The organism is Collinsella vaginalis (assembly GCF_900176655.1).
Lineage (GTDB): Bacteria > Actinomycetota > Coriobacteriia > Coriobacteriales > Coriobacteriaceae > Collinsella > Collinsella vaginalis.
In genome coordinates this window covers 1-57671 of record NZ_LT838843.1, presented here as the reverse complement: position 1 = coordinate 57671, position 57671 = coordinate 1, and the positions used below count along the sequence as shown (strand labels likewise).

Annotated in this window: 48 protein-coding genes, 5 tRNA genes and 1 pseudogene; 8 read left to right on the top strand and 46 right to left on the bottom strand. The window is 64.1% G+C overall.

Annotated elements, in window-relative coordinates; genetic code table 11:
- Positions 1-406 precede the first annotated feature (406 nt).
- The 10 genes and pseudogenes from CAP13_RS01980 to CAP13_RS01940 all read right to left on the bottom strand — a co-directional run bounded on the left by CAP13_RS01980 (position 407) and on the right by CAP13_RS01940 (position 8126).
- A complete protein-coding gene (locus CAP13_RS01980) occupies positions 407-3073 on the bottom strand; it encodes an ABC transporter permease (protein ID WP_085829991.1) in 2667 nt (888 codons plus the stop codon).
- An 8-nt stretch (positions 3074-3081) separates the two neighbouring features.
- A complete protein-coding gene (locus CAP13_RS01975; RefSeq protein WP_085829990.1) occupies positions 3082-3795 on the bottom strand; it encodes an ABC transporter ATP-binding protein in 714 nt (237 codons plus the stop codon).
- 96 nt (positions 3796-3891) lie between these two features.
- The gene (locus tag CAP13_RS01970) at positions 3892-4278 is read right to left on the bottom strand and encodes a hypothetical protein (protein WP_085829989.1); all 387 of its coding nucleotides are present in this window, start codon (positions 4276-4278) and stop codon (positions 3892-3894) included.
- Between the two features lie 210 nt (positions 4279-4488).
- Positions 4489-4812, bottom strand: coding sequence for an IS3 family transposase (locus tag CAP13_RS10185; protein WP_342743192.1), 324 nt, complete (start codon positions 4810-4812; stop codon positions 4489-4491).
- A gap of 253 nt (positions 4813-5065) precedes the next feature.
- A pseudogene (locus CAP13_RS10465) lies at positions 5066-5197 on the bottom strand (hypothetical protein); the annotation flags it as partial.
- A 13-nt stretch (positions 5198-5210) separates the two neighbouring features.
- Entirely contained in the window at positions 5211-5711 is a 501-nt protein-coding gene (locus tag CAP13_RS01960; RefSeq protein ID WP_218775287.1) for a nucleotidyl transferase AbiEii/AbiGii toxin family protein, read from the bottom strand.
- Positions 5695-6312 carry a DUF6088 family protein gene (locus CAP13_RS01955; RefSeq protein ID WP_085829988.1) on the bottom strand — a complete coding sequence of 206 codons (618 nt, stop codon included), beginning with the start codon at positions 6310-6312 and terminating at the stop codon, positions 5695-5697. The genes CAP13_RS01960 and CAP13_RS01955 overlap by 17 nt, the downstream gene beginning before the upstream one ends.
- Positions 6313-6468: 156 nt before the next feature.
- Positions 6469-6849, bottom strand: a complete 381-nt coding sequence (locus tag CAP13_RS09810) for a plasmid mobilization protein (RefSeq protein ID WP_179184886.1) — start codon at positions 6847-6849, stop codon at positions 6469-6471.
- Between the two features lies 1 nt (position 6850).
- Positions 6851-7924 (bottom strand): site-specific integrase, encoded by a 1074-nt coding sequence (locus CAP13_RS01945; RefSeq protein WP_085829987.1) that lies wholly within the window; start codon positions 7922-7924, stop codon positions 6851-6853.
- On the bottom strand, positions 7911-8126 hold the full coding sequence (locus CAP13_RS01940) for a hypothetical protein (protein ID WP_085829986.1): 216 nt from the start codon (positions 8124-8126) through the stop codon (positions 7911-7913). Before CAP13_RS01940 ends, CAP13_RS01945 begins: the two co-directional genes overlap by 14 nt.
- 139 nt (positions 8127-8265) lie before the next feature.
- Here CAP13_RS01940 and CAP13_RS01935 point away from each other — a divergent pair, with 139 nt between their 5' ends.
- The gene (locus CAP13_RS01935; RefSeq protein WP_085829985.1) at positions 8266-8679 is read left to right on the top strand and encodes a helix-turn-helix domain-containing protein; all 414 of its coding nucleotides are present in this window, start codon (positions 8266-8268) and stop codon (positions 8677-8679) included.
- A 556-nt stretch (positions 8680-9235) separates the two neighbouring features.
- Here the strand turns inward: CAP13_RS01935 and guaA are convergent.
- On the bottom strand, positions 9236-10846 hold the full coding sequence (guaA, locus tag CAP13_RS01930; RefSeq protein ID WP_179184885.1) for a glutamine-hydrolyzing GMP synthase: 1611 nt from the start codon (positions 10844-10846) through the stop codon (positions 9236-9238).
- A gap of 217 nt (positions 10847-11063) precedes the next feature.
- Between guaA and CAP13_RS01925 the strand changes: the two genes are divergently transcribed.
- Entirely contained in the window at positions 11064-12089 is a 1026-nt protein-coding gene (locus CAP13_RS01925; RefSeq protein ID WP_085829984.1) for an asparaginase, read from the top strand.
- Here the strand turns inward: CAP13_RS01925 and CAP13_RS09605 are convergent.
- Positions 12086-12361, bottom strand: a complete 276-nt coding sequence (locus CAP13_RS09605; RefSeq protein WP_143764871.1) for a hypothetical protein — start codon at positions 12359-12361, stop codon at positions 12086-12088. The two genes, CAP13_RS01925 and CAP13_RS09605, sit on opposite strands and share 4 nt — an antisense overlap.
- A gap of 482 nt (positions 12362-12843) precedes the next feature.
- Between CAP13_RS09605 and CAP13_RS01915 the strand changes: the two genes are divergently transcribed.
- Positions 12844-13056: a helix-turn-helix domain-containing protein gene (locus tag CAP13_RS01915; protein ID WP_085829982.1), complete on the top strand. Its 213-nt coding sequence runs from the start codon at positions 12844-12846 to the stop codon at positions 13054-13056.
- Positions 13057-13407: 351 nt separating this feature from the next.
- Here the strand turns inward: CAP13_RS01915 and CAP13_RS01910 are convergent, their stop codons facing one another.
- From CAP13_RS01910 to CAP13_RS01825, 18 genes are all read right to left on the bottom strand, one after another.
- The gene (locus tag CAP13_RS01910; RefSeq protein ID WP_085829981.1) at positions 13408-14673 is read right to left on the bottom strand and encodes a 4Fe-4S binding protein; all 1266 of its coding nucleotides are present in this window, start codon (positions 14671-14673) and stop codon (positions 13408-13410) included.
- Between the two features lie 188 nt (positions 14674-14861).
- Positions 14862-15452 carry a nitroreductase family protein gene (locus CAP13_RS01905; protein WP_085829980.1) on the bottom strand — a complete coding sequence of 197 codons (591 nt, stop codon included), beginning with the start codon at positions 15450-15452 and terminating at the stop codon, positions 14862-14864.
- Positions 15453-15533: 81 nt separating this feature from the next.
- On the bottom strand, positions 15534-17678 hold the full coding sequence (locus CAP13_RS01900) for a HelD family protein (RefSeq protein WP_085829979.1): 2145 nt from the start codon (positions 17676-17678) through the stop codon (positions 15534-15536).
- 769 nt (positions 17679-18447) lie between these two features.
- Entirely contained in the window at positions 18448-19158 is a 711-nt protein-coding gene (rplA, locus tag CAP13_RS01895) for a 50S ribosomal protein L1 (protein WP_085829978.1), read from the bottom strand.
- Positions 19159-19251: 93 nt separating this feature from the next.
- Complete coding sequence (gene rplK, locus CAP13_RS01890; protein WP_085829977.1) at positions 19252-19680, bottom strand: 50S ribosomal protein L11; 429 nt, start codon at positions 19678-19680, stop codon at positions 19252-19254.
- A gap of 124 nt (positions 19681-19804) precedes the next feature.
- Complete coding sequence (gene nusG, locus CAP13_RS01885; protein WP_085829976.1) at positions 19805-20341, bottom strand: transcription termination/antitermination protein NusG; 537 nt, start codon at positions 20339-20341, stop codon at positions 19805-19807.
- A gap of 2 nt (positions 20342-20343) precedes the next feature.
- Complete coding sequence (secE, locus tag CAP13_RS01880) at positions 20344-20661, bottom strand: preprotein translocase subunit SecE (RefSeq protein ID WP_085829975.1); 318 nt, start codon at positions 20659-20661, stop codon at positions 20344-20346.
- A 73-nt stretch (positions 20662-20734) separates the two neighbouring features.
- Positions 20735-20810, bottom strand: a tRNA-Trp gene (locus CAP13_RS01875).
- 15 nt (positions 20811-20825) lie between these two features.
- On the bottom strand, positions 20826-20975 hold the full coding sequence (gene rpmG, locus CAP13_RS01870) for a 50S ribosomal protein L33 (RefSeq protein WP_085829974.1): 150 nt from the start codon (positions 20973-20975) through the stop codon (positions 20826-20828).
- Between the two features lie 220 nt (positions 20976-21195).
- A complete protein-coding gene (gene tuf / locus CAP13_RS01865; RefSeq protein ID WP_085829973.1) occupies positions 21196-22386 on the bottom strand; it encodes an elongation factor Tu in 1191 nt (396 codons plus the stop codon).
- A gap of 94 nt (positions 22387-22480) precedes the next feature.
- Positions 22481-22554, bottom strand: a tRNA-Met gene (locus CAP13_RS01860).
- A 4-nt stretch (positions 22555-22558) separates the two neighbouring features.
- Positions 22559-22634: transfer RNA gene (locus tag CAP13_RS01855), tRNA-Thr, on the bottom strand.
- Between the two features lie 11 nt (positions 22635-22645).
- A tRNA-Tyr gene (locus CAP13_RS01850) sits at positions 22646-22727 on the bottom strand.
- Positions 22728-23030: 303 nt separating this feature from the next.
- Positions 23031-25868: an AAA domain-containing protein gene (locus tag CAP13_RS01845; protein WP_179184884.1), complete on the bottom strand. Its 2838-nt coding sequence runs from the start codon at positions 25866-25868 to the stop codon at positions 23031-23033.
- A gap of 65 nt (positions 25869-25933) precedes the next feature.
- Positions 25934-27337, bottom strand: a complete 1404-nt coding sequence (locus tag CAP13_RS01840) for a type IV secretory system conjugative DNA transfer family protein (protein ID WP_085829971.1) — start codon at positions 27335-27337, stop codon at positions 25934-25936.
- Positions 27330-27947 carry a ClpP family protease gene (locus CAP13_RS01835; RefSeq protein ID WP_179184883.1) on the bottom strand — a complete coding sequence of 206 codons (618 nt, stop codon included), beginning with the start codon at positions 27945-27947 and terminating at the stop codon, positions 27330-27332. Before CAP13_RS01835 ends, CAP13_RS01840 begins: the two co-directional genes overlap by 8 nt.
- A 920-nt stretch (positions 27948-28867) precedes the next feature.
- Positions 28868-32806 carry a Rib/alpha-like domain-containing protein gene (locus CAP13_RS01830; protein ID WP_085829970.1) on the bottom strand — a complete coding sequence of 1313 codons (3939 nt, stop codon included), beginning with the start codon at positions 32804-32806 and terminating at the stop codon, positions 28868-28870.
- Between the two features lie 96 nt (positions 32807-32902).
- A complete protein-coding gene (locus CAP13_RS01825) occupies positions 32903-34336 on the bottom strand; it encodes a hypothetical protein (protein WP_143764869.1) in 1434 nt (477 codons plus the stop codon).
- A gap of 139 nt (positions 34337-34475) precedes the next feature.
- Here CAP13_RS01825 and CAP13_RS01820 point away from each other — a divergent pair, with 139 nt between their 5' ends.
- The gene (locus CAP13_RS01820; protein ID WP_218775286.1) at positions 34476-36269 is read left to right on the top strand and encodes a Cna B-type domain-containing protein; all 1794 of its coding nucleotides are present in this window, start codon (positions 34476-34478) and stop codon (positions 36267-36269) included.
- A gap of 137 nt (positions 36270-36406) precedes the next feature.
- Positions 36407-36481 (top strand) — tRNA-Thr (locus CAP13_RS01815).
- A gap of 68 nt (positions 36482-36549) precedes the next feature.
- Here CAP13_RS01815 and CAP13_RS01810 read toward each other — a convergent pair.
- The 10 genes from CAP13_RS01810 to CAP13_RS01765 form a co-directional block, all read right to left on the bottom strand.
- Positions 36550-37257, bottom strand: coding sequence for an NYN domain-containing protein (locus tag CAP13_RS01810; protein WP_085829967.1), 708 nt, complete (start codon positions 37255-37257; stop codon positions 36550-36552).
- Positions 37258-37260: 3 nt separating this feature from the next.
- Positions 37261-38181: a 23S rRNA (guanosine(2251)-2'-O)-methyltransferase RlmB gene (gene rlmB, locus CAP13_RS01805; protein ID WP_085830706.1), complete on the bottom strand. Its 921-nt coding sequence runs from the start codon at positions 38179-38181 to the stop codon at positions 37261-37263.
- Between the two features lie 213 nt (positions 38182-38394).
- Positions 38395-39861 carry a cysteine--tRNA ligase gene (gene cysS / locus CAP13_RS01800; RefSeq protein WP_085829966.1) on the bottom strand — a complete coding sequence of 489 codons (1467 nt, stop codon included), beginning with the start codon at positions 39859-39861 and terminating at the stop codon, positions 38395-38397.
- Positions 39862-39868: 7 nt separating this feature from the next.
- Entirely contained in the window at positions 39869-40351 is a 483-nt protein-coding gene (gene ispF / locus CAP13_RS01795) for a 2-C-methyl-D-erythritol 2,4-cyclodiphosphate synthase (RefSeq protein WP_085829965.1), read from the bottom strand.
- Between the two features lie 227 nt (positions 40352-40578).
- On the bottom strand, positions 40579-41325 hold the full coding sequence (ispD, locus tag CAP13_RS01790) for a 2-C-methyl-D-erythritol 4-phosphate cytidylyltransferase (protein WP_085829964.1): 747 nt from the start codon (positions 41323-41325) through the stop codon (positions 40579-40581).
- The gene (gene disA / locus CAP13_RS01785) at positions 41322-42413 is read right to left on the bottom strand and encodes a DNA integrity scanning diadenylate cyclase DisA (RefSeq protein ID WP_425429823.1); all 1092 of its coding nucleotides are present in this window, start codon (positions 42411-42413) and stop codon (positions 41322-41324) included. Before disA ends, ispD begins: the two co-directional genes overlap by 4 nt.
- A 629-nt stretch (positions 42414-43042) precedes the next feature.
- On the bottom strand, positions 43043-45778 hold the full coding sequence (locus CAP13_RS01780) for an ATP-dependent Clp protease ATP-binding subunit (protein WP_085829963.1): 2736 nt from the start codon (positions 45776-45778) through the stop codon (positions 43043-43045).
- A gap of 153 nt (positions 45779-45931) precedes the next feature.
- Positions 45932-46660: a B3/B4 domain-containing protein gene (locus CAP13_RS01775; protein ID WP_085829962.1), complete on the bottom strand. Its 729-nt coding sequence runs from the start codon at positions 46658-46660 to the stop codon at positions 45932-45934.
- A gap of 236 nt (positions 46661-46896) precedes the next feature.
- Positions 46897-47919, bottom strand: a complete 1023-nt coding sequence (locus tag CAP13_RS01770; protein WP_218775285.1) for a YdcF family protein — start codon at positions 47917-47919, stop codon at positions 46897-46899.
- A 125-nt stretch (positions 47920-48044) separates the two neighbouring features.
- Complete coding sequence (locus CAP13_RS01765; RefSeq protein ID WP_085829961.1) at positions 48045-48401, bottom strand: winged helix-turn-helix transcriptional regulator; 357 nt, start codon at positions 48399-48401, stop codon at positions 48045-48047.
- 169 nt (positions 48402-48570) lie between these two features.
- Between CAP13_RS01765 and CAP13_RS01760 the strand changes: the two genes are divergently transcribed.
- The 3 genes from CAP13_RS01760 (at position 48571) to CAP13_RS01750 (ending at position 50952) form a co-directional block, all read left to right on the top strand.
- Positions 48571-49209: an NAD(P)-dependent oxidoreductase gene (locus CAP13_RS01760; RefSeq protein ID WP_085829960.1), complete on the top strand. Its 639-nt coding sequence runs from the start codon at positions 48571-48573 to the stop codon at positions 49207-49209.
- A 13-nt stretch (positions 49210-49222) separates the two neighbouring features.
- Positions 49223-50023, top strand: a complete 801-nt coding sequence (locus CAP13_RS01755) for a protein-ADP-ribose hydrolase (protein ID WP_085829959.1) — start codon at positions 49223-49225, stop codon at positions 50021-50023.
- 209 nt (positions 50024-50232) lie between these two features.
- Positions 50233-50952: an SIR2 family NAD-dependent protein deacylase gene (locus CAP13_RS01750; RefSeq protein ID WP_245798859.1), complete on the top strand. Its 720-nt coding sequence runs from the start codon at positions 50233-50235 to the stop codon at positions 50950-50952.
- 199 nt (positions 50953-51151) lie between these two features.
- Here CAP13_RS01750 and lysS read toward each other — a convergent pair whose 3' ends face one another.
- The 6 genes from lysS to CAP13_RS10180 form a co-directional block, all read right to left on the bottom strand.
- Positions 51152-53164, bottom strand: coding sequence for a lysine--tRNA ligase (lysS, locus tag CAP13_RS01745; RefSeq protein WP_085829957.1), 2013 nt, complete (start codon positions 53162-53164; stop codon positions 51152-51154).
- Between the two features lie 78 nt (positions 53165-53242).
- Positions 53243-53713, bottom strand: coding sequence for a GreA/GreB family elongation factor (locus CAP13_RS01740; RefSeq protein WP_085829956.1), 471 nt, complete (start codon positions 53711-53713; stop codon positions 53243-53245).
- 51 nt (positions 53714-53764) lie between these two features.
- Positions 53765-54043, bottom strand: coding sequence for a Sec-independent protein translocase subunit TatA/TatB (locus CAP13_RS01735; RefSeq protein WP_085829955.1), 279 nt, complete (start codon positions 54041-54043; stop codon positions 53765-53767).
- 998 nt (positions 54044-55041) lie between these two features.
- Positions 55042-55770: a glucosamine-6-phosphate deaminase gene (nagB, locus tag CAP13_RS01730; protein WP_085829954.1), complete on the bottom strand. Its 729-nt coding sequence runs from the start codon at positions 55768-55770 to the stop codon at positions 55042-55044.
- A 219-nt stretch (positions 55771-55989) separates the two neighbouring features.
- Positions 55990-56487, bottom strand: coding sequence for a PTS sugar transporter subunit IIA (locus CAP13_RS01725; protein ID WP_085829953.1), 498 nt, complete (start codon positions 56485-56487; stop codon positions 55990-55992).
- A gap of 92 nt (positions 56488-56579) precedes the next feature.
- Positions 56580-57650: a hypothetical protein gene (locus tag CAP13_RS10180; RefSeq protein WP_425429822.1), complete on the bottom strand. Its 1071-nt coding sequence runs from the start codon at positions 57648-57650 to the stop codon at positions 56580-56582.
- Between the last annotated feature and the right edge of the window lie 21 nt (positions 57651-57671).

The following is a 57671-nucleotide window of genomic DNA, read 5'->3' as shown; positions in this document are numbered from 1 at the left end:
CGTTTCCGAGTCGCGGCGCCGCTACCCTAATCGGGACGGCCTCTCCCGTGCCGCTCACGGCCGATATGCGCACGGGACCGCCACTGCAAGTGAATAAACGCGGGCGGCTTGCGCGCCGTTCGCAAAACCCCAGGTTGCCAAGCTCGCAAAAGTGAATATTGATGGCGACGCACTTGTCATCGAAGTCGATCTGCTCGATACCGGCGCGACAGATGAGGCGCCTGAGCTCGTCGAACTGGCTCTCGCGGCCGTGCGCGCAGGTTGGTGAAGCACACTTTGGCGGGTGTAGCGGGCGCAGTTGCGGTCATAGATATATCCCCTTGGTCTATAGACGTAGAGGACGGCGCCCGCTGAAGTGGGGTTGAAGTCAAGCGCGGTGCCCAGTCGTTGAGGACGTCTCCGATGACTACTCCTGCACCTTGAGGGCTTCGGCCAGGCTGACGCGCTTGATGGACCGCATGTGCAGCAGCGCCACGACCAGGTACGTTGCAAAGCCGATACCCACGCACGCCGCCACGGACCAGCCCGGCACGTAAATCTCGATATTGCCGTTATAGGCGAGCAACATGGAGCGGAAAACAGCAGTGAGCGAGCCGATGATCAACGGCTCGCTCAGCACGAGCGATGCTGCCACGCACAGCGTGATCGAGCGGACGTACAGATGCGAGATCTCGCCATCGCGATAGCCGAAGACCTTCATGTAGCTAATCGACCGGGCGCTATGGTCGATAACAGCCTTGGTCAGCAGATACATAAACAGCAGGAAGATAAACACCGCGAGCCCGACCATCATGCCGATCATTTTGCTCATCATGCCGATAAACTGGTCGCCCACGGCACGCATGTCGTCGGGCGTGGTGTCGCCGGCAAAGTAGCGCGCATTGAGGTCGAGCTTCTCATCGCTCACATAGCCGTTGAAGTAGGCGGCATCGTTGCCGAACAGCTCGTTAAAGTCATCGATGCTCATATAGATATTCATGTCCGACTTTGAGCCCCAGGCGCAGTCCTTGCCCGCGTACTCAAGGGAATAATCACGAGCCTCGTACTTGTCGCGAAGCTCGACTTTCTGGCCCTCGCTCCAGCCAAACTTGTTGAGCAGACCGCCGCCAAAGGCGACATGTCCATCGCCGACGTTGAGGGCCTTCCAGTAGCGCGAGTTTGGCGAGATGCCGTAGACGGAAATCGCCTCTTCGCCGTTCCCGTTGCCGCGGTCGTACTGCAGCTGGTAGACAGCGTATTTCTCGGCTTGTGCAATCTTGGCCGTACCGTTGTCGGTCGTGTTAACCGGATGAATGTCATCGTTGTCGGCGTCGATTTTCGAGGCGTTTTCGATCAGATCGATGGCCTCGTCGCGGTCGCAGCCAAGGGCATCAGCCACATCATCAAGGCGCGCGTAGAGCGCATCCTTCTTGTCTTGAACGTTTGCGAGCGCGCGTTGCATCGCCGATAGGCTTTCGGCAGACGAAGAGCTGGCTGCGGCGTCAGCTGCCGCCTGCGCGGCATCGGCCGCGTCATCGAGCTCGTCACTGGCGTCCTGAGCGGCGGAGAGCAACGCACCGTCCACCGACTGCAAGCGTTCGAGTGCCGCCCACTGCTCGCGCTCCTCGGCGGTGCCCTCAAGCTCTAGCGGAGCCTTGAGCGTGTATTGATGCTCGGCGACCAGGCTTGTCTCCAGGTTATCCGCATAGTGTGTCATCGTGGGTAGAATCGCCAGACCAAAGAGCATCAACAACGATGCAAACGCAATGCCCACGAAGAGCGTGGCGAAGTTGCCCAGGTTGCGCAGGAAGATGCGCAGGCGGAAGCGGGAGACAAAGCCCATGCGCTCCGGCAACCGCAGGCCGCGCTTGGTGCCCGACTTGCCGCTTGCCTCGCGACGGAGAAACTGCAGCGGCGTCTTGTCCATTTTGCGGAGTAGGCCCACCAGCGTGATGAGGATGAGCGCGGCGGCGGGAACCACGGCGCACTTCACAAAGATTTCCCAGCTCCAATACACCTGGAAGGGCGGCAGGCTGTACGAGCCGTAATAGAGGCTGCGCATGGGCTCGGTAAAGAACGTAACGCCGAGTGCGGTGCCCAAAAGTGCCGCGAGCACACCCACGGCGGCGGGAAGCGCAAGGTAGTGCAGCACAATCTCGCGGCGGCGATAGCCGCTGGCAAGCAGCGTGCCGATGACGGCGCTCTCCTCCTCGATGGTGGCGTTGGCAAGAACCACAAAGACGAATGCCATGATCACGATAATGATGTCGAGCAGCGTCGTCCACATCATGGAGTCGCCGTCCACGTCATTGCGCGCATAGCCAATGCCCTGGTTGGCATCGGCATCGACAAGATCGTCGACGCGCGCGTCGGCATCCTCCAGTGCCTTGACTATATCCTGCTCGGCATCGATGCGGTCCGCGGTGGAGAGGTCGCGGTCGTTAAAGGTAAAGGAGTACGTGTAGGCGGGCGCGCCGCCGGCATCCTCGAGCGCGCCAAAACCGGCGTCGGTGACCTCGGCGACGCCATACGTAATGGTGTTCACCGTAAAGTCCGAATTTTTGAGGAACAACGCCTGGCTATCGGGTTGTGTCATGATGCCGCAGATGGTGTAGGTGCGCCCCTCGAGCTCGACCTTATCGTCCACAACAAGGTTGTTGTTGGTGGCAAAGACGCGGTCGATGGCCACCTCGTCGTCCGCCTTTGGCTGCTTGCCTTCGCAGTAGGACGCAATGTCAACCTTGGTGCGATGCGCATAGGTGCGCAGGGTGCGCTTGGTGCCGTCGTCGTCAGCCGCCTTTTTGATGATGGCGTCGGTAGAGAAGTTCTTGTAGAACGTAACGCCGCCGACGTCCTCTGCCGCGTCCTCGGCAGCCTTGAGCTGCTCGTCGGTAGCCTCGAAGGAAGTGGTCACGCGGCCGTCCTCAATCGTGTACTCGTCGCGCATGTCGTCAATGAGGCAGCCGATGGAATGCGCCGCGAGCAAAAAGCCCGACGTGAGGGCGATGCTTCCGCACATAAGCAAAAAGATGCCCAGGTACTTGCCGATATTGCGGCGCAGCTCGCGCGGGAGTCGTTTTGCGAGAGGTGTCATGGCGCCGCCTACCAATCGAGCTCGGCGGCAGCGACGGGCGACTCGTTGAGTTCGTCCTCGACAATGCGGCCGTCGCGCAGGCGCAGCACGCGGTTTGCCATGCGCGCGATGGCGGCGTTGTGGGTGACGATGATGATGGTACAGCCGAAAGTGCGGTTGACGTCCTCCATGAGCTGCAGGATTTCCTTGGATGTCTTGTAGTCGAGCGCGCCCGTGGGCTCGTCGCACAGCAGCAGGCTCGGATTTTTGACGAGGGCACGTCCGATGGCGCAGCGCTGCTGCTGGCCACCCGAGACCTGGCGCGGGAACTTGTTGCGGTGTTCGTAGAGACCCAGCGAGCGAAGCAGGTCGTCGACGTCAAGCGGTTTTTTGGACAAATGCGCCGTAACCTCGATGTTTTCCTTGATGGTAAGGTCGGGCACCAGGTTATAAAACTGGAAGACAAAACCCAGCTCGCGGCGTCGGTACTCGCCCAGATCGGCGGGCTTGAGCACTGTGAGGTCGCAACCGCCCACCATGATGGAGCCGCCGTCGGCATCCTCCAGGCCGCCGATGAGATTGAGAAACGTCGATTTGCCCGAGCCCGAAGGCCCCAGCATGACGCAGATCTCGCCGCGGTTGATGGACGTATCGATACCATCGAGCACCGTCAGGCGAGCATCACCGTCGCCGTAGTGCTTCTTGAGCCCGTTGACCTGTACGTAGACATGCTTTGTCGCCATGCTACCCCCTGCTGTTGGCCTTCTGCTACTTTTCTAGGCTAATAGTAAACCAAGGTGAACTATTTTTAGCGCCGGGCGCGATTATTTCTAAACTAGTCAACGGAGACGGGTCGTGGCTATGCATGGAATTTGGCACATATCAAGGCCAAACCCGCAACGGCGATGGCAGCATCCAGGCACCGCCAAAAACGTCATGAACATGCTGAGCGGGTTGCCCACGCCGTTGAGCAGCTCCTCGCGCGCGCCCAGGCTCGGCAGCGTAAAGCCAACGGCCAGCGGCGTCAGCGCCAGGGCAAACGTTGCCGCCAACGCCAGGCATACGCGCCCCACTCCAACTTCGGCAACCGAACTGACAAAGCCCGCGGCGCCCATCATGCTCGACTCGAGCCAGATGCAGACGGTGGGCACGGCGGCGAGCGCGAACACGGCGAGCGAAATGAATGCCGTATAGATGAGCAGGTAGAACGGGTGCGCAAGCGCCATGCGAAGTGCGGTCTTAAAGGTGCTCGTAGCGGCTCCTTCTAAAGCTCAGCGTAGCGACGGCGACAAACACCAGTGCAATGAGGACGAGCGCGCCGGCGCAAACGAAAAAGAATAGCGAAATCGTAGATGAAAGGGAACAAAACGGCAAAGAAAGAGCCCCCCTCCCCAAACGCGAATTGCGCCCCAAAACTTGGACGGCTTAAATAAAGACTACGCCAGGGACTGGTTCCGGAACTCCTCCGGGGTCAGTCCCCTCAGTTTAACCTGATGCCTCCTCGTGTTCCAATGGACCACGTAGCCGTCGAGGTCCGCCTTGAAGGACTCGAAGTCCGGCCACGTCCTTCCGCGGAAGAACTCGTCCTTGATATGGCCGAAGACCTGCTCGGTGACGCCGTTGTCGATGCAGTTGCCCTTCCTGGACATGCTCTGGTCGATCCCGGCGGCCTTCAGCCGCCCGCACCAGCCGGCATGCTGGTACTGCCAGCCATGTCCGAGTGCAGAACGGGTCTCGCGCCCTTGGGCATCCTCTCGCACAGCTGACTCCGCCGAAGGCTTCTACCTCACGAGAGGCTCTACATGATGAGCGTCTAGCAACTAGGGATTCTTGAGGGGTGGAAATAGTGAGAAACGACGGTGACCAAAAGAAGAGCGACAGGTCGATGGCTTTAATTAAAATGAGGACGAGGAGGCCGGGCTGCGCTACGGCGCGGCCGAGCACGAACGAGTGGCCGAGGCGGTACATGTCGTAGTAATGGCGGGAGTAGCGCCTGGGCATAGCCTTGCCCTCGGGCCTGTTGGCCTCCTGGTGCAGGATGGTGGCCTTCTCCCAGAACGTGCGCTCGGGACTCGCGGTGTGCACCGTGGTCGACAGCTCGGGCCCGAATACGGGGTTATCGCCGCCTCCTCGGAGGGCGACCATGCCGCCATGGGTCCTACTCCAGCTTGATGGTGTCGAGCGTGCCCGCTGACTCGTAGGAGCGCGGGTAGTCGAAGTACACGGTCTCCTTCTCGGCTCCGCACCTAACGGACGCTTCGGTGCCGAGGGACTCGGAGAGCGTAGCCCTGAGCTTCGGGACAAAGGCGTCGGCCAGGAAGGCGTTCGTGCGCTCGATGCTGTCGGTCTTGAACCGCTCCTGCGCCGAGTTGCTGCGCGGCTCCCACGGTTCGTTCTCGCCGTAGCCCAGGAGTCGCCAATCGAGTATGAGGTCGATGTCCTCCGAGAAGCGCTCGATGAGCCCGAAAGCCTTCGACAGGCTCGTACCGCCCTTGAACACCATGGACTCGGCGAAGCCGCTTCTGTGGAAAAGGTGGTCCAAGGTGTAGCACACCCAGAAGTCCTTCTCGACGGCGGCCGGCGCAAGCGCCATCCTCTGCGCGGCGGCCTCGAAGACCAGTCTGCGCTCGTCGGTTGAGGCCCTAGCGATCCTGTCCATGCTTCGCCTCCCATATCTTCTTCGCGGCGTCGGCAACCCAGGAGGTGAGTCCCGCCGACTCTTCCAGGAACGCGCCGGCCTGCTCTTCCGTGAGGTTGCGCGCGAGCGTTCCGATTTCCTCGTCGCCCACGTTCTCGCGTCCGAGCGCCTTGAGAGCCTGCACGATGGTGCAGGTGATCTGCGAGCAGTCGAGCAGGTCGCGGTTGGCGCGGTGCCGGAGCTCGATATCGTACGGCCCGTACTCGTAGCGCTTGTACGGACCGCTGCTGACGTAGACGAGCTTTGCGGGCACCTGCGTGTCGAGGCCCAGCGCATTGAGCGCCGCGTCGCCGGACGGTGCGACGATCCACTTGTTGGCACGGGCGATGGCGCGCACGACCTCGTCGGCGCTGGCCGGTACCTCGGTGCCCATGAGCGCGCTGCGCTCCGGCGCGTAGTAGACGCCGCGAATGGCGCGGGCGATCCCTCCTTTTGCATGCAAGCGCCCGAGCGCGTTAGCAGCATTGCGTCGGCCTGCGATGTCGGAGAAGTCGGCGGCTGTGAAGGCCCTGCCGGCGCCGAATCTCTCTATGCGCTTAACGATGGCCTCTGCTTCTGTCATAGCGTTCCTCCTTTTTGATGAAAATAGTATATACCTTTTTCATCAAATTGCCTCTGATTGCCTTGGTTGCCCATGCATCGCGCCTGCGGTCCCTCGCCGCGCCGGCACGCGCGCGTGCGCCCGGAAGCGGTTGCGTCTCCTGATCGCGGTCTGGGATTAGCATCGAGACATCCCGAAGAGATCGTCGCTGAGCCCTTTCTCGCGCTTTGCGCGCCTTCCGGGCGGCGGCGCCTCGCCGAACCCGTTGAAGATCTCCATGACCAGGGCGAGCTGCCTTTGGAGGTCCGCATCAAGCTCATCGGCGTCGCACACGGCGAGGAGCCGCTCCGCCAGGCCCTTCATGGAGTCGCGCAGCGCCCGCTGCGTCCGAGACGACGGCCTCACGGTTATCTCAGTCCCGGTCAATCTTGCCATGATGTAGTCCTGCCGGCTCATGCCGCTCCAAGAGGCCATATTGGCGATCAGCTCGTACTCCTCGGGGGTGCAGCGGAACGCCATCGTCTTGCTGCGCTTGCGGGCGCTGTTCTCGCACGGCATCCTATTCGCCCCTCAGCTCGGAGAGCGCGTCGGCGATCTGCGCGCGCTTGGCGGGGAAAAGGTGCGCGTAGCGGTATGTGATGTCGATGGCCTCGTGTCCCACGCGCTCGGCGATGTCGAGGGCGGAGAAGCCCATGTTGATGAGCAGGCTCACGTGGCTGTGGCGAAGGTCGTGGATGCGTATCCGCTTGACGCCCGACGCCTTGCAGCCGCAGTCCATCTCGTGCACGAGGAAGTGCTTTGTGAATCCGAAGAGCCGCTCGTCGGGCGCGACGTCATCTCGCATCTCTATGAACTCCGCCATCTCGTCGCGGAGGAACGCGGGCATCTTGATCGTGCGCACCGACTTGCGCGTCTTCGGCTTCGTGATCACGTCCTCGCCGCGCAGGCGCTGGTATGACTTATCAATACGCAGCTCGGACGTCTCCAGCAGGAAGTCCGAGGGCGTGAGCGCCATGAGCTCGCCGCAGCGTATGCCCATCCAGTAGAGAACCTCGAACGCGTAGAAGGCAAGCGGCTTGTCGGAGATGGCGTCGGAGAAACGAAGGTACTCGTCCTTGGTCCAGAACTGCATCTCGCCGGCCTCCTTGCTGCCCATCTTGTCCACCTTGTGGACGGGGTTCTTCTCAAGGTTGTAGTAGCGCTCGGCGTGGTTGAAGATGGCGTTGAGCTGGTTGTTGATGATCCTCAGGTAAGTGGGCTTGAAGCCGTCGCCGTCCGCCCCTGTTGATCCAGTGAGAGAGTTCTGCCACCTGACGATGTCGACGGGCCGTATGTCGCACATGCGCATGTCGCCGAAGAACGGGATGAGCTTGCTCTGGATGATGTTCTCCTTGGTGAGCCAGGTGTGCTCGCGGACCCTCGGCCTCACCTCCGCCTCGTAGACCTTGCAGAAGTCGGCGAAGGTCATGTCCATGGCGTCGTCCTTGAGGGCCTTGAAGTTCTTCTCCCACAGGAGCGCCTCGAGCTCGGTCTGGAATCCCTTCTTAGTCTTGTGCCGCTTGGCCCCGCGCGCGTCGCGGTAGTAGAACTGCACGTAGAAGAGGCCCGTCTTCTTGTCCTTATAGGCTGGCATCGTTCACCTCCGGGAAGTAGCGGGCTTCGAACAGGTCGCTGCGGATGCGCCCGCGGATCACCACGCGCCCGAGGGTCTCCTGCTCCTTGTTCATCTGCCGGATCACCTCGTAGGCGCTGCCTTTCTTGATCTTCAGGCGCTCCGCCACCTCGTCGGCGGTGAGCATGCTCGGCCTCGGTGTCCTTGCAGCCGACTGTTCCATCTTGGACCTCCTGTCTATCCGTACGTATCTGTACGCTGGTATTCCCGAGAATAATCGTACGTATCCGTACTGTCAATAGAATTGCGTACAAACTCGTACGCTGATAGAATGATCGCCGACGGAATCTATAGGAGGGCACATGGCGACAGGCGACAACATTCGGCGGCATCGCAAGGCGAAGGGCTTTACGCAGGCCCAGCTCGCCGATACCGTGGGTCTCACCGAGGGCGCAATCAGGCACTACGAGAGCGGCATCCGTGCGGTTAAGCCGGAGCTGCTCGAGAAGATCGCGAAGGCGCTCGAGGTCTCCGAGGGCGCGCTCAAGGACTACGGCGTCGAGACGTTGCACGACCTCATGGCCCTGCTGCTGCAGCTGGAGGAGGGCTACGGCCTCGTGCCCAGCGAGGACGGCATGGGCCTGGCGGTCGACCCCAAGGCGCCGCACGCCCCAAAGCTCGCGCAGTCGATCAAAACCTGGGCCGAAAAGCGTGCCGAGCTCGAACGCGGCGAACTCGACGAGGACGCTTACGCCGACTGGAAAGCCTCTTTCTGACATCTTCCCAGGTGAATTGACGTTTCCTTGCGAACAGCCTCCGGTTCTCCGGAGGCTGTTCCATTATTCCCGTATGAAATCGGCACCCCGGAAGCCCCGTTCGAGGAATAATTGCGCGCCAAAATACAGCAAGATACACGGCGTTATTCGGCGGCATTCGGGGTTGTCGAAACTGCGGAAACCGATTTCCGCGTTTCATTATTCCCGTTTGTTGACCTGGGCAAATACAATTGAAAAGGGTTTAAATCCGCCTCGCAGTTTCAACTCAGTTTCGACCGTTCGAAATCGGCCTTCGAGGACCCGAATTGTGAATTATTCCCGCAGTGCCTAATTATTCCCGTACCGCCGAGTACTCCGTTGTACCGCCCAGTAGGGATAGACGGGAATAATTGGGTCGTTTTCCCAGGTAGAGATGTAAAAAGAAAGCCCTCGAACCAGAGGGTTCGAGGGCTGTTATTCCCACTATTTCGCTGGTGGCTTTGTCCTGCGGCGATGCCGAAACAGTACCAGGCGGTACTCGGCAGCACCAAAACGCGAGCTCAGAAGCCAGTTCCCGCTATTCCCACTCGATCGTCGCGGGCGGCTTGCTCGTGATGTCATACGCCACACGGTTAACCCCCGGCACCTCAGCCACTATGCGGCTCGAAACCCGCGCGAGGACGTCATAGGGCAGCTTCGCCCAGTCGGCCGTCATCGCGTCGGTCGACTCCACGGCGCGCAGGATAATCGGGCGCGCGTAGGTGCGCTCGTCGCCCATCACGCCCACGCTCTTGATATCGGGCAGCACCGCGAAATACTGCCAGACCGCGTGCTCGGAGTTGCGCTCCCCCGTCTGCTCGAAAAGCCGCTGGTTGTAGGCATCGAGCTCCTCGCGGACGATCGCATCGGCCTCCTTCAGGATCTCGAGCTTCTCCGGGCTCACCGCACCGATGATGCGGATCGCCAAACCCGGCCCCGGGAACGGCTGCCGGTGCACGATGTGCTCCGGCAGACCCAGCGCCAGACCCAGCGCGCGCACCTCGTCCTTGAAGAAGTGGTCGAGCGGCTCGATCAGGTCGAAGTGCACGCCCTCGGGGAACGGGATCAGGTTGTGGTGGCTCTTGATCGTGGAGGCCTTGCCGCCGGTCTTGCGCGCGCCACTCTCGATGATGTCCGGGTAGATGGTGCCCTGCGCGAGGTACTTCACCGGCCGGCCGTCCTGCTCGAGCTCGGTCGCCACGGCGAAGAACTCATTCCAGAACTGGGTGCCGATGATCCGGCGCTTCTCCTCGGGATCCGTGACCCCGTCGAGCAGCGCCGCGTAGCGGTCCTCAGCGTGCACGTGGATGAAGTCCACGTCGAACTGCTGCGTGAAAACGGACTCAACCTGTTCCGGCTCACCCTTCCGCAGCAGACCGTGGTTGATGAACACGCAGGTCATCTGACGTCCGATGGCACGGGCGCCGAGCGCTGCCACCACCGAGCTGTCCACGCCACCCGAGAGCGCGAGGATCACGCGGTCCTCGCCCACCGTCTTGCGGATCTCGGCGACCTTCTCCTCGACGATGTTCTCCATCGTCCAATTCGGCTCAAGCCCGCAGATGTCGAACAGGAAGTTGCTCAGGATCTGCTGGCCATGCTCCGTGTGCTGCACCTCCGGGTGGAACTGCGTGGAGTAGAACTTGCGGCTCGCGTCCTCCATGGCCGCCACCGGGCAGACGCTGGTCTTCGCGGTCACCGTGAAGCCCTCAGGAGCACGCGACACGGCGTCGCGATGGCTCATCCACACGGTCTGCTCGAGCGGCGTGGCATTCAGCAGCGCCGACTCCCGATCACGCTCGAGCGCGGCGGCGCCGTACTCGCCCACCTCGGAGTGGGCGACCTCGCCGCCGAGGGTCACCGTCATGATCTGATGGCCGTAGCAGAGCCCGAGGACCGGCAGGCCCAGCTCGAAGATAGCGGGATCGATGGACGGGGCGTCCTCGGCGTAGACGCTCGCCGGACCGCCGGAGAGGATGAGGGCCGAGGGGCTCTTCTCCCGCAGCTCCTCCGCCGTGATGTCGCACGGCACGAGCTCGGAGTACACATGCAGGTCGCGGACGCGGCGGGCGATGAGCTGACCGTACTGCGCGCCGAAATCGAGGACGAGGACCTTCTGATCGATCTGGTTCGAGCTGCTCTGCGACATGGGGCTCCCCTCTATGCGATCAGACCGCGATAGGGCGGCCGAATCGGTTCCTGAACTGATCCATGATAGCGTGGCCCGTCCCACCTGCCCACACCCGTGGAGCGCTGCACGAGAGTTTCAGAGCGCCCCGCGTTTTTGCTACTCTGTCTGTCAGCGGGCTCTGTGAGCCCAAATGCGCGCGGACTGTCGAGTTCACCCCTCACCTGAGAAGGCAACCATGAAGAAGATCCTGCTCATCGCCACCGGCGGCACCATCGCCTCGCGCGAGGACGGCCATGGCCTCTCCCCCACCGCCACGGGTGAGGAGCTGACCGAGAGCGTCCCCGAGATCGCCGGCCTCTGCGAGCTCGATATCGTGCAGCCCATGAACATCGACAGCACGAACATGCGCCCCGCCGACTGGCTGCGCATCCGCGACGCCATCGCCGAGGGATACGACAGTCACGACGGCTTCGTCATCCTCCACGGCACGGACACGATGGCGTACACGGCCGCGGCCCTCTCCTACCTCATCCAAGGCAGCGCGAAGCCCATCGTCCTCACCGGCTCCCAGCAGCCCATGGGGGCGCCCTTCACCGACGCCAAGCTGAACCTCTACCAGAGCCTGCTCTACGCGCTCGACGACGCCTCGCGCGATGTGTCGATCGTCTTCGGCGGCATGGTGATCGCCGGCACGCGGGCCCGCAAGCAGCGGACCATGAGCTACAACGCGTTCAAGAGCATCAACTTCCCGCCGCTCGCGCTCATCCGCACCGACAAGATCGTGCGCGCCACGCTTGGTGGCGGAGCGGTGCCCGACCCCGTGAGACAGGAGCCCATCCGCTTCCACGACGCCCCCGACGAGCGGGTCTGCGTGCTGAAGCTCACCCCCGGTCTCACCCCTGCCGTCTTCAACCTCTTGGCCTGCGACTACGACGGCGTCATCCTCGAGACCTTTGGCGTCGGCGGCATCCCCGCATACGGCACCGACGAGGGCGACTCCTTCCAGCGCGCCATCTTCGACTGGGTGGACTCGGGACGCACGGTGGTCATGACGACGCAAGTGCCCGAGGAGGGCATGGACCTCGGCCTATACGAAGTCGGCCGCGCGTACGCTGAGCACCCCGGCATCCTCAAGGGTGGCGACATGACCACCGAGGCCCTCGTGGCGAAAACGATGTGGGTCCTCGGTCAGACCCGCGACCCCGAGCGCGTGCGCGAGCTCTTCTACACCCCGGTGAACTTCGACCGCACGGACGGCTAGCGAACCCGGGCCGGAAACCCTTGCTGTTGAGCCCCGGGAGAAGGGTCGTGCGCTACGGGAGCACCTGCCCAATCACAGGCAGCCAAAACGAACGCAAGCGCCTCCTGAAGCCCTCCCTCCGCACGTGCCGGGAACACGGCATCAGCCGCCCGGCAGGCCTCGTACCCCGCATCGACGAGCGCGAGGGCGCATCCCGCCTCCAGCATCGCGGCCGTATCGAGCGGGCTCGCGGCGATCACGGCGATATGGGAGAGTGAGAGACCCCGCTCCATGCAATACACCGCCAAAGACGCGGCTCGCGCCATTGCACGGTCGCGCCGGGGGCGGGGCGGCAGAGCCCGAGGAGGCGCTCTCAATTCACCATGATCGTGGAGGACGCTGAGCTCCGACCCTTCTTCTAGCCCCATCTCGCACCGGGGCGTATTGCCGTCCTCGCCCATGAGCACGAGCCCGATGCCTGCAGCGGAGATCTCAGATAGCAACGAGGACTCATCGGGTGAAAACGAACGCGCCGATTCGGTCGCAGGGAATTCGAGCACCTTCTCACCCGATGAGGCGGCGGGTGCGCCCAAGCTGAATGCCAGGATCAGCGGCGCCGTCCTCACCTGCGGCGAACCGACGATCGAAATGAACTGGCCAGGCCTCGCCCTCTGCATCAGTCTGCCCTCCCGGTGCTTGTTATCTCTATGCAGATGCCCCGAAATGTAACTTTTAATTTACATCAGCGCGAGGACACATATCCACACTCAGTCGTATGACTTCGGTGAACGTGCGACATATCCTAGGTAGAAACGTCCGCTCCCTGCGCGCGGACGCCCGCCTGAACAAGGTGGAGTTCTGCCTGATGGCGCATATCAGCCGTCCCCTGCTCGACGCCATCGAGGATGGCCGGGCGAACGTCACCCTCGACACGCTGGAGCGCATCGCCTCCTCACTCGCCGTCGAGCCCTGGGCCCTCCTCAAATAGGGTCACATAGGGACGAAACCTCAGGAACACGTGATGGCCGGCGCCCTTCGCACGGCAGACCATGTAGACTTGCGCAAAGTTATAGTGCCTAGAATCGAGCAGCCGTGCGGAAGTGCGCTCCTGGACGTTGCGCCGACAGCTCGCGGTGCGGCGCGCACCACACCGCCGGTTCACATTGGCCTGGAAAACCTGCTTTCGACTGCACTCACAGGCAAATCCTCTGCGGAAACGCCTCAAGATGACGTTTCTCACGCCCAACCGGCGGTTGGACCGATCCCCTGCGACCGCCCCAGCCGCCGCCATGTCTGAAGGCGGCCGTGTCCCAACAGGCAACACAGCAGATCCACGCGCCTACTCGGCGAGCTTCTCCACCTGATCGAGCAGATGATTCAGCTTCTGCTTTGCCTCGGCCTTCGTCTTCTCAGCCTCCGCATGCGCCTTTGCCGCCGCAGCGGCTTTCTGCTCGGTCTCGGGATCGGGCACGACGAGCGCGGCGGCATCCATCTCGGTCATCGTGAGCGCATGGTCGGGACAAACCTCCGCGCAGAGCCCGCAGCCTATGCAGTACTGCTCCTCGACCTTGAAGCGACCCGCACCCACGAGGTCGCAGGCGTGCACGGGGCATTGGCGCACGCACTCGCCGCACATCGTGCACTTCGAGAAGTCGCAGACGGGCACCTGCACGCGCACGTTCTCGGCGAGCTCAGGATGCTGCTGGAGCGTGGTGAGCAGGAGCTGGCGGCCCTGGATGAGCACGCGCCGGCGCTTCTCCGTGTTCGTGCCACAGGCGGCGTTAATGGTCCGCTCGAGGTCGGTCAGGCGGCTGGAGTGCTCCTGCAGGCGCTGAGTCACGCTCATGAGCGCGGCCGTCGCCGGATTCAACTTCGAAACCGCGAGGCCCGTCGTGCGCATGACGTTGTCCATGAACTCCTTGCGCTCGTACTCGCGGCGCTTCGTGCAGGTGAGCGCCTTCGCCTCGACCTCGAGGCCGAGCCCGGCGCCCGCCCACTCCTCGGCGGTGGCGATGAACTCGCCGAGCTGCTCCTCGCCGGTCTTGTTCCGGCAGTGGGTGCAGATGTCGAGCGGCAGGTAGACGCTCACGTTGGGATAGTCTGTCAGCACCGAGAGCCAGACCTCGGGGGTGACGTCTCCCACACAGGCGAGTACGACCTCGTTCTCGCGGGGCACGCGACCGAGCGCGCGGGTGCAGGTGACGTAGGCAGTCTCATGAGCGGCCGCAGCCGCGGCTATGGTGTCGTAGAGCTTCTTCGGGGCGATCCGCGGCGAGACGTAGCACTCGGTGGGGCAGGCGGACACGCAGAGGCCGCACTTGCGGCAGGCGTCGCTGATGTCGATACCGCCGTCCTCAATCGTGATCGCGTCCACCGGACAGGCATCCAAACATGCCGAGCAACTGCTCTTGTCGTATTTGCACACAAGGCAGGGCAGGGTGTTGGCGCGCGGGCGCTCCTTGTAGTCAGCCGGATTCCATTGAGGTGCCTCGGGTGAGGAGACCCCCATCAACGTATCGGTGATGCCGCCCAGAGGGTTCTTAAGGGCGCCGATGCCCTTGCTGATGTCAATGATGTCGTCGAACAGGTCGTGCTGCTGCGCCATGGGCCCTCCCTTGCCAAGCCATGTCGGCAAGCATTCAGTGTACCGCTAAGCACAACGCGAGATGTCCGGCATCTGTGGCATTACGTGAGCCTGACCAAAGCCGCGACGAATCGAGGCGCGAGCCCGTCAGAGGCTGAGAGAGGCGCCCGTCGGGACCGTCACACGGCGAGCGAGCCCGAAACCAGTCCTTAGATCAGCACGTCCTCGAGCGACCTCTTCGGCACATGGTGGACGCCCTCCGCATCGCGCCAGTAGTTCGTCGACCCATCCGGAGAGGCCGCGAGCGGCTCCAGGACAACGGTCTCGGCCGGTGCGCCCAGGGCGATCACCATCAACGGACGAAGATCGTCGGGCAATGTGAGGACGCGCGCCACCGCAGCTTTGTTGAACGCATGGAGCATACAACCGGTGAGCCCCGCCGCCGTGGCCCCGAGCAGGATCACCTCGGCGGCAATGCCCTCGTCCACGGCCGTTGTGGCACCACCGCCGGCATCGCAGACGACGATATAGGCCCCGGGGCGCTCGCCGGGCTCGGGTCCGTTCCAATCTGGGAGGGCGCCCGCCCACATGAGCTCGGCGAATACGGCTTCGCGCTCTGCAGCGTCGGAGACGAGGCGGTACCGCAGCGGCTGCCGGTTCGCCCCCGAAGGAACCGCGCGGGCGATATCCACGAGCGCAGCGAGCTGCTCGCGGGTGACAGGTGCCTCCTCGTTGAAACGACGCCGACTCCGAGCCTCCCGCACGAGATGCCCGAAACGGTCAAGATTCGATTCTCCCATGACAACCACCTCTCGTCTTCGCGTGCCACGACCCGCACCGTGGGCAGGCACCGTGTTCCAGGAATCAGATCCGGCGATCCCCTACTCCGCCAGCAGCGGTGACAGCTCACCTACCGCCAGCAGCGTCACCCGGTGCATCGCGCGCGACACCGCGGTGTACAGCTGTCGACGGGCGAGCGCGGTGTCGGGGTACGTGTCCCCGTCCGCGTCCGGGATCACCACGTGGTCGAACTCGAGGCCCTTCGCCATCTCGAGGGTGACGATCACCACGCCCGATGCCGGCAGGGACTCGCTGCGCTTGAGCACGGACACCGTGCCGTCGAGTTGTCGCGAAAGCCGGTGGGCGGCGTTGCCGTCATGGGCCACGATGGCCGTGAGGCCCTCCTCGTCCACGCGCGCCTCATCGGCGATCTCGCGCACCGCCGCCAGCAGCCCCGTCTCATCGGCGAAGGCCTCCCGCCGCGCGGCGAGCCCCTCACGGCGCACGCTCGCCAGCTTGATGTCGTCGCCCATGTTCACCAGACGGCTGAACACGGCAGTGACCTCGGGTGAGGAACGATAGCTCGTCAGCAGGCGCGACACATCCACCTGGCCGTGGCTCGCCTCGAAGATGCGGCGAATCTCCTCAAAGCTCGCCGTGCCCTCACGGATCGCCTGGTTGGGATCGCCCAGGAGCAGGAAATGGGCCCCGGCGAAGAAACGCGCGAGCAAGCGCAGCTGCGCCGCGGAATAATCCTGCACCTCGTCGATCATCACGTAGCGCACGCCCGCACCGGCGCGGCCAGCGATGAGCAGGCGGAGGTACAGCAGCTCGGTGGCAGAAAGCGTCTTCGCCCCGAGCAGGCGCATGCCGATCCGGTCGAGACGGAGCCACGCCATCTGATCGATCGCGGCCTCGGCCTCCTGCGCGAACAACTGATCCACATAGGCGCGGGTGAGCTCCGCGGTCTCCTCCTCATCGGCAGGATTCGCCGCAGTGCCGAGCAGACGGATCTGCTCCTCCACGTCGAGGCCGAGCATCCGCTCCTGCCAAACCTCGTTCTTCGCCATACCGGCGAGCCGCCTGTCAAGGCGGTCATGCAGCTCATCGCCCACTAGTGCAGCAAAACGCGGACCGATGCCGAACTTGAGGTTCCGCGACACGACACCGGCGATCTGCGCAGCGGGAAGCAGGGTCTCATCGCCCACCGTGATCGAGCGCACGTCGGCGTCCTCGATCGCGGCGGTGGGCAGACGTTCCTCAAGGAGGTCGAGTGAGGCCTCGGGGGTGTTCGCGCCGTCGTCGCGGTTACCGGCCCCCTGCTCCTCAACGAAGTCGCGCCAGGTGTAGAGCCGTGGGTTCGCCTCCCCCATCGAGGGCAGCACCCCATCGATATAGCGTTCGAAGACCTCGTTGGGACTGAACAGGTAGACCTGATCGGCCGAGAGCGACTCATGCTCCTGGTAGAGCAGGTAGGCGATGCGCTGGAGCATAACAGAGGTCTTGCCCGATCCCGCGATACCCGAGACGAGCAGCACCGGCACATCGGCATGGCGCACAACCTCGTTCTGCTCGCGCTGGATGGTCGCCGTGATGGCCTTGAGCTTCTCGGAATGGTGCGAACGCAAGGCGTTCAGGAGGAGCGAGTCCTCAATGGCCACGGAGGTGTCGAAGTAAGCCCGAAGCTTATCGCGGTCGATATCGAACTGGCGCCGCAGCTCAAGCTCGACGGTACGCAGGGCACCGTTCACCGTGTAGCTGGTCTGGCCGTTCTCCTGGTTGTAGTAGGTCTCCGCGATGGGGTTCCGCCAATCCACGACGAGCGGAATATGGTGCTCATCGGTGATCCCGGCGGCACCGATGTACACGTCGCGGGCGGGGCGGTCGGCGCGCATCTTGAGGCGGACCTTGGCGAAATAGGGCTGGCGCAGAAGCAGCAGGACCTTGCGCAGGCGGTCGGTGTTGAAGTCGTGGTACTGGTTGTAGGCGTCGATGACCGCGTTCAGCGTCTCGATGGCCGCAAGGGTCTCCATCGTCTCATCCGCGCCCCCGAAATCGGGGCGAATCTCCTCGCTCATCGTCACGAGGTCGGCCGCAGCCTGCTCGTGGTCGCGCGCGAGCTGCTGAGTCAGCTCGTCGCGGTAGGAGACGAGCTGACTGTATATGGCGCTCAGGTGCTCCTGCTCCTCGCGCATGACGGGATCGTTTTCGAAAAGATCCCCTGTGGTGTCGTTCGTTGCTTCCATGATCCTCCTCAGGTTCACGCCCATCAGTGTACCCAAAGGGCACGCATCGCGTCCTGCAGCGGCAGACGCCCATCAATCGCACGGGGCAAGCCCCCCGGTACGATATCCAAGTCCCTACGGCCCCCATGGCGGTGCAGCCAACCGTCACTCAACGTGGCCGAAGCAGGGTATGGAGTCCGCGAACATTTCCAGAACACGACATGGGATCTATGAACATTTCCGAGACACGGTCTAGGGCAAAATCAGGGCTTGCAAACTCTTGGGGATAGCCAGCCATCGGGGGGGTTAAAGACGTCTAGAAACGAAACTGGCCGGTTTGGTACAGGTTCTGGCATACGCCATATAAACCTCCTCAGTTTGGTACAGGTTTTAGCCGTAGACCAAAGTAGACAGCACTACTCAAGCGGAGAACTTGCAGGTATCTTCAGCCCTGAATCCCGGTCTACTTCGCATGTGCCCTGAAACCTGTACCAAACTGAGGAGGTTTTCGCCACGTCAACGAAAAGGTGTACCAAGGGCGCGACTTTTGATAGGACGGGCGCGTATCCAGCCGCCGAGCACCTTACCGATGGGACTGCGCACAGAAGCCCGGCCCGCACATGGCACAACACGCTATTGCAGGCCCATCCCCTGCCACCGTGCTACGGTAGCCGCAGGTCCCATCTCCTCGTCTGCACGGCGAAACACAGCGCGCACAGACAGTCCAAGGCACAAAAAACCCGACCCGCACAAGGCGGATCGGGTTTGCAAAACGCGATATGCGCTGAGGTTACTCAGCCATGAAGTCACGCTGGACGGCGGGATCGATCTTGGCGCCCGGGCCCATGGTGGAGGACAGCGAGATGCTCTTCACATAGCGGCCCTTAGCGGAAGCGGGCTTCACGCGCAGGATCTCGGTGTAGAGGGCGGCGTAGTTCTCGACGAGCTTCTGATCGTCGAAGGAGACGCGGCCCACGGGAACGTGGCAGATGCCGTAGCGGTCAGCGCGGTACTCCACGCGGCCGGCCTTGAGCTCGGAGACCATCTTCGCGACGTCCATGGTCACGGTGCCGAGCTTGGGGTTCGGCATGAGGCCGCGGGGGCCGAGGATCTTACCGATGCGGCCAACCTTGGCCATCATGTTCGGCGTGGCGATGGCGGCGTCGAAGTTGATCTCGCCACCCTGGATCGCGGCCACGAGCTCGTCAGAACCGATGACGTCGGCGCCGGCCTCCTCGGCCTCACGAGCCTTCTCGCCCTCGGCGAAGACGGCCACGCGCACGGACTTGCCGGTGCCGTGGGGCAGGGAGATGGAGCCGCGGATGTTCTGATCGGCCTTACGGGTGTCGATGCCCAGGCGGAAGTGGACCTCGACGGTCTCATCGAACTTGGCGTGAGAGGCGTCCTTGACGAGCTTCACAGCCTGGAGCGGCGTGTAGAGTGCGGCGCGGTCGATCTTCTCGGCTGCGGCGCGATAGTTCTTGCCATGCTTCTGTGCCATTGCGATTACCTCCTGTGGTGCAAACGGGCTTGTGCCCTCCCACATCGAGCGCGGCCACCGGATGCGACCGCGCGGTTACCCAAAGGTGCCGAGTTACTCGGCGATGGTGACGCCCATGGAGCGGGCGGTGCCGGCCACGATCTTCTTGGCGGCGTCGATGTCGTTGGCGTTCAGGTCCGGCATCTTGATCTCGGCGATCTTGGTGAGCTGCTCATCGGTGAGCTGGCCGACCTTCTCGCTCTGCGGGGTGGCGGAGCCGCCCTTGAGCTTGAGCTCCTTCTTGATCAGGTGGGCCGCCGGCGGGGTCTTGGTGATGAAGTCAAAGGTGCGATCCTCGTAGACGGTGATCTCCACGGGGATGATGTCGCCCATCTTGTCCTGCGTAGCGGCGTTGAAGGCCTGGCAGAACTGCATGATGTTGACCTGGGCGGCGCCGAGGGCGGGGCCCACCGGAGGAGCCGGGTTGGCCTGGCCGGCCGGGATCTGAAGCTTGATGACGGTGGCAATCTTCTTGTCAGCCATGTCATATCCTTTCAAACACGTGCGTGCGAACTTGCTATATCGTCAGCGCCCTCACCCCAAGAAGCACGCCTGCCGGTGAGCGGCCGGAGACGATAGGGATCACGCGCGAACGGGTGGAAGGAGTCTAGGCAACGACCTCGATCTGATCGAACGTGAGCTCAACCGGGGTCTCGCGGCCGAAGATGAGCAAGGAGACCTTGATCTTCCCCGCCTCGGCGTTGACCTCGGAGACCTGGCCGTCGAAACCGGCAAGCGGGCCGGTGGTGACGCGCACCGAGGTACCGACCTCGAGGCTCACCGCCGTGCGCTTCGGCGCATCGCCCTTATCGGACTTGCGCATCATCTTGTTGTACTCGTCACGGGAGAGCGGGGCGGGCTTGCCGTTCGCCCCCAGGAAGCCGGTGACGCCGGGCGTGTTGCGAACGCACGTCCAGGCGTCGTCGTCCATCTCCATGCGAACGAGCACATAGCTCGGGAAGATCTTGGAATCCTTGACCTCGCGCTTGCCGCCCTCTTTGATCTCGGTGACGCGCTCGGTGGGAATCTGGATATCGAAGATGCGATCCTGCATCCCCATGGTCTCGATACGGTGCTCGAGATCGGCCTTGACCTTGTTCTCGTAGCCCGAATACGTGTGAACAATGTACCAGCGCTTGGACATGCTTACCCCCTCAGCCCTGAGAACAGGACGAGGCCCTGGCTGATGATGACGTCGAACAGGGCGATCACGATGCCGACCACCACGAGGGAGGCGACCACGGCGATCGAGTAGTTGATCAGCTCTTTCCTCGTCGGCCAGACAACGCGGCGCATCTCCGAGCGGACGCTCGAGACGTACCCGCGCACGCGCGCGAGGATGCCGGGCTTGCCGCCCTTCTTCGCAGGCTTCTTCTTGGCAACGGCCTTCTTAGGCTCAGCCTTGGAAGCGGCACCGGCGGCGTCTGTCCGCTGGTCCTTCTTCGCCTTCGTCTTGTTGGCCATCGCTCAAACCTCCGGCGTTTCCGCCTAATCCGTAGAAACCGTAAGCCTCCGGAGAGGCTTACGGATGAATGACTGGCACGCCAGGAAGGACTCGAACCCTCAACACTCGGTTTTGGAGACCGATGCTCTACCAATTGAACTACTGGCGTGTGACATGTTGGAGACTAACGCGTCTCCTTGTGCACCGTATGCTTGTGGCACCAAGGGCAGTACTTTTTGATCTCCATGCGATCGGGCTGGTTAGCCTTGTTCTTGGTCGTCGTGTAGTTACGACGCTTGCAGTCCGTGCATGCGAGTGTAACCTGTGTACGCATTAATCCTCCTGTAGACAATCGCTATCAAACGACTCTCGCTGACAGCGCGGTTGTAGACAATAACAGGTTTGTCGAGCGCTTGTCAACAGGGGCTATAGAGTGACCCTCCATCGACATAAGACGCACGCAAAAGGGCATGTGAGACCCATCGTTGACGAACAAAAGACCCGGCACCCAAAGGATGCCGGGTCTTGAAGACCAGGGATGTCTCAGATGAGACTTAGGCCTCGATGCTGGAGACGATACCCGAGCCGACGGTGTGGCCGCCCTCGCGGATAGCGAAGCGCAGGCCCTCCTCCATGGCGATCGGGTGGATGAGCTCAGCCTCGATGGTGACGTGGTCGCCAGGCATGGCCATCTCGGTGCCCTCGGGCAGCTTGATGCTACCGGTCACGTCCGTGGTGCGGAAGTAGAACTGCGGACGATAGTTGGAGAAGAACGGGGTGTGACGGCCACCCTCCTCCTTGGTGAGGACGTAGATCTCAGCGGTGAACTTGGTGTGCGGGGTCACGGAGCCGGGCTTGCAGAGAACCTGGCCGCGCTCGATGTCCTCGCGCTTCACGCCGCGGAGCAGGAGGCCGACGTTGTCGCCAGCCTCGGCGAAGTCCATGGACTTGCGGAACATCTCGATGCCGGTGACGACGGTGCTCGAGGTGGGCTTGATGCCGACGATCTCGACCGGGTCGTTGAGGCGGAGCTGGCCGCGCTCGACACGACCGGTGGCGACGGTACCACGGCCGGAGATGGTCATGGTGTCCTCGACGGCCATCAGGAACGGCTTCTCGTTGTCGCGCTCGGGCGTGGGGATGTACTCATCGACGGCGTTCATGAGCTCGCGGATGGAATCCATCCACTTGGCTTCGCCGTTGAGGGCGCCGAGGGCGGAGCCGCGGATGACGGGGATGTCGTCTCCGGGGAACTCGTACTCGGAGAGGAGCTCGCGAGTCTCCATCTCGACGAGGTCGATGAGCTCCTCATCGTCAACCATATCGCACTTGTTCAGGAAGACAACGATGTAGGGCACGCCGACCTGACGGGCGAGCAGGATGTGCTCGCGGGTCTGGGCCATCGGGCCGTCGGTGGCGGCGATGACGAGGATGGCGCCGTCCATCTGAGCGGCACCGGAGATCATGTTCTTGACGTAGTCGGCGTGGCCGGGGCAGTCAACGTGGGCGTAGTGGCGGCTGGGCGTCTCGTACTCGACGTGGGAGACGGAGATGGTGATGCCGCGCTCGCGCTCCTCGGGGGCCTTGTCGATGTTCTCGAAGGCGGTGAAGTCGGCCTTGCTGCCCTCGGTCTCAGAGAGGACCTTGGTGATGGCCGCCGTCAGGGTCGTCTTACCGTGGTCGACGTGGCCGATGGTGCCGATGTTAACATGCGGCTTAGTGCGCTCGAACTTTTCCTTGGCCATAAAGCCCTCCTTCTAGGTTGCCCCCTTGTGGGACGTGCCTTCTAACCCTAAGTGGCCCGCTCGGAGATCCGAATGAGCCACTCTAGTTACCGGGTAGCGGTGACTGGATTCGAACCAGTGACGCCACGGGTATGAACCGTGTGCTCTAACCAACTGAGCTACACCGCCGTGCTGGAGCCTGCGACCGGACTTGAACCGGTGACCTCTTCGTTACCAACGAAGTGCTCTACCGACTGAGCTACACAGGCACTTATACGGGTGGGAGCGCAAGGATTCGAACCTTGGTAGGCAGAGCCAACGGGTTTACAGCCCGTCCCCATTAACCACTCGGGCACACTCCCAGTCGTACAAGTCTTGCGATCGCGCCAGCCAGATGCGCCGGCTCGTTCGCAAGCAGAAGAATAGTACGACGTGCCGATAGTCGTGTCAACATGAAGCCTCTAATACACGGCATCGGGCGTATCTATATCTGTAAGACCTCCACAACCTGCGCTTTAGCTGGGTAGGGAGACAGGTGACCGACGAGTCCACGCCCGACCGTAGGGCGCATGGGGACCGCAGCCCGCACCGGCGTGCTGAGAGCCACCGCCCCGAGAGCGTCCGGTCACGAACCCCGAGGAGTGAAGCCTGGCCAGCCCTCTATCTCATGCGAGCCCTTCGAGCAGCGTCCTGCGCACCACATCGGCCGACTCAGGGGCATACCGGAGCACCGTCTGGAAACCCTTGGCCTCGAACCACTCGACGCTCTCATGGATGCCGATGCCCCTCCCCCGCTCGGTCACGTGCCAGGTGCCCTCGGCGTCCTTCTCTATATATCCTGCGCGCACGAGCACGGCGTTCGCCTTCGTGGTCAGGAGGCCGTTGAAGCGCTGCGCATCGGCGTCGCCTGCCGCCTTCCACATTTTGATGAGGGCGCTCAGCGAGGGATGCGACGCATCGGGGGCCTCATCGGAAAGGGGGAGCAGGCCGCGCACCTTCCTCGGCCTCGTGACCAGGTCGTCGAGCAACTCCTCGATGCTCAAGAAATCGGAGCCGTCCGCCATCGCATCCGCAAGGGAGCGCGTTTCGAAGGCGATCGTGCCGTCCGTCGGCAGGCGCAGGAGGAGGGCGCCCGCCTCCCGCGCCGATGACCTCCATGCATAGTCGACGCGCCGGTTGCTCGCGAGCACGTATCCGCCCAGGTTCTTGATGATCTGATCTTTCTTGAGATCGTTGTCCTGGCGCTCCGCGAGCGACTTCAACGCCCCGTCCCACTGATCGTCTGACACGCGCCCCATCGGCGAGCGGTGCTGGGCGCCATCGACCTCGATGATGAGCCGGATACGGCCGGATTCCCGCTCGAAGATCACGAAGTCGAAGCGCGCGTTGCTGAATATGTAGTGGCGAAGACTCCTGAGTCGTGGCGTGTCGACATCGATACTGCGCTTGAGCAGGGCGTTGTCGACACACTCTGATAGCGGCACCTCGGCGCGGTACGCCAGGCCGCGCTCAGTGAGGTGCACGCCCTTCAGGGCGGCCTCGAGGGCGCGCTCGGGGGCCGAGGGGCTCATCGGGATGTTCGCGGGCCTGCCCCCGGTTATCAAGGGAATCGCATCAAAGACCGAGCGCATCTTCGCACGGTGGAAGCCGAACGCGTAGGTGCTCGCCGGGAAGCCAGTGGGGCCGTCGGGATGCGTCGCGGGGTCATTCCGCACGCGGACGTAGTCGATGAGCTTCTCCAGGAACCGCTCGCGCGCGGCGCGGCGCTCACGCTCCTCATCGGGGATCTTCCCCTTCTGGCTCTCGTGGAACGCCACCACGCGATCCTCCCCCACGAGCGCAGCCTGGGTCTCCGGGCTCATGAGCGAGGTTGACGCGATGATGACGAGCTCCCGTTTGGCACGCGAGACCGCGACGTTGATGAGGGGCTTCGCCTCCGTCCAGGGCCATTCCCACGCACCATCCTCACCGGGCATGAGGTAGACGATGTCGAACTCCTGGCCCTGGGACTTGTGAATCGTGAACGTGGGGATCTCCGGCACCGCCGTGGGGTCGTCTCCGCGCTCGCCGCTCACGTGCTGGGCCCCTTGCACACCCTCCGAGTTCAGCCGTTTCCCCAGCTCGTGCAAAAGGCCCCGGTAAGGCGAGAGCACGCACACGCTCAGCGCCTCATCCTCCTCGAGGCGGCGCTTGAGATCCGGCCACTCCTCGGTCATGAAGATCTCGAGCTGCCGCGCGTTCGTGCGCGTGAGCTTCCGCGGGGGCTTCTCACCCTGCCGGGGTTTGCCCGCGAGAACATACGGCTCGCAGTAGTTGCCCTCGAACCAGCGAACGCGGATGGGCGTCTCCACATCCCGATCGTAGCTCGGCGTCTTGATGACCAGCGGGCTGCCGCCCGGCGCGTAGACGTTCTCGTTGCTGAACGAGATGATGCCGGGGTGGCAACGGTAATGCTCGTTCAGGAAGGTGTGGGGAACGCCGAGACCCGCGCAGGCGCGCTCAACCGACGCGATGACGCTCAGTCCGGCTCCGGTCTCTCCATCTTGGAGCGAGAACCGCGGGTCGGTGACCGCGTCGAGGTCGGCATCCGCGAGCTCCTGCGCGAGCACATCATCGAAATCGGATGTGTAGATGGGCGGCAGCTGCTCGATGTCGCCCACGAGCACAAGATGCCGGGCACTGCTCATCGCGACGAGCGCAAGCAGCGGGTTGCATTGCGAGGCCTCGTCCATGATGACGTAATCGAACTGGTAGGTGTCCCCGTCGCGGAAGCACTTCTTGAGCGAGTGGATGGTGCTCGTGATGAAGGGGTAGCGCGCGAGGAACTCGGCCGCACGGATACGGGGCTCCCATCCCCCGCATCCGAAGCGGTCGGTCAGCTCCTTGCCGCTGGCGAACGCGAGCTGCCGATCCGATCCGGCGTGCCCGTCCGCCCAAGCCCTGCGCTTGAGGCTGTTCCCAAGATTGGCGAAGCTTCGTACGAGGCGGCGCTGGTTTGGTCCGAGCGCATCCTCACCGGCCCGGCGCCAGGCTTCGATCTTATCTTGGATGTTGTCGATCGCCTTGCCGTTGTTGGCGACCACGGCCACCGTCTTGCCGCGCGCGACCATGCACGACGCCATGTTCAGGATCGTCTCCGTCTTGCCCGTGCCCGGAGGCCCCTGCACGAGCGAGAGGTCGCTCTCAAGCGCCCGGGCAACGGCCTGGACCTGACTGGCGTTGAGGGGGTGGGCTCCCTCCAAGAGCGCGTCGGCGAACGACCGCTCCCCTGCCTCACCAAAATGAAGGGCCCCCTGTGCGTCCGCATCGCCGAGGTAGGCCCGGGTGATCCCGTTGAGCTGATCCGGCGCGGCAAGGTGGCGATAGAACCAGAGCAGCGAGTAGGCCGCCTGCCGGCGCACCGGGGCGGCGGCGTCCTCCTCCACCGCTCGGTCGCGGCCGAGCACGTCGGCGTACACGGCGTAGCGTTCGATAACGTCTTGCGGGGAGAGCGTCCCGATCATGGTCTTCCTTTCAACGGCGGCGTGGCGGGCCGGCATGCAGACGGCGCCGGCACCATCCTACCTGCTTATGCAGGGATCTTCTCACCAAAACCGGGCTCTTCCGCCCGGCGCTCCTGATGGGCCGCAGACGGTAGGCACGCGGCCTCCTGCGCGGCGAGCATGGCCTCATAGCGCGGGTGATCGGCGAGGCAGTACCGCTCGACCTGCTCGCATGCGGTCCCTCGCAGGAAGAGCAGGGCGCGATCCCCCGGCATCTGGAGCAGCGTGGAGGGCAGGCGGTCGGCCCGCTGGGCGAAGACCTGCGCCGTGTCGAAATCCTGGCAGGCGAGCACCAGGTGCGTGTCGCAGTTCCCCATGATGGACATGGATCTCGGGCGCCCGTACAGCGCCTCGAGCTGGCAGACCGACTGCAACAGCAGCGTGCACCAGATCTCGCGGCTCCGCGTCACCGCCAGGATGTTGTCGATATCCTGGATGCGCAGGTTGGCGAAGTCGTCGAGGAGGAGGCAGACCGGAACGTCGAGAGCTCCCGTGGACTGCGCGTCCGCCTCACGCACCAGGCCCAGGAAGGCCTGGGCGACGAAGAGGGCGACCATGGGGTCCATGGACCGGTCGATGTCGCTCACCGTCACGAACAGCGCCGTGCGCCGACGTCCGAGCGACGTGAAATCAACCTGGTCGGCGCACGTGAAGAGGCGGTGCGCCCCATCAAAGCCGAAGACCCTGAGCTTCTCGGCGAGGATGCCGACGATGCTCGCATGCATCTTCTCAGCCGCCCTCGTCGTGGAGTACGCGCGCCAGAGCGCCGCGGTCAGGGACTTGGGGTGGTTCTTCACGACGTAGTCAAGGCGACCGGCGGTCCAACCGGTGCCAAGGCGCTCAAAGAACATCATCAACGTGCTGAACGTCGCCCCGCCGAGGGGATGGGACTCGAGGGTGAGGGCGATGAGGCAGGCGAGGAGGTTCGACGACGCGTTGTCCCAGAACGGCTCGGCTGAATTCTCATTCGGACAGATCGACCGTGCGACGGACATGATGTCCTGCTGGTTGGGATGGCGCTCGCCGTCCCTCTCGGTCACGCGGATCTGGCGCAGGGGATCGTACCCCAGCGGGTGGATCCCGTCGGGCACCGGGGCGCCCAGCCCGCTGAGATCCGAGAAGTCGATGCTTTGAACCTCATACCCCTGCTTCGCGAGCAGGGGGGCCACCTCGCGGCAGAGCGTTCCCTTGGTGTCGAGCACCAGGTAGTTCGACGTCATCTGAAGCAGGTTCGGCTTGAGCGCGTCCCGGGTTTTTCCCGAGCCGGATGGTCCTATGACCAGCATGTTGTTGTTGAGAAGGGTCTCATGTGAGTCGGTTTGGAGGGAGCGGTTGCGACCGAGGAGCGTCTCGCCGCGGTAGGCGGAGCGGGGGTCGTGGGGCGAGGCAGATGTAGAGGTGGATGCGGTGCTCAGAATCTGGTTAGGCATGGGCAGCCTCCTTGCGGCTTGAGATGATTGCGTCGGCGAAACCGAGCTCGCAGGCTCGCTCGGCTGAGAGGAACGTGTCCTTTGCGGTGAGCGACTGCACGCGTTTGAGCGTGAGCCCGCTGCGTTCGGCGAGCAGCGTGCTCATGGTCCGGCGTGTCTCCATGAGGCGTTGGCTCGTCTCGCGCACCGCGAGCGCCGACCCGCCCGCCCCCTGCTGGATCAGCGGGTCATGGATCATGAGCTCGGCGTGCGCGGACATCTCGCGGCGATCGCCCATGGTGAAGATGACGGCGCCCATCGAGGCCGCACGGTCGAGGCAGACGGTGCGCACCGGACAGGAGATGGCGGCCATCACATCCACGACGGCAAGCCCCGCCGAGACGGAGCCGCCCGGACTTGAGATGAAAAGCGTGATCTCTGCGGCGGGGTCCTGACGTTCGAGGAAGAGCAGGTGCTGGCAGAGCTCAAACGACACCCACTCCTGCACCTCACCGATGAGCGCAAGCTCGCGGCGGCTGAGCATCTCATCGTAGATACCGATGGATGTGAGGCCCGCCGCCGTCTCGCGGAGGATGCGCGGGGCGCCGGGCATGGGGGTTGCAGCTGTCATAGTGATCCCTTCTGTGCTGTGCTGAGGCGCGAGATCCGCCTCCTACGTGTGTGCTTGATCGACGGTTGCTGGGGATTGCCGCGACGGGACGGGCCCGTCTCGCGGCTTGCGGCGTAACTGCTGGCCTGAACTTCGGAAGTCCCCGGGCCGTGTGATATGCCGCAGCGTGTCAGGTCACCACCCCGCCCCAGGTCATGGCCCTGCTGGGGCTCGCTGTTTGAGGGTCGTGACGCACTCGGAGGCGCGCTCGCCGGGTGGGGTGGCGGCGGATGATATCCGGTTGATAAGGTGCGCCCGGCATATGCGTCCGGGGTCGGCGCCCCGGGACGCCTCGATTGCGACGCGCAAGGTGCGCCCGGAGCATGCGACCGGGGTGCCGGTGCCGTCGGACGTGCCCTATCGCGGCGAAACGCGGCAAGGCTGTCCCAGGGACCGGCACAATGCTCAATTAGGTTGTTGATTTGCTACCGATGTGCTCTGCCTTCTACCATGCGCTCCATAACCCTCTGAGATGCTCTGCCGAATCTGATGTGCTGGATAACCGTCTTACGATGACGGTACGGGATGATGTTTGGTCCGAAACAGTAAACCGTACGGGCGGTATGACGTCAAGCAGTAAATTTGAAAACCTCCTGACGTGGCCGGATCTTGCCCTGACCATGAAGCGATGCGCCTCTCAGGCACGAGCCAAGGACGGTCATCATTCCCACATCTCCCCCTTCTATACCGACAGTTCAAAATTCTTTCTGAAAGCGACGTAAAAGACCGAATGCTGACCGGTCGGCATGACCCCCCCCCCGCATGCGGCCACGCCCGCGCGGTGGGCGCACAAAAAAGGCCTCCCGCCTCGGACCCGTAGGGGCCCGAAGGCGGGAGGCCTTGATACCATGCCGAACGCTCAGCTCGGCGCGGCGCCTACCTTACTCGGCGTCGCGGCGACGGCGCTTCCAGGCTGCAATGATGCTGCCGAGCGCGGAGGCGATGATGCCGCCGCCCATCAGCGAGCCCGTCGCGATGGTACTCGCGTCGCCGGTCTTGGGCAGCTTGCCCTTGGTTCCGCGACCGCCCTTGCCGCCGGTGTTCTTCGCACCAGAGGTGTTCTGGCCGTTGCCGTCGGAGTTGCCCTGGCCACCGTTGTTCTGACCGTTGTCCTTCGACTTCTCCGGGACGGTGATCTTCACCGTGATCTCCTCGGAGCTGCCGTCGGGGTAGGTCACCACGATGGTGCCGGTGTAGTCGCCGGGCTTGGAGGTGTCAGGCTTCGGGTCCTTCCACTCGATCGTGGTGCCGTCGGGCAGGTCGCCGGGGTTGGCGATGCCGTCGGATGCGTCGGGCAGCGTGCCGTTCTCATCCGTCGTGATGTCCTTGCCGGTCGGGTCGTAGGCTTCGGCATCGGTGCCGACCTTGACCGAGACCTCGACGGTGTCGGTGGAGCCGTCCGGGTAGGTCACGATGACCGTGCCGGTCTGCTTCCCGGGTTTCGAGGTGTCGGGCTTGGGATCGGCCCAGGTGGCCGTCGTGCCGCTGGGCAGGTCGCCCATGTTCTCGATCGCGTCCGCGGCGGCAGGCAGCTCGGACCCCGTGGGGACGTTCAGGTCCTTGCCGACCGGGTCGTAGAGCTCGGCGTCGGTGCCGACCTTGACCGGGACCTCGACGGTGTCCGTGGAACCATCGGGGTAGGTGATGGTCACGGTACCGGTCGTGGAGCCGGGCTTGCTCGTGTCGGGCGTCGGGGTCCACTCGGCCTTCGTGCCCTCGGGCAGGTCGCCCATGTTCTCGATGACGTCCTTGGCATCGGGGGCGTTGCCGCCCGTGGGCGCCGTGACGCCGTCCTTGGGGATCGGATCGTAGACATCGGCCGCGGTCTTGACCGTGACCGCGACCTCAACCGTATCGGTCGTGCCGTCAGGGTAGGTCACGAGCGCTGTGCCCGTCGTGGTCCCAACCTTAGAGGTGTCGGGGGCCTTCCCGTCCTGCCAGGTCACCGTCGTGCCCGCGGGGAGATCGGAAAGGTTCGCGATGCCATCGGCAGCGGCGGGCGTCGAGTTCACGAGCACCTCGATCGGCTTTGCCACAGGTGCGTAGGCGTCAGCCGCATCGCCGTAGGAGAGCGTGACCTCGGTGGACGTGGTCGAACCGTCGGAGAAGGTGACGGTGACGGGCACCTTCAGCCCCTTGCCGTCAGTCGGGATCGTCACGCCATCGGCGAGCGCGATGCTCGCGGCGTCATTGGGATCCACCGTCACCTTGGCGATGATGTCGGCCGCGGTGACCTTGGTCCCATAGGCGACGTTGAGCGCTTCGCTGGTGGCCGTGTGCTTCTGGGCCTCGGTGCGCGTGTCGGTGATGTTGACCGTCACGGGGACCTCGTCGGTTGAGCCGTCGGGGTAGGTCACGACGACCGTGCCCGTTGTGGTCCCGGGCTGGCTCGTATCGGGAGCGGTGCCACCCTTCCAGCCGTAGCTCGTGCCGTCGGGCAGGTCGCCCTTGTTGGCGATGCCGTCGGAGGCCGCAGGGGCAGTGCCGAGGTCAACGGTGATCGGCTGAGCGGTCGGGTTATACGTGTCAGCCGCGTCGCTGTAGGAGAGCGTGACCGTCGCCACGTCGGTCGTGCCGTCCTTATACGTCACGACGAGCGTGACCGCATTGCCCTCACCCTTGGTCGGGATCGAAGCACTCGTGGGAAGCGTGATGCTCGCCACGGCGTCACGGCCCGCCTCAGGCGTGAAGGTGACCTTGGCTGCGAGCTCATCGAGCGTGGCCGTCTGACCGTAGGGCTTCGTCAGCTCGCCGCCCTGGGCGTCGTACTTGAGCGAGTCCGCCCGCGTGTCGTTGACGGTGATCTGGACCTCGCCCTCATCGGTCGTGCCGTCGGGGTAGGTCACGACGACCGTGGCCGTAACGGTGGTGCCGGGCTTGCTGACATCGGGGCCTGTCTTCCAGGCGTAGGTGGTGCCGGCCGGGAGCGTCGATCCGTTGGAGACCGCGGCGGCCGCGTTCGGGACCGTGCCCATCGGGGTGGTCACATCGACGTATTCGGGCGTGTAGGCGTCGGACTGAGACGTGACCTTGACGGCCACCTCGACCTCGTCGGTCGTGCCGTCGGGGTAGGTCACGACGACCGTGCCGATCTTCGTGCCGGCCTCGGAGGTGTCGGGGGATCCGTCCTTCCAGTCGTAGGTCGTGCCAGCGGGCAGGTCGCCCTTGTTGGCGATGCCGTCGGAGGCCGCGGGGGTGGCGCCGAGGTCAGCGGCGATCGGCTGCGCTGTCGGCGTGTAGGCGTCGGAGGCGTCCCCGTAGGAGAGCTTCACCGTGACCGTGTCGGTCGTCTTGTCGGCGTAGGTCACGACCAGGACGACCGCGTTATCCTTGCCGGACGTCGGGATCGTCACGCCGTCGGCGAGCGCGACCGAGTAGGTGCCGTCCGCCGGGGCATCCCCGTTGAAGGCAACCTGCGCCTTGAGCTCATCGAGCGTGGCCGTCTGGCCGTAGGGCTTCGTCATCGAACCGCCCTGGGCGTCGTACTTGACGGAATCGGCACGGCTGTCGATGACGTTGACCTTGACGGGAACCTCGTCCTCGGTGCCGTCAATATACTTCACGAGAACGGTGGCGCCCTGCTCACCGGCCGTGGAGGTATCCGGCGTCTCCTTCCAGACGATCTCGGAGACGTCCTGAAGGGCGGCGGCGTTCGAGATCGCCGTAGATGCAGCAGGCGCATCCTCGCCCATGACGGCGTTGATGTTCTGACCCTGCGGGTCGTTGCGCTCTGCAGCGGTGCCGAACACCACGCGCATCGGCACCGTGTCGGTCGAGCCGTCCTTGTAGGTCACGACCACGTCGACCGCGTTCACGCCCTCGGTGGGCAGGGTCTGGCCGTCGGCCAGCTTCACATCGGACACATCGTCCGCGTTGGCGAGCGCAGGCGAGTAGACGACGTTGTTCTTCAGGTCGTCGAGGGTAACCTCACCATCGATCGGCTTACGGATGACCTCCTTGGCAGAGGCGGTGTACTTGTCGGCGGCGGTGCCGAAGGCAACCGCGACATTCACGGTATCGGTGGTGCCGTCGTTATAGGTGACGACCATCGGAACCATGTTGACGGCGCCCTCGGTGGGCAGGTTGTCCGGGTCGGCCGGAGCAATTGACTTCACCGCGGAATCATCAGGCGTCACGGTGACCGCACGTGCCAGCTCATCGGCAGCCAGCGTCTCGCCGTAGCCCTTCATGATAGAGCTGCCAGTTGCCGCATACTTCTCGGCGGCAGACTGGTAGGAAACCGTCACGGTCACGTTGTCCTTGGAGCCGTCGGGATAGGTGACGACGAGGGCCACATCGTTGTTCTTACCCTCAGTCGGGATGGACGCCCCGTCGGCCAATGCGATCGTGGGGTTCAGGCCCTCTGCGAGTGCGGGATCATAAGTGACGGTCGCCGCGAGCTCATCGAGGGTGGCCGTCTCGCCATAGCCCTTCTCCACCGAACCGCCGTGAGCGCTATAGGTCGGCGCCTGTGTGGCGTTTTCGGTGACCGCGATGTTGATGGTCACCTTGTCGGTCGAATTGTCCGGATAGGTGACGACGATCGTCGCGGGCACGTCTCCCTCGTTGGAGAGATCCGGCGTGGCCTCCCAGGTGTAGGTCGTACCGTCTGGCAGATCATCCTTGTTGGTGATCAGGGTTGCCGGATCGGGTGCGGCGTCACCGGGCTTGGCGGTGGCATCGCGACCGATCGGCTCGTAGATCCCGGCCTGATTCTCCGCGATGGTGATGACGGTGCCGGTGGAGGTGTTCACGCCCTTGGGGTCAGAACCCACGAGAACCGCCTTGGTCACCGTGCTGGGAATGGCGTTCGCTGGCACCGTGAGGGTGAAGGCGCCGGACTCGAGATCCGCTAGCGGAATCGAATAGGTCGCATACGTCTCGCCATTGGCCGTCGGGGTGCCATCGTCATCCGCTTACACCAGCTTGACGATCGCATTGCCGGCCGCCTCATTGGTGGCGTGGATCTTCTCCGTGGCGTCAGCGGGGTTATCGTATACGGTCTTTGGCATCGTGCCCGTTATGGTGCTCTCAGCCGTGCGCACGATCGACGTGGTCTCGGTGGTCGGATCGCTCACCTTGTACTGGCCGGCGTCCGTGCCGTCGGTCTGATCGGTGTAGAGCTCCTGCGGGTCAGGTACGCCGTCGCCGTCGGTGTCGACGTTCATATAGTTGTAGCCGAATTGGAACTCGACGAAATCAAAGATGCCGTCCTGATCCTTGTCGTTCGCCTGCAGATAGGAGTTTGCGTAGGAGTTCGTGAGCTGCTGGAATGGGGCGCCGTTGTCCGCCTTGCCCAGCAAACCGCCGGCAATATACTTGTTCTGATAGTCAGCAGCCATCGACGACTCGAAATACAGCTGCTGACCCTTGTTCGTCACCAGATCATTGACTTTATCGGTGAAGTCCTTGAGCGTGACCCCGTCCTTCAGCTTGTAGGAGATCGTGTAGCTGCGGGACTGCCCGAGGGTCCCCCAGAAAATGTCATTCGTGTTGCTGCGCGCCTGATTGAGCTGACCAAGGGTGAGGTCGTCCCCGTACACCGCGAGCGAGAGCGCCGGGTCAGTGCTGGTATCGACCTTCCCGTCCTCGGTCATGTTCACCGACCACTTGGTACGACCGGTGTCCACATACTGGCCCCGCCCGTCCGAGTTGTAGAGCTGCGTGCCGGTGATGTCGATGAAGGGAAGGAGCTTCTCGGGAACCTGTTCCCTGATGTAGACGACCCAACCGTAATCGGTCTGGAGGTAGTTCTGGTTCGGCTTCCAGGTATGTACCGAATTGATCCGCATCTGGTCGGTATCCATGACGATGGTGTTCGTCATGACGCCTTTGGTGAAATCGGTGGTCTTCTCATTTTTAATGTTGTCGTTGTTCTGCTGGATGTATCCGGTCGAGACACCCTCGGTAGCGATCTGGCCCTTGTTGTTGATGAGGACCATTTCGTAGCTGATCTTGTCATCGGCCAGGCCGAGTGATTCGAGCGTGGCGCCATCCTTGAGCTTGATGGTTACTTTGCTATTCGTAACAACGCCGATGAGCCCCATTTGAAGAACATCGTTTGCCGGGACCGTCCAAGTGGCACCGTTATTGCTTTTCTGCATGTATGTGCCGTTTTGGAACTGGATCGAATCGATTTGCTGGTAAAAATCTGTCTCCGAAAAACTGAAAACGATCATTCCAGCCCATGGATTTTGAGTATCGGTGCTGAACTCGCCGGGAGGATTTCCTTCACGCCATTTCGAGAGCGTGAGCCCGATCGTACCGTCGTTGTTAACGCCGTCGTAGCTCAACTTCGCATAACGCAGTAACGTGTCCGTCATGCCAGTGGCATCGTAGTAGGTGTTCATATCGATGGCACGGTCCGACGTGCCCGTTGTCTCCGCGGCAATGGCCGTCGAGGGATAGAACGTCCCTACGACGCCTGTCTACATCAGTGCTCGCAACAGCACGGTCGATGCGCCGACGCGCTTCACCATGAATGGCGGCGTGATCTCGGGGAATGTCGGCGGCACGGGCGGAGGCCTCTTCGTGGGCAACGGAGAGGTGGACCTCAACGACTCCATCAACGGGCGAGCCCTGGCCGTGATCAACGGCGGTGAGATCTCAGGCAACCGTTCCGGTTGGCTGGGAGGAGGCGTGGCCGTCTCCATGGCCGGCGACCTCACACTCAATAACGGAACGATCTCGGGCAACAAGACCGTGGCCTCCGCAAGCGCCAAGATCACCGGCGGCGGCGGTGTGGGCATCTGGGATTACTGGACCGGTTATTTGGACAACGCATATGAGACCCAGACCGGCTGGACGAAGGAGCGGCTCAAGCAGTTCTGGGAGAACACCTGGTCGCAGAAGGTTCCGGCCCGCTTCACCATGAACGGCGGCGTGATAGACGGAAACGCCACTGACGGCGTGGGCGGTGGTATCTACGCCGGCTCGGGCGCGGTTCAGCTCAAGGCGGGAACCATCTCGAACAACGTCGCCGACAACCAGGGTGGCGGCATCTATGTGCCCGCGGTTCCCTATGTGGCCCATCTCACCCGCGCCCTCGTGACGCAGAACACCGCAAGTGAGCTCGGCAGCGGCATCTGGGCCTGCCCGACCGGCGATGTGCACGTGCTGCTGAACAACACCGGTGCGGTGTTTGCGAACACCTCTGATGGCGCGGGCGGCGATGTCGTGTCCCTGAAGAGGAAGACGGACGCTTCGTACGAGCTCAGCCTCTCCAGCCGCATGCTCGGCGGCGGCAGCGCCACCTGGTATGACGATGGAGGTGTCCTGCGCGCGACTGAAACAGATCAGCTCGGCGAGCCGGATCCTGCCGTCGCGCGCTTCTCCGGCACGGCCGGGGCAACCCCGCATGCCGGCACGGTGGCGGACACCACACGTGACCTCGCCCTGCACACCGAGACCCTGGAAGCGGGCCGTGCTGCCGCCGTCGCGGCGAGCACGCTCACCATCACCGGGAACAAGGCCGTCCGCGGCGCCGGCATCGGCACCAACGGGTCGATCGTCCTCGGCGCTGAAGATGAGGCTGTATCGGTCCCGGTCCGCAAGGTGTGGAACGAGCACGAGAACGCCGATGAGCCGCAGCCGGCGCGCGTGCAGGTGAAGCTCCTGCGCGATGGGGTCTGGGTCGACACCGCCGAGCTCTCCGCGGAGAACGGCTGGGCATACACCTTCGAGGGCCTGCCGAAGCACGTCGACGGCGACCTCGGGACGGAATCCGTGTACACCGTTGAGGAGGTCGCGCCCGCCGGGTACACGTCGGAGATCAGCGGCAACGCAGCTGATGGCTTCACGGTGACGAACACCCCGGTGGTCTCCACCCGCGACATCGCGGTGACGAAGGTGTGGGACGACGCCGATAACCAGGACGAGACGCGCCCGTCGTCGGTCACGGTGCACCTGCTCGCAAACGGCGTGGACACCGGCAAGACCCTTGAGCTCAATGCTGAGAACTCCTGGAAGGGGTCGTTCAAGGATCTACCCGTGAAGAAGGACGGCGCGGAGATCGCCTACACCGTTGTCGAGGATGGGGTGGGCGGCTATACGGCGGAGGTCTCAGGCACGGCGGCCGATGGGTTCACGATCACCAACCGGCACGAGCCGACGTCCAAGACGCCTGACAAGCCGGAGACGGAGAAGCCCGCGAAGTCGAACCCGCGCACGCCGCGCGGGGTGCTGCCGAAAACGGGCGACATGACGCTGGCGTTCACAGCCGCGGGCGCCCTGGGCGGCGCGGGGCTGCTCGGCGTGGCGCTGCGTCGTCGGCGCCGGGGCTAATGCCTGCATGAGGGGGCGCGGCAGCTTGGCGCCCCTCGCTGGGCCGGTCGCATGCCGACATGCATCCTCACAAGGGTGACCTGCCGACAGCGCGCCGTCTTGCACCCCGGTTTTCCTTCAAGTATGCTTAACGCCGCGCCAGCGTGGCTCAACGGTAGAGCAACTGATTTGTAATCAGTGGGTTGCGGGTTCGATTCCTGTCGCTGGCTCCATAGGATGATCGCGGGGTGTGCCAATGCATGCCCCGTTTTTATGTAGCGTATTGGGGCGCAGGCGAAACCTACGCCCCGTTGCTCCCCACGTGCCCAAGGCGTGCCAGCTTCGCGCGGTCCTCGGGCGAGAGCCTGCTGCCGAGCGCCAACTTCATGTTGGGCGCCTCCTCCTGCACGCGCTCGATCTCGCGGTCGATCTGGCCGATCTCCTCCACGAGCATACGCGCCGAGATCCGCGTGACGCCCTTGCCCATCACCGTCGACTGGATGGTCCCGTCGCTCGTCACCACCGAGCACGCCCGGCCCTCCTCGCGGGCCTCAGTGCACAGCCGCTGCACCACCGTATCCGCCGAGACCCCTGTGGGTGAGAACTCGATGCGAATGCCCGCCTGAGGTAGGTTCGGACGCGCAGGCGAGACGTTCCCCGCGCCGTCGAAGACGATCACCGCCTCATAGCTCCCCTGCGCGAAGGCCGCCACATCGGCGATGAGCGCCGTGCGGGCCGCATCGTAGACGTCTGAGGAGTAGGGGTCGTCCGCGCGGTCGAAGATGAGCCGCTCATACCGAGGTGTCGCATGGATGATGTTGTAACCGTCAACCACGAGGAGCTCCTGCTGGCCACGCGCGTTCACTCCGCGGGGAGGCGCTGCGGGGGCATCGGCGCCCAGGCTCGCGAAGGCGTTGCCGACCCCGTAGGTGGAGGCCGACACCTCGGCTCGCACCGACCCCTTGCCGAAGCGCTTCGCCTTCGACTTCGCGCGATTCCTCTTCGTCATGCCTCACACCTCCGGAACAGGCGGCAAGCTGTCCCAGCTGCGCCGGAGCCACTCGTAGCAGAGCACGGTGGCGGCTTGCGCGACGTTCAGGCTCTCGGTCTGCCCGCGTTGCGGCAGGCGGGTGAGCATGTCGCACCGCTCCTGCACGAGCCGGGAAAGCCCCGTGCCCTCCGCCCCCATGACCAAGGCGACCCGGCCGTCGAGCGGCGTCTCCCAGCTGGTGCCCTCGGCGTGCTCACTCGCACCCACCGCCCAGAAGCCGGCCTCTTTCAGCTGCTCAAGAGCGCTCGCCAGATTGGCGACCTGCGCGATCGGCAGATGCATGACGGCGCCCGCCGAGGTCTTGAAGGTGCCGATGCCCACGCCCGCGGCGCGCTTGTTCGCGATTACGACACCCGCGGCCCCCACCACCTCGGCGGATCGCACGATGGCCCCAAGGTTGCCCTCGTCGGTCACGTGGTCGAGGACCACCACAAGTGCGGGACCGGAGCCGGCAGCCGAGATGATATCGGTGATGTCGGCATACGGGAAGGAGCCGACCTCGAGCATGATCCCCTGATGAGCCCCGTGACTCGACAGCTCAGACAGCCGTTCGCGGCTGACGTACTCGATTGGCGTGCCGATCTCGGAGAGCGCGGAGATGAACTCCTCGCTGCCGGGGTCACTCTGGCCCGCGGCGATGAGGGCGCGGCGATGCGGGAACCCGGTGCGAAGCGCCTCGGCCACGGCGCGGCGGCCCTCGATATAGAGACCTTGGTGAGCGGCCGCGCGATTGCTTCCAGAGGCAGGCCACGTGTCGCGTGCGCCCGCCGCCCCAAAAGCGTGTCCTTGCACCCCGCTCCCCCTAGAGCCCCGCGCAGCGCTCCCCTTTCTCAGCTGCCCGTCTGAAGCGCTTCGATGGTCGTGGCGGCCGCCCTCCGTCATGCGATCTGCGCTTCGCGTTCGCTTGCCACCGTCGCCCGCAGCATCGCGCCGGGCGCCGGCGCTCCCCCGCTCTGCACGCGTATTGAAGTCGTCTCTCCCCTGACGCTCCCTGCGTCCTTTGCTCTGGCCGCCACCCTGCGCGCGGCCGCGGCGACGATCGCCGGAGGAGCCAGCCGAGCCACCGTTTCGCCTGTTCTGAGCCATCCCGTCCCCCTACGCCTGCTTGATGCGAGAACCGGCCGCGGTGTCCTCCACCGCCAAGCCAAGTGTCGTGAGCTCGTCGCGGATCGCATCGGCACGGCCCCAGTCCTTGGCGGCGCGCGCTGCAGCGCGGGCGGTGAGGATCGCCTCGGCAGCCCCGTCCACATCGTCGCCTGCATAGCCTACAAGCTCCGCCGCCGTCTCAACGAGCTCTGCCGGCAGGGCGCTCACGCGCGCGGGGAGCTCGATGCCGAGCGTGTCGAACGCCTGCGCGATCGTATCGGCAGCGGCCGTGACCGCTCCGGCATCGGCGGCGGCGCCCGCCTGCTCGAGGTATACATTCGCCTCGGTCACCAGCGTGAACAGGGCCGCGACGGCGCCGGCGGTGTTGAAGTCGTCATCCATCTGCGCACGGAACTCCGCCTCCGCCGCCTCGACGGCCCGCGCCAGGTTGTCGGCGAGCGCGGCATCGGCCTCGGCTCCTGCGTGGTTCCCGGCCCAGCGCAGGTTGTCCACCGTGCCCGCGATACGTGCCAGGGAGCTCTCCGCCCCCTCCAGGCGCTCCCAGGAGAAATCAAGGGGAGAGCGGTAGTGCGTCTGGGCCATGAGCAGGCGCAGGGCTGCGGCTGAGTGCTTCTCGAGCACCTCCTCCAGCGTGAAGAAGTTGCCGAGGCTCTTCGACATCTTCTCGCCGTCAACCAGTAGCATGCCCGTGTGCATCCAGGTGTTCGCGAACCCCTGGTGCCAAGCGCAGCTCGCCTGGGCGCACTCGTTCTCATGGTGCGGGAAGGCGAGGTCGGAGCCGCCGCCGTGTATGTCGATGGGCACGCCGAGATAGCGGTGGACCATCGCGGCGCACTCGGTATGCCAACCCGGGCGCCCCTGTCCCCAGGGGCTCGGCCAGCTGGGCTCGCCGGGCTTCGCCGCCTTCCAGAGCGCGAAGTCGAGCGGGTCGCGCTTGTCCTCGTTCTCCTCGATGCGAGCACCGACCATGAGGTCGTCGATACGCCGGCCCGAGACGACACCATAGCCCTCGTCGCTGCGAACCGAGAAGTACACATCCCCGTTCTCGGCCGCGTAGGCGTGCCCCTGCTCGATCAGGCTCTTGATCATGCCGATCATGGGCCCGATCTCCTTTGTGGCCCGGGGACGCACATCGGGATCAAGTACGTTCGCACGATGCATGACCTCGATGAAGCGCTCGGAGAACTCGAGGGCGACCTCCTCGGCACCACGACTCTGCTCGTTGGCGCGGTTGATGATCTTGTCGTCGACGTCGGTCAGGTTCTGCGCGAAGGTCACCTCGTACCCCGAGGCGATGAGCCAGCGCCGAATCACGTCGAAGCTGATGAAGGTGCGCGCGTTGCCGATGTGGATGTTGTCGTAGACGGTCGGCCCGCAGACATACATGCGGACGCGCCCCTCCTCGATGGGGGCGAACTCGGCTTTTTCGTGCGTTTGGGATGAGTAGATGCGCATGGGTCTCCTATCGCTTCTCGAGGAGGCAAACGGCCCAGGCGCCGATGCCCTGGCCCGAACCCTCCCAGCCGAGTTCCTCGGTGGTGGTCGCCTTGATGCCCACTGACTCGATGCCCACGCCGAGGGCGGCCGCCAGATTGCGGCGCATGGCGTTCCGATGCGGGGTGATCTTCGGCCCCTGGCAGGCGATCGTGCAGTCCGCGTCCACGAACTCGAACCCCAGGCCGCGGACCTGCTCCATCACGCGCGTGAGGAGCACCAGGGAGTCGGCGTTCTCGTAGGCCGGATCCGTATCAGGGAAGAGCTTGCCGATGTCGCCGGCGCGGGCGGCGCCCAAGATGGCGTCTGCCAGCGCATGGGCGAGCACATCGGCGTCGCTGTGCCCGAGCAGGCCTTTCGCATGGGGGATGTCGACGCCGCCGATGATGCAGCGACGCCCCTCGACGAGGCGGTGCACGTCGTAGCCGTGGCCGATGCGCAAGGCACCCATGTCAGCTCCTCTGATCGTGAATGTTCCGCTTGCCATGATACCCCAGCGACCAGGGCGCACCAGACTCTCGACGCGAGCGCAGCGGGGTCGCCAGCATCAGACAGCCGCCCGTGGCCAAGAGTCGCACGGGTTGTGATGGACGCCCCATGAGGGCATGTCACCCGTGCGCGCGCAAAGCCGGGGCCGCGAGAGCGCCCTGTTGCAAATCCGCGCAGGCACAGGCCGCATCACGGCAGACGCGGAAACATCCCCGTGTCCTGGGCGCTCTCGGCATCACTCATGCGCCCGAGCAGGATGGCCGTCACCGGGCGCAGATCCTCGGGCACGGTGACCTTGAGGTTGTCGCGGGGGCTCTGCACGCAGAGCACAGTACCGCCGGCACGCTCCACGAGCGAGGAGTCGTCCGTCCCCACGAAGCCCTCGGCCAAGGCCCGCTCGTGTGCGCGACGCATAGCCTCGATGCTGAAGATCTGCGGCGTCTGCGCGGCCCAGTACATGCTGCGCGGCGGAGTCTCGCGGATGCGGGCGCCGTCGACGATCTTCAGGGTGTCGATCGCCGGCTGGCCGCAGACCACCCCGTCAACGCCGTCGGTGTCGAGCAGCACGCTGATCGCGCTGTTGATGGCCTCGGTGGTGATCAGGGGGCGTGCGCCGTCATGGATGGCCACGTACTCGAAACCCTCCGGCACGGCTGCCACGGCCGCACGCGTGGAGTCCTGGCGCGTCTCGCCTGAGTCGGCGAAGGTCACCGGCGTGCGGATGTCGAAGGGATCGATGGCGACGCGCTTCATCTCGAGACGGCGCCGCGCCGGGCAGACCACCACGATATGGTCAACGTAGACCGAGCGATCGAACGCCATGACCGACCAGGTCACCATCGGACGACCGGCGACGTTCACCAGCTGCTTTCCACCGGGGTTGCCGAAACGAGAGCCGGTTCCCCCTGAGGCGATGACGGCGCAGACCCGGCTCATCGGCCACCGGTCCCCTGCTTGTCCCCGCGCATGCGGTAGAGGCTGTCGGCCAGGATCGCGGGGTTGTTCACACCGAAATCTCCCAGGCGCTCTGGGTCAGTGCGGATGTCGTTCATAAGGTCCTGGAGCGAGCCGTACTCGTCCACGATCTTCTCGGCGACGTCGTCGCGCACCACGGAGACGCGTGAGAGCGTGCGCAGGCCGAGCGGGGTCAGAACGGAATCCTCGTCGAGGTTGTCGTAGCCGAGCACCTCGGCCACGCGTTTGGGGCTCGTGAGCTCTTGGGCCGTCATGCCGAGGAACTGGTTGCGGATGCGCGCGGCGTTCTCCTCCGAGGAGTCGGCTGCGTAGTCGCGGATCATGAGGTTGTACTCGTCGTCCATGGCGGCGCCGGCGAGCTGCTCAAGCTGCATGTGCGGAAGCTTGCCGTGGGTTCCGAGCTTCTCGATGACGTCCTCGAGGCCGATCTTGGTCTGCTGGATGATCTCGAAGCTCGAGAAGATGTCGGTGATGTCCGCGAGCGTGACGTAGTCGTCGAGCTCGAGGGCGGTGAGGCGCAGCAGCGAGCGGTCGAGCGAGGTGCAGGTGGTCTGCAACGTGGACATGAGCTGTCCGACCGACCCCATGAGCGCGCTCACCGGCTGGAGCTCGTAGCTCTTGCCGCGCACGTACACGTTCACGACCGCGCGACGCGAGGACACCGAGATCACGATGGCGTCGGTGAGCACCGACATGCGGGCCGCGGTGCGATGGCGCATGCCCGTCTCGCTCGTGACGAGCGAAGGGTCGGGATTCAAGTGGAAGTTGGCGCGGAGGATCTGGGTCAGGTCCTCGTCGATGACGATCGCGCCGTCCATCTTGGAGAGCTCGAAGAGGCGGTTGGCGGTGAACGAGATGTTCAACGGGAAGCCGTCGTTGCCGGCGCCGAGGACGTGCTCGACATCGCCCACGCATATGAGAGCACCCAGGTGACCTGCGATGATCATATCGAGTGCGGTGCGGATCGGCTGGCCGGGGGCGGTCAGGCGGATCGCCTCTTGCATGCGCTTCTGGACGTCACTTTTCTCCACGGACCGCACCCACCTCATCATCGTGTTGTCGTAGCGTGTACGCATGTATTTTGACACGGATTCGTAGGGGTTCTGTGGCGAATCGAGGGCGTAACGGAAAAGGAAAACTTACGAACGCATGCGCATGCACAGGGACCACGCGACCCCTTGCATAGATATACCTATGCATTTTGCCATGGACCCCAGCACTAACGTGAAGCGATATGCGGTAAGGCACGTCCCTTTCAAGAGAAGTTTCCTTTGCTTCCCGTCTTCTTAATATTGAAATGATCAAATATGAGAATTATATTGTAAAAATTCTATAATTTGAATCAGAAGTGAGGTGTTCCGTAGAAAAAGTTGCGGAAGTGCGGTAGTGAATTTTGAGAGCTCAAGTAGCCACCTCGATATGCTGATATTTTCGCAGGAAAAAGTTGGCCGGACTTTGCTGCTACTTCAACATTCTCAACGCACTACCGCACTTCTGGAAGTTTTCAAAATCCAAGCCGGCGCGAGATTGTGTGTAAGCGCCTTGACATCGAGGAAGACGCAAAGGACCCGGATGGCAGATGCCATCCGGGTCCTCAATCTCGTCGCAGCCGCAGGTTCGCGGAGCTGGTCTGTCGCCACAGGAACCATGCCCCCGCGCGGCTCAGACCTCCCCGCATTTACCGCGTGCCGGCTCCAACCTGCAGGTTGCCACCTGAGCCAGAGCGCGGTGTACCCACCACCGGTGCGGTGCCGGAGTTGCGCGGCGCCGCCTCAAAACTTGCCCCGAGGGCGCCCTTGGCACGCGGCGCGGGGATCTCGCCCGAGCCGTGCGTGAAGACGAACTCCCCGTCGACCACATCGGTCACCACCGTGTCACCCGGGTTCCACTCCCCTGCCAGCAACTCCTCAGATAACGGATCCTCGATGAGCGTCTGGATGGCGCGGCGCAGCGGACGGGCGCCGTTGGTGAGGTCGGTGCCCTCGGCCACGATCTTCTCAAGCGCCGCCTCGGTGAGCTCGATATTCATACCGTTCGCGAGCAGCCGCTGGCGCAGATCGTCCACGAGCAGGCCCGCGATCGTCTTCAGACTCTCACCCGCGAGCTTCTGGAAGACCACGATGTCGTCGATACGGTTCAGGAACTCAGGCCTGAACAGGCGCTTGAGCTCGCCCATCGCACGGCCGCGGATCTCCTTGGAGGTGAGACCCACCTCGCCCGTGGTGCCGAAGCCCACGCTCGCGTCCTGGGCGATCTCGCGGGCACCCACGTTCGAGGTCATGATCACCACGGTGTTGCGGAAGTCCACGGTCTTGCCCTGGCCGTCCGTGAGACGGCCCTCGTCGAGCACCTGCAGCAGGATGTTGAAGATGTCGGGATGCGCCTTCTCGATCTCGTCGAAGAGGACGACGGAGTAGGGATGCCGGCGCACCGCCTTGGTGAGCTGGCCGCCTTCCTCGTGGCCCACGTAGCCCGGGGGGCTACCGATGAGCTTCGAGACCTCGTACTGGCTGGCGAACTCCGACATGTCGAAGCTTATCAGCGCGTCCTTGCTGCCGAAGAGGTACTCCGCGAGCGTCTTGGCGAGCTCGGTCTTACCTGTGCCCGTGGGGCCGAGGAAGATGAACGAGCCGCCGGGACGGCGCGGGTCCTTGAGGGGCGAGCGCGAGCGGCGGATAGCCTTGGAGACGGCCGCCACGGCCTCGTCCTGGCCGATGATGCGCGTCTTGAGCACGCTCTCGCAGTTGAGCAGCCGGCGTGACTCATCCTCGGTGAGCGAGGACACCGGCACCCCGGAGGTGGCGGAGACGATATCGGCAATCTCGGACACGTCGACGACGAGCGGATTCGCCTCCATCTCGGCCTCCCAGGCCTCGCGCACGGACTTGAGCTCGGCCTCGGCCTGCTCCTTCTGTTCCGTGAGCTCGGCGGCGCGGTTCATGTCGTCGGCCTCGGTGGCTTCTTCAACAGAGGTGGCGAGCTCCTTCACGCGACGCTCGGCGGCCCGCACCTCGGCAGGCGCCTTGTTGGCTGCGATGCGCGCCCGGGCACCCGCCTCGTCGATGAGGTCGATGGCCTTGTCGGGCAGGAAGCGGTCTTGGATGTAGCGGCTCGACAGCGACGCGGCGGCCTCGATGGCAGCCGGGGTGTAGCGCACATGGTGGTGCTCCTCGTAGCGCGGGGTGAGCGCCGTGAGGATGCGCACTGTGTCCTCCACGTTGGGCTCCTCGACGTCGATCGCCTGGAAGCGACGCTCGAACGCGGGGTCCTTAGAGAGGTACTTGCGGAACTCCTCGGCCGTGGTGGCGCCGATGATCTGGAAGGCGCCGCGCGCGAGCACGGGCTTCAGCATGGAGCTCGCATCGATGGAGCCCTCTGCGGAGCCGGCGCCGATCAGCGTGTGCATCTCATCGATGAACAGGATGATGTCGTCGGCCTCGGTGGCCTCCTGGATGACGTTCTTCAGGCGCTCCTCGAACTCGCCGCGGTACTTGGCGCCCGCCACGAGGCCGGGCAGGTCAAGCGTCCAGACATTCTGGCCCACGAGGTTCTCGGGCACGTTGCCGGAGGCGATCTCCTGCGCCAGACCCTCGACGATGGCCGTCTTGCCCACGCCAGGGTCACCGAGGATCAGCGGGTTGTTCTTGGCGCGGCGGGAGAGGATCTCCATCATGCGGGAGATCTCCTTCTCACGGCCGATGACCGGGTCGAGCTTGCCGGCGCGCGCCTGGTCGGTGAGATTCGTGCCGAACTGGGCGAGCGTGGAGCTCTCCTCGGCCTGGGCCTGACCGGCCTCGCCGGAGAAGAACGGCAGCCCCGAGCCGGGTCGACCTGAGCCGGCGCCCGCCATGGGGCGCTTCTTGCCCTGGTCCTTCGCCGTGAGCTTCTCCACGACCCCGCGCACGGAGGACGCCGAGGTGCCGAGCCGGTTCAGGATGTCCGTGGCGCGGTTGCTGGCCTCGGAGACCATGGCGAGCAGCAGGTGCTCGGTGGAAACGTAGGTCTGGTTGTTCTCGCGGGCGATGCGGAAGCTCTTCTCCATCACGGCGATGACCGCGGGGGTGAAGGCGAGCTTCGAGGCGTCTGCGGCCTCGGGAGCTGCGGCATCGGGCCCGTCGGAGGGCGCCTCGGCCGCGGGGGCGTCGTCCCCACCCGCTGCCTCGGCGGCCTCCGGAGCCGCGACGGGCTCGGACGCACCGTCGGCAGCCGGGGCGGAGGACTGCTTCAGCTCCGCCAGGATGTCCTCGTGCGTGATCTCAAGCTCACGAAGGGCTTCTGCGGCGATGCCGGAGTCTTCTTTCGCCATGGCCAGGAGCAGATGCTCCGTGCCGACTTTCTGGGAGCCGAGCGCGATGGCCTCCTCTTTGGACAAGGACATGACCTTGCGCGCGCGGTCGGTGAATCTATCTAGCATCTGATTACCTCTTACGTGCGGGATCGTACTATCAGGTCAGTTGTTTACCCAAAGAGGGGCCTCCCTAACATGGGGAGGCCCCTCCACAGTGGCACCGCATATGTGGTCGCGACGCGCCCGTGAATCGATGGGTGCGCGTCGGAAGGGGCCGCCTCAGTCCTCGAGCACAACCTCGCGGTGGTCGGCGGTGATGAGATCGGAGACGGTGATCTCGGCTCCGAGATAGCGGCTCAGGTTGTCAGCCAGGGCCTCGAGCTCGGCCCGGGCGTCATCGAGGCGATCGGGCTCGATGCACTCGAAGACCACCACGGCGTCGCGGGTCTGATCGTTGAGCGCGGTGCGCTGGCTATCGCGCCAGTTCCAGCAGCGGCTCGTGGCCCCGGCGTCATCAAGGTAGATGAGCTCGCCCGGGAGCGCCGGGTCATCGGCGTCCTCTCCAATGGGCAGGAAGGGCTCGCCACCCTGCTCGGTGACGGCCAGACGATAGTCGCCCTCGATCGTGTTGAGGTCGAACCCGCCAGTTGGGAAAGCATAGGTGAGCGAGACGGTGTTGTAGATGTCCACCGACGGCGTGATGGAGCCCACGGGCTTACCCTTGAGCACGCGCTTGAGCAGGTTCTCGATGGCGCAGCGGGCGCCCTTCTTCGTCTTGAAACGGCGGTAGGCCTCGCGCCAGACGCGCACGGGCTCGTTCTCGGAGATCGTGCCGCTTGTGAGGAAGCGCTCCGCACGGACGTTGGCGCGGTCCAGGCCACGCGCGATCTCAGCGGCATCCTCGGCCGAAACCTCCTCTGCCGGTTTGAGGCCGCGCGCCACCAGCACGCCGATGGCCGCCTCGGGGAAGAGCTGCCAGAACGAATCCTCTGCAATGAACTTCTTCATGTTCCCTCCTTGGGTTGTGCGTTAGTGACGCTCGTTAGTTGCATCATGGCGCAACACGGTCACCGATGATGCGAAAATCTGATACGAAATATGTTTGCTATGCATATTAACCCAGTCCAGTGTATCAGAGTCGCGGTGCGGAGGGGTGTCTAACGCCTGAGGCGCGGCATCCGGCCGTCCGCAAAACGAAGGTTGAACAGGGATCATTCGCTGAAATTGATCCCCATCTGCCGTTGCTACGCGATTCCCAGCAGCCACATCAAGAGCGCGAGCGCATTCGGAATCGCCCAGAGTATGAGGATCGCCCGATAGGGCCACGCATGCGCACGGGTGATGGCGGCGAACTCCCGAATGAACGCCGCGGGCCAGAGCCAGCTCCTCGTATGGCTGCCCACGCCGTCGGCGGCGATCCCCAGGTCCTTGGCGTACTCAGCGCAGCGGAATACGTGGTAGTCGCTAGACACCACCGCCGCACGGTATGACTTCCCCGCCATGCGCTCGTCCATGAGCGCTTTTGAGTATTCTAGGTTTTCCCGCGTGGTGGTCGAGTTGTCCTCGTGAATGATGCGGTCTTCGGGCACGCCGCGGCGGATAAGATAGCGGGCCATTGCCTCGGCCTCGGAGATCTCCTCATCGGCTCCCTGCCCGCCCGAAGCCACGAACATGCCATCGCACCCCTGCCGTTCCCACAGCTCAAGGGCTTTGTCGATACGGCCAGCGAGCACCGGCGAGGGCTCCGTGCCGTTCAAGCCAGCACCGTGGATGATGATGAAATCATAGGTTCGACGGATCGGCAGGAGCCGGTAGAGAAACGAGTAGACCAGCAGAGCGAGGAGAGTGAAGGAGAACCAGAGGCCCTCGAGGATGAACAGGGTCATCAGCGAGATGAACCATGAGGGGGCGCCGAGAAACGCCGCAAAGGGAAACACGGCGAACATGCCGATGATGAAGAGGGCCAGCGCGATCGGGAGGGCGGAGGAGGCGCTCAGGCCGTTGCGTCTGATCACGATGATGCCGTTGGCGATGAGCGCGATGACGCTCGCGAAAGGGCTGGCCAAAATGATCAGAGCTATTGGCAGGATCATCCAATCCTGGCCGTATCGAGCAAGGAGCAGGGACGCGGTGGTGAGTATGAACAGCAGGAGGAAGAGCGCGTTTCTAAACTGACGCGGCTCACGCCAGAACGAGTAGGCGAACAGGCCGCCGAAGAGGATGCTCGGAAACCACAATATAAACTGTGTGATCACAGTTTCGAACATGCGTCCCTCCAATACGGCATCCGATTGCCCGCCAGTGTAGCAAAGCGCTCACTCGGCGGAAAAGGCGGTCGGCCCCAGTCTGGACAACAGATGCGACGCGATGACAGGCGGCCACTCGAGTGGCCTTACGCCTCGGCCGGCTTTCCATCCGAATGGGCGCGCACCTGCTTCTGGTACCCCTCGCCCCAGGCCCAGAGGGCCTCGATCACCTGTTGGAGACTCAGACCCAACGACGTGAGCGCATATTCAACCCGTGGGGGAACCTCAGCGTAAACCGTACGCGTTACCAAACCGTCGGCCTCCATCTGGCGCAGGCTCTGAGTGAGCATCTTCTGGGACACATGCCCCACCGAGCGCTGCAGTTCGCTGAACCGCTTGGGTCCCTCCAGGAGATCGCGCACGATCAGGATCTTCCACCTGCTGGTGATCAGGCAAAGCGTAGTCTCAACAGGACAGGCAGGAAGCGTCTCTGTAGTCATCATACATGCCTCCATATCTTAAACAAAAAAGAGATAGCAGGTAAAACCCAATAGTTACTAGAAGAATACTACCATATAAATAAGTGCTTACTTATATTTTAGACTGTGCTGCGGAACCATGAAGGTATCAGATGAAAACGGGTTCACACCCACGCAAGAACAGGAGACCGCCATGAAGATCGCAATCATCGCCGCCAACGGACGCGCCGGCAGGCTCATCACCGCCGAAGCCGTGCGCCGCGGTCACGACGTCACCGCCATCGTCCGCAGCGAGAACAAGACCGACGCGCCGAGCACCATCCAAAAGGACATCCTCGACCTCACCGCTGAGGACCTCGCAGGGTTTGAGGTTGCCATCGATGCTTTCGGGACCTGGGACCCTGAGAAGATGTCGCTGCACACTGACACCGTCCTCCACCTCGCCGACATCCTCTCCGGCACCGATACGCGCCTGCTCGTGGTCGGCGGTGCCGGCAGCCTGTACGTGAACCCCGAGCACACGGTCACCGTTGCCGATGCTCCTGACTTCCCCACCGACTACCTCCCGACGGCTACCGCGATGGCAGCCTCCCTCGCAAAGCTCCGTGCACGTGATGACGTGCGCTGGACCTATCTCTCCCCTGCCGCCGACTTCCAGGCTGACGGGGAGCGCACCGGCGCCTACCTGCTCGCCGGTGAGGAGTTCACGCTGAATACAGCCGGCGAGTCCGTCATCTCCTACGCCGACTACGCGATCGCCATGCTGGACGAGGCCGAGCGCACCGGTGCGGACGCCCATGTGCACGAGCGGATCTCCGTGGTACGCCGCTAACGGGCCTGCGGCCATGACGCAATCTGAGCTCCTGCTCTGGCTCATAGATCGCCTGCTCACCGAGCGGAATGACCGGACCGACCGCGCCGCGCTCCCCAGGCATACGGAGGAGCGTTGGCGCCTGTACCGGGCGCTCGTGAACACGCGGCCGCCCGCGCCCGTGAGCGCTGAATACCGTGCCGTCGAGGACGCGTTCCTCACCGAGCGCTCGCACGAGCGCGGAATCGTTGGACTCGACGCCGCCGAGCGCTTTGGGGACGATCTGCTCTGGCAGGGGGACATCACCCTGCTCGCCGCCGATGCCATCGTGAACGCTGCGAACGCTCAGATGCTCGGCTGCTTCGTGCCCAACCATGGATGCATCGACAACGCCATACACACGCAGGCGGGCACGGGGCTCCGTCTCGCCTGCGCCGCGATCATGGATGCCCAAGGCCATGAAGAGCGCACGGGAGACGCCAAGATCACGCCGGGCTTCAACCTGCCAGCGAGGTACGTCATCCACACCGTCGGACCTATAGTCACCGGCGCGGCACCCACGACGCAGAACCGCGTTGACCTTGCAAGCTGTTACCGAGCGAGCCTTGGCCTCGCGCAGGATCACAACCTGGAGAGCGTTGCGTTCTGCTGCATCTCAACCGGCGTGTCTCGGTTCCCGCAGCGCGAGGCAGCAGAGATTGCCGTCGCCACCGTACGCGAGCGACGGCAGGCGGCGCGGGCCGCAGGCCAGGCCTTCCCCATCGCGGTGTTCAACGTCTTCACCGATGGGGATCGGGAGCTGTATCGAGAGCTGCTCGCCGCACCCGCCCGATAAGGAGGAACCATGTCAGAGCCCACCCTGGTGACCGCCCCGGCACGCCCGACCGTCGTGCGCTCGAGCGCCTGCGACACTCCTTCGACCAAGCGGAGGCCATCCTCATCGGGGCCGGGGCCGGCCTCTCCACGGCAGCTGGCCACACCTATGACGGAACACGCTTTGAAGAGACGCTGGGACCTTGGCGTGCACGGTACGGCATCACTGACATGTACTCGGGCGGGCTCTACCCCTTTGAGACCCTTGAGGAGTTCTGGGGGTACTGGAGCCGCACCATCCTCGTGAACCGATACGAGGGAGAGGCAGGAGCCGCCTACGAACGCCTGCTCAAGCTCGTTCGCGACCGCGACTACTTCGTCATCACCACCAACGTCGACCACTGCTTCCAACGCGCGGGCATCGACCGCAAGCGCCTCTACTACATGCAGGGCGACTACGGACTCTTCCAGTGCTCGCGCCCCTGTCACCAGCGGACGTACGATAACGAGGATGCGGTACACGCCATGGTCGTAGCCGTGAACGAGCGGATTCAGGCCCAACGGGAGCAGGGCATCGCACCAAGCGAGTTAGATCTTGGGGTGCCGAGCGAGCTCATCCCCCACTGCCCCGTCTGCGGTGCGCCGATGACGACGAACCTGCGGATCGACGGCCGGTTCGTGGAGGATGTCGGCTGGCATGCGGCGGCTGAACGCTATGCCGAATTCACGCAACGCCACCGCGGCGCGCGTATGCTCTACCTCGAACTCGGTGTGGGCGGCAACACCCCCGGCATCATCAAGTACCCGTTCTGGAGGATGACAGCCGAGAACCCGCAGGCGACCTACGCCTGCGTGAATGCCGGCGAGGCCTGCACCTTGAGCACGATCGAGCGGCAAAGCGTGCTCATCAACGCAGATATCAACGCGGTCCTCGATGTGCTGGAGCGGTGAGCTGAGGTCGCACCGTGCAGCTATACGGTGACCGAAGATATGTCCTTACCGCATACGACAACGAGCACCCCGGCAGATGCTCCCTGAACAACAGGCAGGGCCGAGCACATGGACACGCTCGGCCCTGAAACCGTAGGGTCGATATCAAAGCCTGCCGCAGAGAGAGATGCGAATGCCGAGTTAGCACCGCGCCCTTCTGCTAGTACAACTTCGCCCCTGCGGGGATGCGGCCATCGACCATAAGGACGTTCAGGCGCTCCTCGCCCTCCACCTCGTGCACGGCGCTGATGATCATGCCGCAGGATGCGATGCCCATCATCTTGCGCGGTGGCAAATTCGTGATGGCGACGAGCGTCTTGCCGATCAGCTCCTCCGGCTCGTAGTAGGCGTGGATGCCCGAGAGGATCGTGCGATCCTCATCGGTGCCGTCGTCGAGCGTGAACTGCAGGAGCTTCTTCGACTTGGGCACCGCGACGCAGTCCTTGACCTTCACGATGCGGAAATCCGACTTCGAGAAGGTCTCGAAATCCACGAAGTCGGCGAACAGGGGCTCGACGGTCACGTTCTCGAGGTCGACGTCGGACACGGCGCCCTCGACGGAGGCAGGTGACTCGCTGACGGCGGAGCCCTCACCAGCAGCCGCAACGGGCGCCGCGGACGTTGCATCCACAGCGCTTGATGCCGCAGCTCCCGCACCGGCGGCCTTGCCCTCAGGACGCATGTGCGGGAAGAGCAGGACGTCGCGGATGGAGGCGGAATCCGTCAGCAGCATGACCACGCGGTCGATGCCGATGCCGATACCGCCCGCCGGGGGCATGCCATACTCGAGCGCACGCACGTAGTCCGCGTCGTACTCCATGGCCTCGTCGTCGCCGCCGGCCTTCTCCTCCATCTGCCGCGCGAAGCGCTCAGCCTGATCGACCGGGTCGTTCAACTCGGAGAACGCGTTGGCGTACTCATGCCCGGCGATGACGAGCTCGAAACGGTGCGTGAGGCGTGGATCGTCCTCGCGGCGCTTGGCGAGCGGTGAGACCTCGACCGGGTAGTCGGTCACAAACGTGGGGTTCACCAGCGAGTCCTCACCGATCTCGTCGTAGAGCTCGGCGATGAGCTTGCCGGCGCCCCACTCGGACTTCACCTCGATCCCCTTGGCGCGGGCAATCTCAGCGAGACGCTCGACCGGGGTGTCGAGGGTGACGGTCTCACCCACCACGGCCGACACGACCTCGCTCATAGGGATACTCGGCCAGCTGCCGGATAGATCGATCTCCTTCCCCTGGTAGGTAATCTGCTCGGAATCGTTCACCCGGGCGTTTGCAGCCTTGATGACACCCTCGGCCAGGGCTTTCATGCCGTCGAGGTCGCTGTAGGCGCGGTAGGCCTCCATGGTGGTGAACTCAGGGTTATGTGTCAGGTCCATGCCCTCGTTGCGGAAGATGCGCCCGATCTCATACACGCGCTCGTAGCCGCCCACGAGCAGGCGCTTCAGGTGCAGCTCGGTGGCGATGCGCAGGTAGTTCTCCTGGTTCAGAGCATTGAAGTGCGTGATGAAGGGCTTGGCCGTGGCGCCGCCCTGGATGGTCTGGAGGATGGGGGTCTCCACCTCCATGTAGCCGTCCTGCTCCATGTAGCGGCGGAACTCCGACACGATGGCCGAGCGCTTGCGGAAGGTCTCGCGGACGTCGGCGTTCACGATGAGGTCGACGTAGCGCTGACGGTAACGGGTCTCTTTGTCGGAGAGGCCGTGGAACTTCTCGGGCAGCGGGCGCACGCTCTTCGAGAGGAGCGTGAGCTTGGTGGGTGCAAGGGAGAGCTGGCCGCGGCGGGTGCGCAGGACGGTGCCGGCTACGTTGATGATGTCACCCATGTCGAGCTGGCCGACGAGCTCCCAGTCGGCTTCGCTCATGGCGTTCACCCGGCAGAAGATCTGGATGTCGGCCGTGGGATCGCGGAGCACCAGGAAGGCGATCTTACCTTGGTTGCGGATGTTCATCACGCGTCCGGCCAGATGGTAGGCGGCCTCGGTGACCCCGCCGTCCTCGAGGCCCGCGTAGCGCTCGATCAGATCGGCCGCGTACGCATCCACGGTTGAATGCTCAGGATACGGTGTCTGCCCGGCCTCGAAGAAGGCCTGCCGGCGCGCTATGCGCTGCTCGCGCTCGGAAAGCGGGGACGCGGTGCCGTCTACCGCGGGGCTCTGCTGCTCTGCCATGGAAACTGCTCCTTTAAACGAAAAAGCTCCCCGAGGCCGCACGGGTCCCGAGGAGCCAAACTGCACTGGACCCGTGGTCTAGCGCGTGATCTTGGTGATGGTGTAGGTGCGCTGCTTACCGGCCGGCGTGATGCACACCACCGTCTCGCCCTCGGCGTGCCCGATGACCGCGCGGCCGACCGGGGACTCGTTGGAGATCTTGCGCTCGAGCGAGTTGGTCTCGGTGGTGCCCACGATGGTGACCTCGGTGGCCACGCCGTCGCCGTCAACCAGGCCGACGGTAGAGCCGATGGAGACGATGAGCGCGGAGTCTGCGGAGGCGTCCGTGGCTTTGGCGAGGATCGCGCGGATCTCGGCGATGCGGGAGGCGTTCTTGGCCTCCTCCTCCTTGGCGGCGTCGTACTCGGCGTTCTCAGAGAGGTCACCGAAGGCGCGGGCCTCCTTGAGGTGCTCGATGATCTCCTGCTGCTTCTCGCCCTCACGCCACGCGAGCTCGTCAGCGAGCTTCTTGCGGCCTTCAGCGGTCAGTACGATGTCGCTTGCATCCATATAGGAAAACTCCTTGCTGTGTTCGAGATCAGAGACGCGGGAACGCGTGGGTTAGTCGTTGGAGATGGGGCTGTCGGCCTCTTCCTTCTTCTGCTTGGCGGCAGCGAGCTTGGCCTCGAGCTCACGGATCTCGGCGTCGTCGGAGTCCTCGATGACGGTCTCGGCCTCGACGTCCTGGGTATTCGCCTTGTCATCCTCAGAAGACATGCCCTCGCGGAGGTTCTTCACGGTGGCGCCGAGTGACTTACCGAGCTTCGGGAGGTTCTTGGGACCGAAGATCAGCAGAGCGACGATGATGATGGCGACCCACTCAAAACCCTTAGGGAACATACATTTTCCTCTCGTTGACGCCATATGGCGCGACCGACCGTGACAGCATCTCCGTGTCGCGGCGTTCGTAGCAGTATACCGCGCAGATGGGGGCCTCACAACTGCCGGTGCATTTTACACCAGATGAGCGCCGTCCCTTTTCAATACCTTGATATAGGAGTGGCTCCGCAGGTGAGCGCCGTGTTAAACGGGCGGAGAGTTGGGATGCGGTGGCCCTCCCCGATACGAACGCATCGCACGGCACCGGCTCCCGCTTCAACGCAGTGACTTGGATCCGTACCTGGCGACCGCGCGTCGGACCGTGGCGTCTCCAGTTCACGCCGTGGAGCCTGTCGCTCCGCACCGTTGGCATGCTTGGGCTGAAAAACCTACTTTCGACGGCGCCCTTAGGCAAAATGCCTTTGAACCCACCTCGAGATGACGTTTTGCCCCTCATCCCGCGCATGCGGCTACATCCGGCAGCGACGCAGTCGGATCTGACCCAGCGCTCGGTGTGCGAAGACCCGCCAGCTCGCATGGGCTGAAAAACCTACTCTCAATGGCGTTCTCAGGCAAAATGCCTTTGAACCCACCTCGAAAAGACGTTTTGCTCCCGTCACAAGCAGGCGGTCACATCCCAGTACTCGATGCGCTGGCCGGCGGGCTCGCAAGGATCCGAAAACCTACTTCCGACGGCATTCTCAGGCAAATCGCCTCTGGAGCCGCCTTGAGATGACGTTTTGCTCCCATCATATGCAGGCGGTCACGCCCCGGGGCCCCAATGCGCTGGAGCGTTGACTCGCAAGGATCCGAAAACCTACTCTCGGCCGTATTCTCAGGCAGATTGCCCGTGCGAACGCCTTGAGATGACGTTTTGCCCTCACCCCGTGCACGCGGTCGCGACCCAGCGCCCGATGCGCGCCGCGTCCCGCTCCGCGCCGTTGCGGAACATGCCCGGAACAGGAGCGGACCCCCGCAGCGCGAGGGTCCGCAAGACACCAAACGGAGGCTGAGAGGGGCTACTCGCAGAGCGCGAGCGCCGCCTCATCGGCGATGACGATCGCGTCCGGGTGCAGCTGCAGGACGGACGCCGGGCAGGACGGGGTGATGGGGCCGTAGATCATGTCGTGCACAGCCTGGGCCTTCTTTTCGCCGTTCGCGATCACGAGCACGCGCTTGGCGCGCATGATCGTGCCGATCCCCATGGTGTAGGCCTGACGGGGCACATCGTCCGCGCTCTCGAACAGGCGGCTGTTGGCCTCGATGGTGCTCTCGGTGAGGTTGACGCAGTACGTCCCCTTCGAGAACGCCGCATCCGGCTCGTTGAAGCCGATGTGGCCGTTGTTGCCGATACCAAGCAGCTGGAGGTCGGGATACCCCGCCGCGGCGACCTGCGCGTCGTAGCCCGCGGTGGCCTCCTCGACATCCTCGTTCGCACCATCGGGCACATGCGTGTTGGCGGGGTCGATGTTGACGTGCGAGAAGAGGTACTGCTCCATGAAGTAGTGGTAGCTCTGGGGATCATCGTGGGCGAGACCACGGTACTCGTCCAGGTTGTAGGAGATGACCTGCGAGAAATCAAGTTCACCGGCGCGGTAACGCTCAACGAGGCGCTCATATGCCCCGATGGGCGTGGATCCCGTCGCCAGGCCCAGCACGCAATCAGGCTTGAGGATGACCTCGGCCGCGATGACGTCCGCCGCCCTCGCACTCATATCCTCGTAGTCTTTGGTTCGAATGATGCGCATCGCAATCCCTTCTCTTGTGGCAAAGCGCCAAGGGGGACCAACCTCAGGCCGCCCCAACTTATGAGGCGCGACCACCAGGGCGAGGACGCGCGCGGTTCGAGCCGTTCACCGCGTCGGGGCCCCTGCCCGTCCGCGGCGACCCGGTTTGCACCCGGATAGCCCTATCATGGCATGGTTTGCCTGCGTATGCCAGCCCGCAGCGCGGCGGCGGGCTCTTCCTTATCGGAAGCGCACGAAGATCAGGTCGTCAAGCGCGTTCACATGCTCCTGGTCAGTCGGTCGCAGGGAAGAGAACTCGAGCGCGTTGCGAACCAGCACGGGCACGATCATGTCGTAGCCCTCCTCCTCGATGGCCACGCGGTCGAACTCGATGAGCAGGTCTCCGCGCACCACCGTCTCCCCCGGCTGGGCATGCACCGTGAAGTGGCGGCCCCTCAGGCCCACGGTATCGAGCCCCAGGTGGATGAGGATATCGAGACCGTCTGCCGTATGCAGGGCGACCGCATGCCCCGTGGGGAATATCGCCTCGATCTTCGCATCAGCCGGTGCCACGACGCTGTCGCCGTCCGGCTGAATGGCCACGCCGTCGCCGAGCATACCGGTTGAAAAGACCCGATCGTGAACGGCGCTGAGCGGCAGCACCTGTCCGGAGATGGGAGCGGCGAGCACCGCGTCGCGAACGCGCCGCCGGAACGGTCGGATAAGCCCGTCAAACATCAACATTCCCTCCGCAAGGGGACGGCTTCACATGGTTCGTAACGGTATCGTAGCGCATCGGGGCAGCCGGCCTCGATGGCAACCTTCCACTGCTAGGGAAGCTCGCGCTCGACCACGGCGACGATGGCGTCCACGGCGGCCTGCGCGGCCTGCTCCGTCTCCGCCTCCGCCATGACGCGGATGAGCGGCTCGGTGCCCGAGGTCCGCACGAGGACGCGGCCGCAGCCGTCGAGCTCGCGCTCGGCCGCGCGCACAGTCTCCCACACCGGCACGCAGTCGGCAAGCTCCGCCTTGCGCTCGCTGCGCACGTTGACGAGCACCTGGGGGAAGCGGGTCATGACGCGGGCGAGGTCCTCGAGGGAGCGCCCGGTCCGCTTCATGACGTCAAGCACCTGGCAGGCGGTCACGAGGCCGTCGCCGGTGGTGTTGTGCTCGAGGAAGATGATGTGCCCCGACTGCTCGCCGCCGAGGACCGCGCCGTCGGCGATCATGCGCTCGAGAACATAGCGGTCACCCACAGCGGTCTGCTCGACCTTGAAGCCCGCCTCGCGCATGGNGCGCACGTTGACGAGCACCTGGGGGAAGCGGGTCATGACGCGGGCGAGGTCCTCGAGGGAGCGCCCGGTCCGCTTCATGACGTCAAGCACCTGGCAGGCGGTCACGAGGCCGTCGCCGGTGGTGTTGTGCTCGAGGAAGATGATGTGCCCCGACTGCTCGCCGCCGAGGACCGCGCCGTCGGCGATCATGCGCTCGAGAACATAGCGGTCACCCACAGCGGTCTGCTCGACCTTGAAGCCCGCCTCGCGCATGGCCGTCGTGAAGCCGAGGTTGCACATCACTGTCGAGACGATCTCGGAGTTGTTAAGCTTGCCCTGGGCGGCAAGATCGGAGCCGCAGATGGCCAGGATGAAGTCGCCGTCGATCTCGTTGCCGGCAGCATCCACGAAGAGCACGCGATCGGCGTCGCCGTCATGCGCGAGGCCGATGTCGGCGCCCGTCTCGAGCACGAGGCGGCGCAGGGGCTCGAGGTGCGTGGAGCCGCAATCGACGTTGATGTCCATGCCGTTGTAATCGGTGTTGATGGCGTGCACCGTCGCGCCCAGGCGCTGCAGGGCGGTCGGGGTGGTCAGGCAGGAGGCGCCGTGGCCGCAGTCGACGGCCACGACGAGGCCCTCGAGGCCTCC

Coding starts and splice junctions, on each gene's coding strand:
- CAP13_RS01900 (WP_085829979.1), bottom strand. CDS start 17,678: ATGGAAGCAACGAACGACACCACAGGGGATCTTTTCGAAAACGATCCC.
- CAP13_RS01840 (WP_085829971.1), bottom strand. CDS start 27,337: ATGCCTAACCAGATTCTGAGCACCGCATCCACCTCTACATCTGCCTCG.
- CAP13_RS01945 (WP_085829987.1), bottom strand. CDS start 7,924: ATGCCAGCCTATAAGGACAAGAAGACGGGCCTCTTCTACGTGCAGTTC.
- CAP13_RS09605 (WP_143764871.1), bottom strand. CDS start 12,361: ATGGAGCGGGGTCTCTCACTCTCCCATATCGCCGTGATCGCCGCGAGC.
- rpmG (WP_085829974.1), bottom strand. CDS start 20,975: ATGCGTACACAGGTTACACTCGCATGCACGGACTGCAAGCGTCGTAAC.
- CAP13_RS01755 (WP_085829959.1), top strand. CDS start 49,223: ATGACGCAATCTGAGCTCCTGCTCTGGCTCATAGATCGCCTGCTCACC.
- CAP13_RS01905 (WP_085829980.1), bottom strand. CDS start 15,452: ATGGGAGAATCGAATCTTGACCGTTTCGGGCATCTCGTGCGGGAGGCT.
- CAP13_RS01915 (WP_085829982.1), top strand. CDS start 12,844: ATGACTTCGGTGAACGTGCGACATATCCTAGGTAGAAACGTCCGCTCC.
- CAP13_RS01725 (WP_085829953.1), bottom strand. CDS start 56,487: ATGTTTGACGGGCTTATCCGACCGTTCCGGCGGCGCGTTCGCGACGCG.
- CAP13_RS01765 (WP_085829961.1), bottom strand. CDS start 48,401: ATGATGACTACAGAGACGCTTCCTGCCTGTCCTGTTGAGACTACGCTT.
- rplA (WP_085829978.1), bottom strand. CDS start 19,158: ATGGCACAGAAGCATGGCAAGAACTATCGCGCCGCAGCCGAGAAGATC.
- rlmB (WP_085830706.1), bottom strand. CDS start 38,181: ATGACGGAGGGCGGCCGCCACGACCATCGAAGCGCTTCAGACGGGCAG.
- CAP13_RS01750 (WP_245798859.1), top strand. CDS start 50,233: ATGTACTCGGGCGGGCTCTACCCCTTTGAGACCCTTGAGGAGTTCTGG.
- CAP13_RS01925 (WP_085829984.1), top strand. CDS start 11,064: ATGAAGAAGATCCTGCTCATCGCCACCGGCGGCACCATCGCCTCGCGC.
- cysS (WP_085829966.1), bottom strand. CDS start 39,861: ATGCGCATCTACTCATCCCAAACGCACGAAAAAGCCGAGTTCGCCCCC.
- CAP13_RS01935 (WP_085829985.1), top strand. CDS start 8,266: ATGGCGACAGGCGACAACATTCGGCGGCATCGCAAGGCGAAGGGCTTT.
- CAP13_RS01980 (WP_085829991.1), bottom strand. CDS start 3,073: ATGACACCTCTCGCAAAACGACTCCCGCGCGAGCTGCGCCGCAATATC.
- CAP13_RS01835 (WP_179184883.1), bottom strand. CDS start 27,947: ATGACAGCTGCAACCCCCATGCCCGGCGCCCCGCGCATCCTCCGCGAG.
- CAP13_RS01775 (WP_085829962.1), bottom strand. CDS start 46,660: ATGAAGAAGTTCATTGCAGAGGATTCGTTCTGGCAGCTCTTCCCCGAG.
- ispD (WP_085829964.1), bottom strand. CDS start 41,325: ATGAGCCGGGTCTGCGCCGTCATCGCCTCAGGGGGAACCGGCTCTCGT.
- CAP13_RS01825 (WP_143764869.1), bottom strand. CDS start 34,336: ATGAACACCTACTACGATGCCACTGGCATGACGGACACGTTACTGCGT.
- CAP13_RS01810 (WP_085829967.1), bottom strand. CDS start 37,257: ATGACGAAGAGGAATCGCGCGAAGTCGAAGGCGAAGCGCTTCGGCAAG.
- CAP13_RS01955 (WP_085829988.1), bottom strand. CDS start 6,312: ATGACAGAAGCAGAGGCCATCGTTAAGCGCATAGAGAGATTCGGCGCC.
- tuf (WP_085829973.1), bottom strand. CDS start 22,386: ATGGCCAAGGAAAAGTTCGAGCGCACTAAGCCGCATGTTAACATCGGC.
- CAP13_RS01735 (WP_085829955.1), bottom strand. CDS start 54,043: ATGTTCCCTAAGGGTTTTGAGTGGGTCGCCATCATCATCGTCGCTCTG.
- CAP13_RS01770 (WP_218775285.1), bottom strand. CDS start 47,919: ATGTTCGAAACTGTGATCACACAGTTTATATTGTGGTTTCCGAGCATC.
- CAP13_RS01845 (WP_179184884.1), bottom strand. CDS start 25,868: ATGATCGGGACGCTCTCCCCGCAAGACGTTATCGAACGCTACGCCGTG.
- CAP13_RS01780 (WP_085829963.1), bottom strand. CDS start 45,778: ATGCTAGATAGATTCACCGACCGCGCGCGCAAGGTCATGTCCTTGTCC.
- CAP13_RS01940 (WP_085829986.1), bottom strand. CDS start 8,126: ATGGAACAGTCGGCTGCAAGGACACCGAGGCCGAGCATGCTCACCGCC.
- ispF (WP_085829965.1), bottom strand. CDS start 40,351: ATGGGTGCCTTGCGCATCGGCCACGGCTACGACGTGCACCGCCTCGTC.
- CAP13_RS01740 (WP_085829956.1), bottom strand. CDS start 53,713: ATGGATGCAAGCGACATCGTACTGACCGCTGAAGGCCGCAAGAAGCTC.
- CAP13_RS01960 (WP_218775287.1), bottom strand. CDS start 5,711: ATGGACAGGATCGCTAGGGCCTCAACCGACGAGCGCAGACTGGTCTTC.
- nusG (WP_085829976.1), bottom strand. CDS start 20,341: ATGTCCAAGCGCTGGTACATTGTTCACACGTATTCGGGCTACGAGAAC.
- CAP13_RS01970 (WP_085829989.1), bottom strand. CDS start 4,278: ATGGCGCTTGCGCACCCGTTCTACCTGCTCATCTATACGGCATTCATT.
- CAP13_RS01760 (WP_085829960.1), top strand. CDS start 48,571: ATGAAGATCGCAATCATCGCCGCCAACGGACGCGCCGGCAGGCTCATC.
- CAP13_RS09810 (WP_179184886.1), bottom strand. CDS start 6,849: ATGCCGTGCGAGAACAGCGCCCGCAAGCGCAGCAAGACGATGGCGTTC.
- rplK (WP_085829977.1), bottom strand. CDS start 19,680: ATGGCTGACAAGAAGATTGCCACCGTCATCAAGCTTCAGATCCCGGCC.
- nagB (WP_085829954.1), bottom strand. CDS start 55,770: ATGCGCATCATTCGAACCAAAGACTACGAGGATATGAGTGCGAGGGCG.
- secE (WP_085829975.1), bottom strand. CDS start 20,661: ATGGCCAACAAGACGAAGGCGAAGAAGGACCAGCGGACAGACGCCGCC.
- lysS (WP_085829957.1), bottom strand. CDS start 53,164: ATGGCAGAGCAGCAGAGCCCCGCGGTAGACGGCACCGCGTCCCCGCTT.
- CAP13_RS01910 (WP_085829981.1), bottom strand. CDS start 14,673: ATGGCGCAGCAGCACGACCTGTTCGACGACATCATTGACATCAGCAAG.
- guaA (WP_179184885.1), bottom strand. CDS start 10,846: ATGTCGCAGAGCAGCTCGAACCAGATCGATCAGAAGGTCCTCGTCCTC.
- CAP13_RS01975 (WP_085829990.1), bottom strand. CDS start 3,795: ATGGCGACAAAGCATGTCTACGTACAGGTCAACGGGCTCAAGAAGCAC.
- disA (WP_425429823.1), bottom strand. CDS start 42,413: ATGAGGTGGGTGCGGTCCGTGGAGAAAAGTGACGTCCAGAAGCGCATG.